Annotated in this window: 52 protein-coding genes and 6 tRNA genes (2 of these 58 running past the window's edge); 23 read left to right on the top strand and 35 right to left on the bottom strand. The window is 70.2% G+C overall.

The window, feature by feature from the left end; all coding sequences use genetic code 11:
* The 4 genes from OIC96_RS39515 to OIC96_RS39500 all read right to left on the bottom strand — a co-directional run.
* Positions 1-968: the 5' portion of a carbohydrate ABC transporter permease gene (locus OIC96_RS39515; protein WP_406479875.1), read on the bottom strand. The gene continues 4 nt to the left of window position 1, outside the view; only the first 968 of its 972 coding nucleotides appear in the window; its start codon is at positions 966-968; the stop codon falls past the left edge of the window.
* Positions 968-2,293: an ABC transporter substrate-binding protein gene (locus OIC96_RS39510; protein ID WP_406502246.1), complete on the bottom strand. Its 1,326-nt coding sequence runs from the start codon at positions 2,291-2,293 to the stop codon at positions 968-970. Before OIC96_RS39510 ends, OIC96_RS39515 begins: the two co-directional genes overlap by 1 nt.
* A 1,644-nt stretch (positions 2,294-3,937) precedes the next feature.
* Positions 3,938-4,012: transfer RNA gene (locus tag OIC96_RS39505), tRNA-Val, on the bottom strand.
* An 82-nt stretch (positions 4,013-4,094) separates the two neighbouring features.
* On the bottom strand, positions 4,095-4,529 hold the full coding sequence (locus tag OIC96_RS39500; RefSeq protein WP_330303224.1) for a TIGR02611 family protein: 435 nt from the start codon (positions 4,527-4,529) through the stop codon (positions 4,095-4,097).
* A gap of 191 nt (positions 4,530-4,720) precedes the next feature.
* On the opposite strand from OIC96_RS39500, the gene OIC96_RS39495 reads away from it, so the two are divergent.
* Complete coding sequence (locus tag OIC96_RS39495) at positions 4,721-5,134, top strand: SsgA family sporulation/cell division regulator (protein ID WP_003959770.1); 414 nt, start codon at positions 4,721-4,723, stop codon at positions 5,132-5,134.
* 320 nt (positions 5,135-5,454) lie between these two features.
* The gene (locus tag OIC96_RS39490) at positions 5,455-6,012 is read left to right on the top strand and encodes a CGNR zinc finger domain-containing protein (protein WP_330303225.1); all 558 of its coding nucleotides are present in this window, start codon (positions 5,455-5,457) and stop codon (positions 6,010-6,012) included.
* 152 nt (positions 6,013-6,164) lie between these two features.
* Here the strand turns inward: OIC96_RS39490 and OIC96_RS39485 are convergent, their stop codons facing one another.
* Both OIC96_RS39485 and OIC96_RS39480 read right to left on the bottom strand, forming a co-directional pair.
* Entirely contained in the window at positions 6,165-6,317 is a 153-nt protein-coding gene (locus OIC96_RS39485; protein WP_010988207.1) for a hypothetical protein, read from the bottom strand.
* A gap of 154 nt (positions 6,318-6,471) precedes the next feature.
* Complete coding sequence (locus tag OIC96_RS39480) at positions 6,472-6,918, bottom strand: hypothetical protein (RefSeq protein ID WP_330303226.1); 447 nt, start codon at positions 6,916-6,918, stop codon at positions 6,472-6,474.
* Between the two features lie 171 nt (positions 6,919-7,089).
* Between OIC96_RS39480 and OIC96_RS39475 the strand changes: the two genes are divergently transcribed.
* Entirely contained in the window at positions 7,090-7,614 is a 525-nt protein-coding gene (locus tag OIC96_RS39475) for a DsbA family protein (RefSeq protein WP_330303227.1), read from the top strand.
* Positions 7,615-7,642: 28 nt separating this feature from the next.
* On the opposite strand, the gene OIC96_RS39470 is transcribed toward OIC96_RS39475, so the two are convergent.
* The 3 genes from OIC96_RS39470 to OIC96_RS39460 form a co-directional block, all read right to left on the bottom strand.
* Positions 7,643-8,467, bottom strand: coding sequence for a GNAT family N-acetyltransferase (locus tag OIC96_RS39470; protein ID WP_330303228.1), 825 nt, complete (start codon positions 8,465-8,467; stop codon positions 7,643-7,645).
* Between the two features lie 63 nt (positions 8,468-8,530).
* On the bottom strand, positions 8,531-9,352 hold the full coding sequence (locus OIC96_RS39465) for an aminotransferase class IV (RefSeq protein WP_330303229.1): 822 nt from the start codon (positions 9,350-9,352) through the stop codon (positions 8,531-8,533).
* Positions 9,349-10,392: a chorismate-binding protein gene (locus OIC96_RS39460; RefSeq protein ID WP_330303230.1), complete on the bottom strand. Its 1,044-nt coding sequence runs from the start codon at positions 10,390-10,392 to the stop codon at positions 9,349-9,351. The genes OIC96_RS39465 and OIC96_RS39460 overlap by 4 nt, the downstream gene beginning before the upstream one ends.
* Positions 10,393-10,549: 157 nt before the next feature.
* Between OIC96_RS39460 and OIC96_RS39455 the strand changes: the two genes are divergently transcribed.
* The 5 genes from OIC96_RS39455 (at position 10,550) to OIC96_RS39435 (ending at position 11,022) form a co-directional block, all read left to right on the top strand.
* Positions 10,550-10,622: transfer RNA gene (locus OIC96_RS39455), tRNA-Gly, on the top strand.
* A gap of 39 nt (positions 10,623-10,661) precedes the next feature.
* Positions 10,662-10,735, top strand: a tRNA-Cys gene (locus tag OIC96_RS39450).
* Between the two features lies 1 nt (position 10,736).
* Positions 10,737-10,808: transfer RNA gene (locus tag OIC96_RS39445), tRNA-Val, on the top strand.
* A gap of 27 nt (positions 10,809-10,835) precedes the next feature.
* Positions 10,836-10,907, top strand: a tRNA-Val gene (locus tag OIC96_RS39440).
* Positions 10,908-10,947: 40 nt separating this feature from the next.
* Positions 10,948-11,022 (top strand) — tRNA-Val (locus tag OIC96_RS39435).
* Between the two features lie 125 nt (positions 11,023-11,147).
* Here the strand turns inward: OIC96_RS39435 and OIC96_RS39430 are convergent.
* The 4 genes from OIC96_RS39430 to OIC96_RS39415 all read right to left on the bottom strand — a co-directional run bounded on the left by OIC96_RS39430 (position 11,148) and on the right by OIC96_RS39415 (position 13,501).
* Positions 11,148-11,447: a TFIIB-type zinc ribbon-containing protein gene (locus OIC96_RS39430; protein ID WP_327427332.1), complete on the bottom strand. Its 300-nt coding sequence runs from the start codon at positions 11,445-11,447 to the stop codon at positions 11,148-11,150.
* Between the two features lie 74 nt (positions 11,448-11,521).
* Positions 11,522-12,457, bottom strand: a complete 936-nt coding sequence (locus OIC96_RS39425) for a phosphotransferase family protein (protein ID WP_330303231.1) — start codon at positions 12,455-12,457, stop codon at positions 11,522-11,524.
* A 359-nt stretch (positions 12,458-12,816) separates the two neighbouring features.
* Positions 12,817-13,026, bottom strand: a complete 210-nt coding sequence (locus OIC96_RS39420) for a hypothetical protein (protein ID WP_330303232.1) — start codon at positions 13,024-13,026, stop codon at positions 12,817-12,819.
* A gap of 199 nt (positions 13,027-13,225) precedes the next feature.
* Entirely contained in the window at positions 13,226-13,501 is a 276-nt protein-coding gene (locus OIC96_RS39415; RefSeq protein ID WP_060902353.1) for a hypothetical protein, read from the bottom strand.
* Positions 13,502-13,697: 196 nt separating this feature from the next.
* On the opposite strand from OIC96_RS39415, the gene OIC96_RS39410 reads away from it, so the two are divergent.
* Positions 13,698-15,014, top strand: a complete 1,317-nt coding sequence (locus OIC96_RS39410; RefSeq protein ID WP_330303233.1) for a serine/threonine-protein kinase — start codon at positions 13,698-13,700, stop codon at positions 15,012-15,014.
* A gap of 40 nt (positions 15,015-15,054) precedes the next feature.
* Here the strand turns inward: OIC96_RS39410 and OIC96_RS39405 are convergent, their stop codons facing one another.
* From OIC96_RS39405 to OIC96_RS39360, 10 genes are all read right to left on the bottom strand, one after another.
* Positions 15,055-15,873 (bottom strand): TrmH family RNA methyltransferase, encoded by an 819-nt coding sequence (locus OIC96_RS39405; protein ID WP_330303234.1) that lies wholly within the window; start codon positions 15,871-15,873, stop codon positions 15,055-15,057.
* A 64-nt stretch (positions 15,874-15,937) separates the two neighbouring features.
* Positions 15,938-17,182: a uroporphyrinogen-III C-methyltransferase gene (gene cobA / locus OIC96_RS39400; protein ID WP_330303235.1), complete on the bottom strand. Its 1,245-nt coding sequence runs from the start codon at positions 17,180-17,182 to the stop codon at positions 15,938-15,940.
* 270 nt (positions 17,183-17,452) lie between these two features.
* Positions 17,453-21,196, bottom strand: a complete 3,744-nt coding sequence (gene cobT, locus OIC96_RS39395; protein ID WP_330303236.1) for a nicotinate-nucleotide--dimethylbenzimidazole phosphoribosyltransferase — start codon at positions 21,194-21,196, stop codon at positions 17,453-17,455.
* A gap of 345 nt (positions 21,197-21,541) precedes the next feature.
* Positions 21,542-22,753: a precorrin-6y C5,15-methyltransferase (decarboxylating) subunit CbiE gene (gene cbiE, locus OIC96_RS39390; RefSeq protein WP_330303237.1), complete on the bottom strand. Its 1,212-nt coding sequence runs from the start codon at positions 22,751-22,753 to the stop codon at positions 21,542-21,544.
* A gap of 205 nt (positions 22,754-22,958) precedes the next feature.
* Positions 22,959-23,597, bottom strand: coding sequence for a GNAT family N-acetyltransferase (locus OIC96_RS39385; RefSeq protein WP_330303238.1), 639 nt, complete (start codon positions 23,595-23,597; stop codon positions 22,959-22,961).
* A 149-nt stretch (positions 23,598-23,746) separates the two neighbouring features.
* Positions 23,747-24,580 carry a MetQ/NlpA family ABC transporter substrate-binding protein gene (locus OIC96_RS39380; RefSeq protein ID WP_330303239.1) on the bottom strand — a complete coding sequence of 278 codons (834 nt, stop codon included), beginning with the start codon at positions 24,578-24,580 and terminating at the stop codon, positions 23,747-23,749.
* 38 nt (positions 24,581-24,618) lie between these two features.
* Positions 24,619-25,449, bottom strand: a complete 831-nt coding sequence (locus tag OIC96_RS39375) for a MetQ/NlpA family ABC transporter substrate-binding protein (protein WP_330303240.1) — start codon at positions 25,447-25,449, stop codon at positions 24,619-24,621.
* A 99-nt stretch (positions 25,450-25,548) separates the two neighbouring features.
* Positions 25,549-26,298, bottom strand: a complete 750-nt coding sequence (locus tag OIC96_RS39370; RefSeq protein ID WP_330303241.1) for a methionine ABC transporter permease — start codon at positions 26,296-26,298, stop codon at positions 25,549-25,551.
* Positions 26,295-27,329 carry a methionine ABC transporter ATP-binding protein gene (locus OIC96_RS39365; protein WP_330303242.1) on the bottom strand — a complete coding sequence of 345 codons (1,035 nt, stop codon included), beginning with the start codon at positions 27,327-27,329 and terminating at the stop codon, positions 26,295-26,297. Before OIC96_RS39365 ends, OIC96_RS39370 begins: the two co-directional genes overlap by 4 nt.
* Before the next feature lie 378 nt (positions 27,330-27,707).
* A complete protein-coding gene (locus OIC96_RS39360) occupies positions 27,708-28,355 on the bottom strand; it encodes an HAD family hydrolase (RefSeq protein WP_330303243.1) in 648 nt (215 codons plus the stop codon).
* Positions 28,356-28,419: 64 nt separating this feature from the next.
* Between OIC96_RS39360 and OIC96_RS39355 the strand changes: the two genes are divergently transcribed.
* Genes OIC96_RS39355 through OIC96_RS39345 form a run of 3 tightly spaced genes read left to right on the top strand, consistent with a single transcriptional unit; the run spans position 28,420 to position 29,595 of the window.
* The gene (locus OIC96_RS39355; protein WP_330303244.1) at positions 28,420-28,737 is read left to right on the top strand and encodes a hypothetical protein; all 318 of its coding nucleotides are present in this window, start codon (positions 28,420-28,422) and stop codon (positions 28,735-28,737) included.
* Positions 28,738-28,787: 50 nt separating this feature from the next.
* Positions 28,788-29,147: a hypothetical protein gene (locus OIC96_RS39350; RefSeq protein ID WP_330303245.1), complete on the top strand. Its 360-nt coding sequence runs from the start codon at positions 28,788-28,790 to the stop codon at positions 29,145-29,147.
* 1 nt (position 29,148) lies between these two features.
* Positions 29,149-29,595: a hypothetical protein gene (locus OIC96_RS39345; protein WP_330303246.1), complete on the top strand. Its 447-nt coding sequence runs from the start codon at positions 29,149-29,151 to the stop codon at positions 29,593-29,595.
* Between the two features lie 23 nt (positions 29,596-29,618).
* Here OIC96_RS39345 and OIC96_RS39340 read toward each other — a convergent pair whose 3' ends face one another.
* The 3 genes from OIC96_RS39340 to OIC96_RS39330 form a co-directional block, all read right to left on the bottom strand.
* Complete coding sequence (locus OIC96_RS39340; protein ID WP_330303247.1) at positions 29,619-30,122, bottom strand: GNAT family N-acetyltransferase; 504 nt, start codon at positions 30,120-30,122, stop codon at positions 29,619-29,621.
* Positions 30,123-30,180: 58 nt separating this feature from the next.
* Positions 30,181-30,675, bottom strand: a complete 495-nt coding sequence (locus tag OIC96_RS39335; protein WP_330303248.1) for a sigma-70 family RNA polymerase sigma factor — start codon at positions 30,673-30,675, stop codon at positions 30,181-30,183.
* 74 nt (positions 30,676-30,749) lie between these two features.
* Complete coding sequence (locus tag OIC96_RS39330; protein ID WP_330303249.1) at positions 30,750-31,943, bottom strand: glycerophosphodiester phosphodiesterase; 1,194 nt, start codon at positions 31,941-31,943, stop codon at positions 30,750-30,752.
* A gap of 309 nt (positions 31,944-32,252) precedes the next feature.
* Here OIC96_RS39330 and OIC96_RS39325 point away from each other — a divergent pair, with 309 nt between their 5' ends.
* A complete protein-coding gene (locus OIC96_RS39325) occupies positions 32,253-33,005 on the top strand; it encodes a lysophospholipid acyltransferase family protein (RefSeq protein ID WP_330303250.1) in 753 nt (250 codons plus the stop codon).
* Positions 33,006-33,102: 97 nt separating this feature from the next.
* On the opposite strand, the gene OIC96_RS39320 is transcribed toward OIC96_RS39325, so the two are convergent.
* The 5 genes from OIC96_RS39320 to OIC96_RS39300 all read right to left on the bottom strand — a co-directional run bounded on the left by OIC96_RS39320 (position 33,103) and on the right by OIC96_RS39300 (position 39,406).
* A complete protein-coding gene (locus tag OIC96_RS39320; RefSeq protein WP_330303251.1) occupies positions 33,103-34,641 on the bottom strand; it encodes an MFS transporter in 1,539 nt (512 codons plus the stop codon).
* Positions 34,638-35,189, bottom strand: a complete 552-nt coding sequence (locus OIC96_RS39315; protein WP_330303252.1) for a TetR/AcrR family transcriptional regulator — start codon at positions 35,187-35,189, stop codon at positions 34,638-34,640. The genes OIC96_RS39320 and OIC96_RS39315 overlap by 4 nt, the downstream gene beginning before the upstream one ends.
* Before the next feature lie 134 nt (positions 35,190-35,323).
* Positions 35,324-36,295, bottom strand: a complete 972-nt coding sequence (locus tag OIC96_RS39310; protein WP_330303253.1) for an aldo/keto reductase — start codon at positions 36,293-36,295, stop codon at positions 35,324-35,326.
* Between the two features lie 153 nt (positions 36,296-36,448).
* Complete coding sequence (gene argH / locus OIC96_RS39305; protein ID WP_330303254.1) at positions 36,449-37,882, bottom strand: argininosuccinate lyase; 1,434 nt, start codon at positions 37,880-37,882, stop codon at positions 36,449-36,451.
* A gap of 330 nt (positions 37,883-38,212) precedes the next feature.
* The gene (locus OIC96_RS39300; protein ID WP_330303255.1) at positions 38,213-39,406 is read right to left on the bottom strand and encodes an argininosuccinate synthase; all 1,194 of its coding nucleotides are present in this window, start codon (positions 39,404-39,406) and stop codon (positions 38,213-38,215) included.
* A gap of 254 nt (positions 39,407-39,660) precedes the next feature.
* Here OIC96_RS39300 and OIC96_RS39295 point away from each other — a divergent pair, with 254 nt between their 5' ends.
* The 5 genes from OIC96_RS39295 to OIC96_RS39275 all read left to right on the top strand — a co-directional run bounded on the left by OIC96_RS39295 (position 39,661) and on the right by OIC96_RS39275 (position 47,252).
* Positions 39,661-40,500, top strand: a complete 840-nt coding sequence (locus OIC96_RS39295; protein WP_330303256.1) for a hypothetical protein — start codon at positions 39,661-39,663, stop codon at positions 40,498-40,500.
* Between the two features lie 138 nt (positions 40,501-40,638).
* Positions 40,639-41,226 (top strand): pyridoxamine 5'-phosphate oxidase family protein, encoded by a 588-nt coding sequence (locus OIC96_RS39290; RefSeq protein ID WP_330303257.1) that lies wholly within the window; start codon positions 40,639-40,641, stop codon positions 41,224-41,226.
* A gap of 95 nt (positions 41,227-41,321) precedes the next feature.
* On the top strand, positions 41,322-46,271 hold the full coding sequence (locus OIC96_RS39285; protein WP_330303258.1) for an HD domain-containing protein: 4,950 nt from the start codon (positions 41,322-41,324) through the stop codon (positions 46,269-46,271).
* Positions 46,264-46,644, top strand: a complete 381-nt coding sequence (locus OIC96_RS39280; RefSeq protein ID WP_330303259.1) for a hypothetical protein — start codon at positions 46,264-46,266, stop codon at positions 46,642-46,644. Before OIC96_RS39285 ends, OIC96_RS39280 begins: the two co-directional genes overlap by 8 nt.
* Complete coding sequence (locus OIC96_RS39275) at positions 46,641-47,252, top strand: hypothetical protein (RefSeq protein WP_330303260.1); 612 nt, start codon at positions 46,641-46,643, stop codon at positions 47,250-47,252. The genes OIC96_RS39280 and OIC96_RS39275 overlap by 4 nt, the downstream gene beginning before the upstream one ends.
* A 66-nt stretch (positions 47,253-47,318) precedes the next feature.
* Here the strand turns inward: OIC96_RS39275 and OIC96_RS39270 are convergent, their stop codons facing one another.
* Both OIC96_RS39270 and OIC96_RS39265 read right to left on the bottom strand, forming a co-directional pair.
* Complete coding sequence (locus OIC96_RS39270) at positions 47,319-48,758, bottom strand: sensor histidine kinase (protein ID WP_330310024.1); 1,440 nt, start codon at positions 48,756-48,758, stop codon at positions 47,319-47,321.
* A 101-nt stretch (positions 48,759-48,859) separates the two neighbouring features.
* Positions 48,860-49,612 carry a response regulator transcription factor gene (locus OIC96_RS39265; protein ID WP_330303261.1) on the bottom strand — a complete coding sequence of 251 codons (753 nt, stop codon included), beginning with the start codon at positions 49,610-49,612 and terminating at the stop codon, positions 48,860-48,862.
* Between the two features lie 172 nt (positions 49,613-49,784).
* Between OIC96_RS39265 and OIC96_RS39260 the strand changes: the two genes are divergently transcribed.
* The 5 genes from OIC96_RS39260 (at position 49,785) to OIC96_RS39240 (ending at position 54,754) form a co-directional block, all read left to right on the top strand.
* Positions 49,785-51,146 (top strand): ferredoxin reductase family protein, encoded by a 1,362-nt coding sequence (locus OIC96_RS39260; RefSeq protein WP_330303262.1) that lies wholly within the window; start codon positions 49,785-49,787, stop codon positions 51,144-51,146.
* 7 nt (positions 51,147-51,153) lie between these two features.
* The gene (locus OIC96_RS39255) at positions 51,154-51,660 is read left to right on the top strand and encodes an FMN-binding protein (protein ID WP_330303263.1); all 507 of its coding nucleotides are present in this window, start codon (positions 51,154-51,156) and stop codon (positions 51,658-51,660) included.
* A 125-nt stretch (positions 51,661-51,785) separates the two neighbouring features.
* On the top strand, positions 51,786-53,123 hold the full coding sequence (locus OIC96_RS39250; RefSeq protein ID WP_330310025.1) for a ferredoxin reductase family protein: 1,338 nt from the start codon (positions 51,786-51,788) through the stop codon (positions 53,121-53,123).
* Between the two features lie 19 nt (positions 53,124-53,142).
* Complete coding sequence (locus OIC96_RS39245) at positions 53,143-53,973, top strand: FMN-binding protein (RefSeq protein WP_330303264.1); 831 nt, start codon at positions 53,143-53,145, stop codon at positions 53,971-53,973.
* The gene (locus OIC96_RS39240) at positions 53,966-54,754 is read left to right on the top strand and encodes an FAD:protein FMN transferase (protein ID WP_330303265.1); all 789 of its coding nucleotides are present in this window, start codon (positions 53,966-53,968) and stop codon (positions 54,752-54,754) included. The genes OIC96_RS39245 and OIC96_RS39240 overlap by 8 nt, the downstream gene beginning before the upstream one ends.
* 94 nt (positions 54,755-54,848) lie before the next feature.
* Here OIC96_RS39240 and OIC96_RS39235 read toward each other — a convergent pair whose 3' ends face one another.
* Together OIC96_RS39235 and OIC96_RS39230 are read right to left on the bottom strand one after the other, a co-directional pair.
* Entirely contained in the window at positions 54,849-55,385 is a 537-nt protein-coding gene (locus tag OIC96_RS39235) for an arginine repressor (RefSeq protein WP_327427364.1), read from the bottom strand.
* Positions 55,386-55,408: 23 nt separating this feature from the next.
* A protein-coding gene (locus tag OIC96_RS39230; RefSeq protein WP_330303266.1) for an acetylornithine transaminase crosses the window boundary here: on the bottom strand, positions 55,409-55,764 show its final stretch. 862 nt of this gene lie beyond the right edge of the window; the window shows 356 of its 1,218 coding nt (coding positions 863-1,218); the start codon falls outside the window, past its right edge; it ends in the stop codon at positions 55,409-55,411.

Genomic DNA, 55,764 nt, shown 5'->3' with positions numbered 1-55,764 from the left:
CGGGCGTCCTCCTCGTAGTGCACCCACCGCTTCTGCGACCAGAAGAGGACGGCCGTCACCAGCGCGACGGCGAGCAGCAGCATCCAGGCCATGGCGGAGGCGAAGCCCATCTGGGACTCCTTGAAGCCCTTCTGGTACAGGTAACAGGTGTAGACGAGCGTGGCGTCGGCCGGTCCGCAGGTGGCGTTCGAGACCACGTAGGCCGAGCCGAAGATCTGGAAGGAGTGGATGGTCTCCAGGAGCACGTTGAAGAAGAGCACCGGCGAGATCATCGGCAGGGTGATGTTCCAGAACCGCCGGAACGGTCCGGCGCCGTCCACCTCGGCCGCCTCGTACAGCTCCTTCGGCACCTGCTTGAGCCCGGCGAGGAAGATCACCATGGGCGCGCCGAACTGCCAGACGGTGAGTGCCACCAAGCTGTAGAGCACCCAGTTCGGGTCGCCGACCCAGCCTCCGGTGTGGAAGCCGAAGAACGACTGCGTACGGTCGACGATGGCGTCGTCGGAGAAGAGCGCGCGCCAGACGAAGCCGACCGAGACGCTCGCGCCGATCAGTGACGGGGCGTAGAACGCGGCCCGGTAGAAGGCCTGGCCGCGGCGGCTCTGCGCGAGCAGCAGGGCGACCCCGAGCGCCAGCAGCAGCTTCAGCGGCGTACCGATGATGACGTACTTGGCCGTCACCTCGACCGACTTCTGCCACCGGGGATCGTCGAACATCTTGGTGAAGTTGTCGAAGCCGATCCACTTCGGTGAATTGAAGAGGTTGTAGTCGGTGAAGGCGAAGTAGAGCGAGGCGGCCATCGGGCCCGCGGTCAGCAGCAGGAAGCCCGCGATCCACGGGGACATGAAGAGATAGCCGGCGAGATTCTCCCGGCGCCCCCGCCGCTTTCCGGCGGCGGGGGCCACGGAGCGCATCTCCGGGGCGTCGGGCGGAGAGGAGTCCTTGACGAGCGTCACTGCGGTTCCCATCAGGAGGCGAGGGCGGTCTTCGCCTCGGAGAAGAACTGCTTCACCGCGTCGGAGACCTTGGTCGTGCCCTGCGACATGTCGCCGCCGATACGCAGGAAGGCGGACTCGACGGTGTCGGCGCCGGCCGGGTGCGGAGTGATGGTGCCGAGGACCCCCGCCGCGGCGACATCCGTCTCGTACTGCGCGATCGCCTTGTTGGGTGCGTCGGCCGGCTTGTACGCCTCGAACTGCTCGGTGGTCGCGAGGATGCCGCGGTCGTAGCCCATGATCTTGCCGACCTCGGGGTCGTGGACCATGAAGTTGATGAACTGGGCGACTTCCTTGGGGTGCTTGGTGCGGGCGGAGGCGCTCAGCATCAGAGAGGCGAGGTACTGGCCGGTCTGCTTGCCGTCGGTCGTGGGGATCGGCGCGAGGCCGTAGCTGCTGTCGCCCTCCGCCGTGTAACGGACCGTGAAGTTGTCCCAGGTGAACTCGGAGGCGGCGTGCCCCGCCGAGAGCGAGGACTTCGGCTTGTCCTGCTCGACCCGCTTGGGGTCGGTGATGATGCCGGCCTTGACGCGGTTGTAGCCGTCCGTCCACCACTCCGTCAGGTCGGCCTCGTCGAAGCCGAGCCCGTCCTCGGTGAAGAACGCCTTGCCGTTCTGCCGGAGGTAGAGGTCGTACAGGTACATGATGCTGAAGTAGCCGGTGTCGCCCGCTACCTTCTGGGTGTCGTGGATCTTCTTGAGGGCGGCGAAATACTCGTCCCAGGTCCAGCCCTGCTTGGGCTTGATGCCCGCCTTCTCAAAGACCTTCTCGTCGATGACAAGTGACATGGTGTTGGATCCGACCGGAATGCCGAGCTGCTTTCCGTCGACCTGGCCGACCTTCTCGACTCCGGCACGGAAGTTTTCGAGGCTCAGATTTCCGGCGTCTATCTGGGACTTGAGATCGAGCAGAACGCCCCTCTTGTCGTACTTCCGAAGAAATCCGACGGCGTTCTGGAATACGTCCGGCGGATTTCCACCGGCGGCCTGGGTCTGGAACTTCTCCCAAAAGGCCACATAATCCTGGAAGTCCGTCTTCACCTTGATCTTGGGGTACTTCTTCTCGAAGAGCGCGATGGACTGGTTGATCCTCTTCGCCCGCTCGTCGGCACCCCACCAGGCATAACGGATCGTCACCGTCCCGTCCCCGGAGGTGCCACTGTCCCCACCGCAGCCCGTCGTCGCGGCCAGCCCCAGCGTAGCCAGCGAAGCTCCGGCCGCCTTGAGGACGGTCCGCCTCTCAACACTCCCGTTGTTTCCCACAGTCGGGCCTCCCCGCAACGTCGTCGCCGCCTGCATGAATCGTTTCAAGTAAGCGCTTGCTGGCACAAGGTACGGAGGGCTTTCGAGCGCGTCAATGATTCGGACAGGAATTGATGTGATGCGGTTTGGTCGCGCGGGGGCGTGGGTGGGGGTGCGGTTCGCTTGGGCGTGCGTGATGGTGCAGGTCGGGTGGGTGCGGTCGGTTGGTCGAACGTGATGCGGTGGGTTGGACGGGGTGGGGGCGGGGCCGAAAAACAACTGCGGTTCGGGGGGTTGGCGGCGGTGGGGCGGGGGTTGGGGGGAGGTGGGGGAACTGAGCGTGAGGGGTGGGGGTTGGGGGGCGGGGCCGTTCGGAGGGGTGGCGGCGGTTTGTGGGTCGGGGCCGCGCCGGTACGTCCAGCCCGTCGCCGGTGGGCATTACTGCCTGCTGCCACAGCATGAACTTGGCCATAACCACGTATGCGACGGGCTGGACGTACCGGCACGGCCCCTTCCGTACGTCGCCGGCCGCGCCGCCGTACCTGGTGGGGGTGGGTGGGGCCGTTCGTGCGTCGTCGGCTGCACGTTGGGGCTGGGACTGGGGCTGGGGCTTGATGGGAGGCGGAGCAGGTGGAAGGGGCGACTTGGAGGGGCGCGGCACTTGGACGGGTTGGCCGGAGTGGGGGTAGGGAATCCGAAGGGGTTGGATCTGGGCGGGGACGGGGGCCCGGGAAGGGCGCGATCTGGGCAGGGCCCTGACCAGTGAGAACAGCTCCGTTCGGGTAGTAGGTCGTGCGCCGCGGACGCCGGATCGGCTGGACACCGGAGCAGCGCGAACGGCCCGCTCGGACCTGAACCGGGGCGGCACGAACGGCTCGGCTCGGACACGAACCGGAGCGGCACGACCACCTCGGCTTGGATGCAAAGCGGAGCGCTGCCAACTCCTCGGCTCAGCAAGGAACCGCACCACCACCAACAGCCCAACCCGCACACAAACCGGAGCACCGCCAACAGCCCGCCCGCACACAGACCGGAGCACCGCCAACCGCCCGCCCGCACACAACCGGAGCGCGGCCAACCGCCCGCCACTGGCAAGAACCGCACGATCACCGACAGCCCGCCCCGCACACGATTCCCAGGATCACCAACAACCCCGTCCGGACGCGCACCAGGCACCGGAAGGTGCTTGACCCGGGCTCAAGAGGTGGGCTCAGCAGGGCTGTTCGTGAGAGGTGAGGCCGTGTGCCAGGAAGCTGGCGACCGGTGTCAGGTTTTCCGTATCGGCGCAGGTCAGCGAGGCAGGGGCGTGGGGGCGCACAGCAGCCCAGCGGCTCGGGGGGGCGTGTGACAGCACGGACTCGGCGCACGGGCGACAGTCCACTGGCGTGGGCACCCACGGCGGCAACAGCGCCTCGGCTCCGGCGTCTCAGCAAGCGACCGCGGGCATCCTCAGGGAACGGAATCAGTGGTGGCGGAGTCCCTGGGCCCGCAGCCGGCAGAGCCCTTGGACGGGCCGGCATACGTCCGCTCCAGAGCCCCCGCCCACTCCAGCGCTCCCGCCGGGCGCCCCGGATCCGTCGCCGGTGCAACGTCAGCACTCGGACCCCGGCCACACCGCACGTCATGCGCGTGGAGCCGTCGCGTGGGAATGACGAAGGCGGCCCGGTCCACGTGTTCCGTGGACTGGGCCGCCTGTCGTGCTGGTGGGCGATACTGGGATCGAACCAGTGACCTCTTCGGTGTGAACGAAGCGCTCTCCCGCTGAGCTAATCGCCCGGGCGCAGGGAGAACATTACCCCATGTCAGAGGGTGGCTCCGACCAGCCGAGGGGCCTCGGGACGGCACCCGGAGGGGGTCGTCACTCCTTGATGTTCCAGGGCATCTCGAGGCCGAACTTCCAGAGGTACACGCCGACGAGGGCGGCGATGATCACGAGGCCGACCGTCGTGAGGATGATGTTGCGGCGCCGCACCTTGGGGTCGAGCGCTCGCTGCGTCGCCTCCGTGACCTTGCGCTTCGTCCAGCGGAGCACGAGCTGCGCCCAGACGAACTCGGTCGCCCAGATCGCCATGCCGCCGAAGATCACCAGCCAGCCGGGCCCCGGCAGCGGAAGCATGATCACGCCCGCGACGACCACCGCGAGCCCCACGATGAAAACGCCCACCTGCCAGCTCAGGTGCAGCGCGCGACGTGCCTTGATGAATTCCGGCGCCCGCGAACCGAGCGCCCGCTCACCCTTCACCCCGTCGTCAGCCATGGCGACCTCGCCCGGCTCGTCACTCCCCGTATTCATACGGCCAAACCCTACCCGAGAGAAACCAGTCACCGGAATGGCCCTATCCGGCGAACGGACTCTCGGCCGGATGAGTTACGTAAAGGCACGCAAAACACTCAGAGGGGTTTACAACGGCACCGTAGGTGGCATGTCGATTTCGCCGACGTGCGAATCCCCGAGCGCACACTGAGCGAAAGGCCCTGGCGCTTATGAACACCACGGTCAGCTGCGAGCTGCACCTGCGCCTCGTTGTGTCGAGCGAGTCCTCACTGCCTGTTCCCGCAGGACTGCGGTATGACACGGCCGATCCCTACGCCGTGCACGCCACCTTCCACACCGGAGCCGAGGAAACCGTCGAGTGGGTGTTCGCCCGCGACCTCCTCGCCGAGGGCCTGCACCGGCCCACCGGTACCGGCGACGTCCGAGTCTGGCCGTCCCGGAGCCATGGCCAGGGCGTCGTATGCATCGCCCTGAGCTCTCCGGAGGGCGAGGCACTACTCGAAGCCCCGGCGCGGGCCCTTGAGTCGTTCCTGAAGCGAACGGACGCCGCCGTGCCCCCAGGCACGGAACACCGGCACTTCGATCTCGACACGGAGCTCTCACACATCCTGGCCGAGAGCTAGCGAGTCACCACAGAGCCGCCCGGCGCCGTCCACTCGGGGAGACGGCTCGGGCCTAGACAACCGCATAGGGCACAACCACGTAGGGCACAACCGCATTAGGCACAACCGCATTAGGCACAAACACCGGCGCCGTCGCCGCGGACTTCCGCGGGGGCGGCGCCGGTGCGCGTGCTCCACGCCGGCTCCCCCACACCCGCCCCTCCGACTCCCCGTCGTCCTCCCCTCCGCTCCCCCTCGCCCACTCCGCACGCCTGGAAGCCACTACCATCGGCCAGCATCGGGCGGGCGCCCGCCCGACCCCCCACGCCAGGGAGCGAAACGTGCTGATCACCCACGACACCCGGTGCGCCCTCGACGCCGTGGTGGATCTGGTGAACACCGCGCCGGAGGACCAGCCGACGGACGGGCTCGCGGATGTCGCGTCCCTCGCCGAGTTCGTACGAAGGCACGAGATCAGCGATGTCGGCGTGCTGTCGGAGCCCGATCTCGCGGCCGTGCGCAAGGTGCGCGGCCGGTTCGCCGAGATCTTCAGCGCCGACGACCCGCGGATCGCCGCCGCGCTCATCAACGACCTGGTCGCCGCGGCGGGCACCACCCCGCGGCTCACCGACCACGACGGCTACGACTGGCATGTGCACTACTTCGCGCCGGGCGCGTCCGTCGCCGACCATCTCGCGGCCGACTGCGGGATGGCGCTGGCCTTCTTCGTGGTCGCCGGGGAGCAGGAGCGGCTGCGTCGCTGCGAGGCCCCGGACTGCCGGCGCGCCTTCGTCGACCTCTCCCGCAATCGCTCCCGCCGCTACTGCGACAGCCGAACCTGCGGGAACCGCCTCCACGTGGCCGCGTACCGGGCACGGCGGAAGGAAGCGGCGGGCTGAGCGGCGTACCGGCGGCTCCGGAGGCGGCTCAAGACGCTGCGCAAGGACACGGGACTGGCGGACGCATCGGCTCGACGCTCCACGCTCGAACGCGAGGAAGTGGCGGACTGACGGAGCCCTCGGCGGGTGGCGCCAGGGGCTCCGTGTACGGCTCAAAGCAGCAGCAGGTCGTGCAGCGAAGCCATGAGCAGCAGACAGCCGATCACCGCAAGGAAGATCATCAGCGGCGGCTGGGAGAGCGCGAAGAGACAACCACGCCGCTCCTCGGGCGGGGCGGCGGTGTCGCTCTGTGTTGTGTCCAGCATCTCGCGGCGATGATGGCGCAGCCGACCCCACTCGCGCGATCAACACGCCCGGAAAATGCGGGAGTTCGCCGGATCATGTGAGGAGCGCGCCAGAACATGAACACTTACGCGCACTCCGGGAAGCCCTCGTGCGGCGTTGTGTCGTTTCAGCTGGTCATATGCCGTGCTTCTTCAGGATGGCCTCGATGTCGCTGAAGTCCTCCCCTGAGCCCGTGGCCCGGGGCTTTGCCGCGGGGCGGGCGGCCGGGCGGGAAGCCTGGCTCAGCGAGGGCGCCGAGGCCGCGGGGGCGACCGCCTCGCGCTGGGCGGCCTCCGCCGCCTTGCGTTCCTTCCGCGTCCCGACGCCGCGGCGCCGCTCCACGGCTCGCGTGCTCGCGAACAGCAGCCAGGCGCCGCCGAGCACGACGAAGCCGGCCCACGCGGTCGGGCTGAACGCGGTGTCGGCCAGCCAGCCGACGACCCCGGTCATCACCAGACCGATCGGCACCAGCGAGTACGCGGCGATCCGGGCGGCTGCCAGGAAGCGCTTGCGGTAGGCCGTGACCGCGGCGATGCCCAGGCCGGCCACGGAGACGGCGGAACAGACGGTCTCGGCAATCATCCGGTCCTCCAGGGCAGGGCTCGGTCGAGCAGGGGCGGTTCGTCCCTTCCATCCTGCACCTCCGCAGGCCCGGTATGCCATGCTCCGGGCGGACCTCAGGGAGATCTCCGGGTCGGCGTCCTCCCCAGGTCCCGGTTGGGCCGCCCCCACCGGGGCTGGGAGACTGGCTCCATGAACGACTCCTCCTCCGCCCGTCCCGCGCCCGCCGTCCTGGACGTCTGGTGCGAACTCCAGTGCCCCGACTGCCGCGGCGCCCTCGCCGACCTGAGCGCGCTGCGCGCCCGCTACGGCGACCGCCTGGAGCTGCGGCTGCGGCACTTCCCCCTGGAGAAGCACAAGCACGCCTTCGCCGCGGCGCAGGCCGCCGAGGAGGCCGCGGAGCAGGGCCAGGCGTGGCCGTACGTCGAGGCGGTGCTCGGCCGCGTCGAGGAGCTGGACCGCAAGGGAGAACCCTTCCTGGTCGAGGTCGCCCGTGAACTCGGCCTGGACGCCGAGGAGTTCGACACGGCCTTGATCGACGGCCGGCACATCCTGATCGTCGACGCCGACCAGGCCGAGGGCAAGGCCATCGGAGTGACCGGCACCCCGACGTATGTCATCGGCGGCGAACGCCTCGACGGCGGCAAGAGCCAGGAGGGCCTGCGCGAGCGCATCGAGGAGATCGCGGACCGGCTGCTGGCCGCGCAGGAGTCGTGACGTCGTCACTCGGCAGAAGACGTAGCTCCTAGGGCAGGTTCTTGTAGAGGTGGTACATCGTCGTCTCGTAGCCGAGTGACTCGTAGAGCCGCTCGGCCGGGGTGTTGCCCGCGTAGACGTTGAGGCCGATGCGGTTCCTCCCGGCGGCCACCGCCTGGGCTTCGGCCACCAGCATCAGAGTGCGCCCGTGGCCGTGGCCCCGATGCTCCGCGTCGGCCTCGACGTCGAGCACGAACGCCATGTCGGGCCACAGCCCCACCCACAGCACGCCGACCGGGACGCCATCGTGCTCCAGGACGCTCATGAAGGTGTTCTCGCTGGCCAGACCGTCCGGCAGGAACTTGGCGTGTCCCTGGTCCGTCTTGCTGTACGCCTCGTCCTCGGGCACGCCCAACTCGATCAGGACACGAGCGAATGCCTCGCGCTGGTTCGCCAGCCAGGGGACGAACTCGGCCTCCGTCATGGGCCGGACGACACTGCCGACGGGCAGGTCGGCCACCGAGCCGTCCAGTTGCTTCGCCATGTTCCGGTTGCTCACGACGTACCCGAGCGTCGTGGCGAGCCGGAGCGCGGGCTCGGCGTCGCCGGGCACCGACGTCTCGATGCGCCGGCAACCCCAGCCGCGCACCACCTCCTCGGCCGCGAGCACGGCCACCGTGCCCCGGCCCCGCCCGCGGTCCGGCTCCTCGATGAACAGCTCCGCGATGCGGGCCACGGTGGGGCCGTACTCGGGGTGCGTGGAGAGGTGGATCCCGCCCACGGGACGGCTGTTCACGCACACCTGATAGCGGCGTGACAGCGCCCCGTCGGCGGCGTGCTGAAGCGGCTCGGTCGGCCGCAGGGTCGTGGTCATCAGTGGTGTTCTACCCGCCGTGCGGCCCGTGGTCATCCGGTTATCCGCACCGCGAGCCGCGTTCTACGGATCGAGGTCGTCCCCGGCCCGCTCGTCGAAGATCCGCATCGCCTTGGCGGTCACCGGGCCCGGCGCGTCCGGGAGTTCACGGGCGTCGACCCGGTGCACGGCCTGCACATCGCGCAGCGTGGACGTCAGGAAGACCTCCTCGGCGCTCTCCAGGACGTCCAGCGGCAGGTCGGTCTCCTTGGCGCCGGTCCACTCGACGGTGAGGGCGCGCGTGATGCCGGCGAGGCAGCCGGAGGCGACCGGCGGGGTGTGGATCTCGCCGTCGAGGACGACGAAGACGTTGGACCCCGTGCCCTCGCAGAGCTGACCGACCGTGTTGGCGAACAGCGCCTCGGTCGCGCCCTGTTCGCGCGCGCGGGCCAGGGCGACGACGTTCTCGGCGTACGAGGTGGTCTTGAGGCCTGTCAGGGCGCCACGCTCGTTGCGCGTCCAGGGGACGGTGACCGCGGCGGTGGAGTCGGGGCGCCGTGCGGACTCGCCGAGGGCGACGACCAGGGTCGGGCCGTGCTCGCCGCGGTCGGAGCCGAGCGGGCCGTGGCCGCCGGTGTAGGTGATGCGGAGCCGGCCGAGCGGCATCGGGTTGGCGTCCATGACCGCGGCGCAGGCGCGGCGCACCTCGTCGAGGTCGGGCTCGGGCAGGCCGAGGCCACGGGCCGAGCGGGCCAGCCGGTCGAGGTGGCGGGTCAGCGCGAACGGCCGCCCGTCGACCGCCTTCACGGTCTCGAAGATGCCGTCACCGACGGTCAGTCCGTGATCGAAGACGGAAACGCGGGCGGTCTCGATGTCCTGCAGCCCGCCGTCGAGCCAGATCTTCACCGAAGGGTCCCTTCATTTGCCTCGTACTCTCCCGACGCTACCGCGAGCAGCCGGGAGGCCTTCAGCTCGGTCTCCCGCCACTCCCCCTCGGGGTCCGAGCCCCAGGTGATGCCCGCGCCCGTACCGAAGCGCAGCACCCCCTCCTCCCGGTCGATCCAGAAGGTGCGGATGCCGACGGCGAGCTCTCCGGTGCCACGGTCGGCGTCGACCCAGCCGATGCCTCCGCAGTACGGGCCACGGGGCGCGGTCTCCAGGGCGTCGATGATCCGCAGGGCGCTGGACTTGGGGGCTCCGGTGACGGAGCCGGGCGGGAAGGCGGCGGCGAGGAGCTCGGGCCAGCCCGCGTTCTCGCGCAGTTCGCCGTGGACGGTGGAGACGAGGTGGACGAGCCCCGGGTGCTTCTCTACGACGCACAGCTCGGGGACGGTCACGCTGCCGGTGGCGCAGACGCGCCCGATGTCGTTGCGGACCAGGTCCACGATCATCACGTTCTCGGCGTAGTCCTTTTCCAGGAGGTCCGCCTCGGTGCGTCCGGTGCCCTTGATCGGACCCGACTCGACGACCCGGCCGAAGCGGCGCAGGAAGAGTTCGGGGGACGCGGTGGCGATCTCGACCCCGTGACCGGGCAGGCGAATCGTTCCGGCATACGGCGCCGGGTTGCCGCGCGCGAGCAGCGCGGTCAGCTCGTCGACATCGGCGTCGGGAGCGATGGGCGCCCACAGGACGCGGCAGAGGTTCGCCTGGTAGACCTCGCCGGCCGCTATGTGCTCGCGGATACGGCGTACGCCCGCGGTGTACGCGGCGCGGTCGAGGGACGACTTCCAGTCACCGGCCGTGGGTCCCCGCCACCGCCCGGGCACCGGCGCGGGCACCGGCTCCTCTCGTACGTCCCTGAAGCGGGCGCAGGTCAGACGCCCCTCGAAGTCGGCCGAGACGGCCCAGAAACCGTTCGAGTCCAGGGCCGCGGGGTCGCTGGTGACGTCGAGGAGGCCGGTCGCGACGAGGCCACCGAAGCGGGCGAGAGGAGGGAGGTCGAGCACGCAGTCGAGTCTAGGGCGGGTGACCTGCGGGTGCCCCGGCCGTGTCCTTGGAGTGGACGTACCGCAGCACGCTGCACAAACGCGTTTTTGTGCTGGCCCCGGAATCCGCTAGAGTTCAACACGTCGCCGGGACGCGCAAGCCGAACGGAAACGACAAGCGGACGTAGCTCAGTTGGTAGAGCGCAACCTTGCCAAGGTTGAGGTCGCCAGTTCGAACCTGGTCGTCCGCTCGCAGGAAGTGGGGGATCTTCCCGAACCCCTACGCTCCTGGTGGAGTGGCCGAGAGGCGAGGCAACGGCCTGCAAAGCCGTCTACACGGGTTCAAATCCCGTCTCCACCTCCAAGGACGATTAGCTCAGCGGGAGAGCGCTTCCCTGACACGGAAGAGGTCACTGGTTCAATCCCAGTATCGTCCACTGGATCTTCTCGAAGGATCCGTACCCGCGCGATTAGCTCAGCGGGAGAGCGCTTCCCTGACACGGAAGAGGTCACTGGTTCAATCCCAGTATCGCGCACGCAGCACCAGCAGTAAGCGTGACTCCGGTCGCGTGACCTGCGCGATTAGCTCAGCGGGAGAGCGCTTCCCTGACACGGAAGAGGTCACTGGTTCAATCCCAGTATCGCGCACCAGCCGATGCCCCCGGCCGTCTCGTACGGTCGGGGGCATCGTCATGTCCGGCCGTATCCGGACTCACGACATCCCTGCGTACGAAGAAGGGGCCCCTCCGCTTGGACGGAGGGGCCCCTTCTTCGGTTCAGGACGAGAAGAGCATGTGGCCGAAGCTCTTGTGGCGCTGGTGACCGCCGTGGCCGCCGTAGTGCCCGCCGCCATGGCCGCCGTGCTGCGGGGCACCCCAGGCGGGAGCGGGAGCCGACGGGTACGCCTGCGGGGCGGCCGGCGGTGGCGCGGGCTGGGACCACTGGCCCTCCAGCCGGGTCAGCGCCTCCAGCTCGCCGTAGTCGAGAAATATCCCGCGGCAGCCGCTGCACTGCTCGATCTGTACACCATTGCGGTTGTACGTGTGCATCTGCGCATGGCACTTCGGACACTGCATGCTCGGCTCAACTCCTCGCCGGTCGGTACTGCTTCCGCCAGGACAGACTCCGCCCGGCTTCGGTCGGTTGCACCCTACGTCGCGAAACCGTGCGCCAACTCGGGCGGGGCGGTGCCCATTCGGTCACATGCGTCGATCACGGCCTGCTGCACCTCGTCCAACGGCTGCCCGGCGGCAACGGATTTGGCGATCGCCAGGGCCGCGGTCTGCACGGTGAGGGCTCGGGCCGCGACGTCCAGGGCGGGCCAGGGGTCGCCGTCGGCGGGGACGGCCGGTCCGCCCGCGCGCTGGTAGGCGGTCAGGAAGCGCAGCCACTCCTCGGGCGGGAGCAGACCGCAGGCGTACCAGGCGGCCGGGCGGGCCAGGTCCCAGGCCGGGGGGCCTACACCCAAGTCGTCGACGTCGATGAGGAGCCAGGGGCCGGAGGGTGCGGGGTGGCGGACGAGCTGGCCGAGGTGCAGGTCGCCGTGGCACAGGGTGCGCTCGGCCGACGGCATGGGGGCCTCGGCTCGGGCCCAGGCCGGGAGGGCGGCCCAGGCGCGCAGGACCGGGGCGGTGGCGGGGTGCGGGCCGGCCGCGTGCAGGCGGGCGATCGCTCGGGCGGCCTTGGCGGGGCCTCGCATGGGCGGCAGCCCGTCCGGGGCGGGGGTTCGGTGGAGGCGGGCCAGCAGGGTGGCCGCGGCCTCCCAGGGGGCCGCGTCGGGGTTCTCCGGGTCTACGGGGCTGCCGTACGGCCACAACGTCACCAGGCGGCCGTGCAGGTCTGCGGGTGTGGGCCTGAGGGGGGCGAGGAGGGTGTCCGGGAGGTTGGCGGCGACGGTGAGGCGCAGGGAGAGTTCCGTGGGGTCCGTACCGGGGGCGTGGGCCTTGGCCACGGTGTCGCCGTGCCGGACGACGGTGGCGTCCTGACGATCGGCGAGGACCGTGTCGAGGTGCGCGCAGGGCGTGGGTTCCGTATGGGCCGCGCGTCGCGCCTTGGCGGTCAGCGCCGGCAGCACGTCTGCGGTCACGGGTCCCCCTGGGGTGTGCGGTCGGTTCCGGGCGAGCGTACGTTCTTCGCCCCCGCCGCCCCTACCCGTCCCATCCCGCACCTGGGGGGCTGCGCCCCCAGACCCCCCTCAAAGATTGCGCCGTTCCCCGCGCCCCTTCAGAGTCGTCTGCGGGACGGTGGGGGCTGGGCGCGCAGTTCCCCGCGCCCCTGAACAACCGCCGGTCCGGCCAGGGTGCTTTTAAGGGGCGCGGCAAAAAAATGCCCGCGCAGCTCCCCAGCTGCGCGGGCATTTTGTGCCGTCCGCCGCACCCCCGTCCCCACGGGGTTTCATGGCCGGATGTCCCCGCCCGGACCGCTCTTCCGGGCCTGGGGCGCCGCTCAGCGCCCCAGCATCACGCCCACGGACGACGCTTGTGTGACCACTGCGTCCCAGCCGCCGAAGACGACTACGAGCAGGGCCGCCAGGGGAAGGACCATCGCTGTCGCCACCAATGGGTGGCGCTGACCCTGGCGGCGGGTGCCGAACGCTGCGCTGTACGCCCTGCGTCCCTGCGTGCGGAGTGCTGTCCGCGGTGCCGTGTGGGCCATGGTCCCTCTCCTGACCGAGCTTCTGTTGTGGTTGGCAGCGGCGGGTGTCTGACCTCGGGGGACGAGTGCTGCACCCGCCGCTTGACATCAAATCTAGGCGCGCGGCGCACATGGGTCGTCATGCCCTCGTACCGATTGCCGGGCCTCCCGGAGGATGAGCGATGACCTGCGGTGTACTCCCCTGGGTGGAGATGAGGACCTAGGTCTCAGGGTCTTCCCGGAGGGGGCGCCCGGTGTGCCCCGACTGTTCCGAGCTGTCCTCCCTGGGGACCGGCTGCTCGACCAGCGCCAGCACCCGGGTCGCCATGAAGCGGGCGGTGCGCACCACTGATCCGCTTCGGGTGACTTCGCTCACTTCCACCACACCTCGGCGTACCGCCGTCTCCACCCGGCGGCCTGCCCTGCTCGCCACCACCTCGTACGTACGCGTCGTGTCCCCGGCGTCCACGACTATCTCCACACGGTCACCCTTCACGGGCCCAATCCCCCTTCTGCGACGGATGGTTGGGGTCACAGGCAGCCCAAAGCCAGCCTGTTCACACGCTCCCTGACCACCTTTCAAGTTTCCCACCCGGCACTGACAATCGATCGGGACGAGAGGGCGCGGCCTCTGCGCGCACCCGGCCGCGGAAACGTAAGCTGTGGCTCGTCAAACGGACCGGGCAGCGGGGATGGACATGGCGATGATGCGCCTGAGGCGCGAGGACCCGCGTGTCGTCGGCTCGTTCAGGCTTCACAGACGGCTCGGCGCGGGCGGGATGGGCGTTGTCTACCTGGGCTCCGACCGGCGTGGCCAGCGGGTCGCGCTGAAGGTGATCCGACCGGATCTGGCGGAGGATCAGGAGTTCCGGTCGCGGTTCGCCCGCGAGGTCTCGGCGGCCCGGCGCATCAGGGGCGGCTGCACGGCGCGGCTCGTCGCCGCCGACCTGGAGGCGGACCGGCCGTGGTTCGCCACGCAGTACGTGCCCGGTCCCTCCCTGCACGACAAGGTCGCCGAGGAGGGACCGCTGTCGGCCGCCGACGTGGCCGCCGTCGGTGCCGCCCTCTCCGAGGGGCTCGTCGCCGTGCACGAGGCCGGTGTCGTACACCGGGATCTCAAGCCGTCCAACATCCTGCTGTCCCCGAAGGGGCCGCGGATCATCGACTTCGGCATCGCCTGGGCGACGGGGGCGAGCACGCTGACACACGTCGGCACGGCGGTCGGGTCCCCCGGCTTCCTCGCGCCCGAGCAGGTGCGCGGCGCCGCCGTCACGCCGGCCACGGACGTGTTCGCGCTCGGCGCCACGCTCGCGTACGCGGCAACCCAGGACTCGCCCTTCGGGCACGGCAGTTCCGAAGTGATGCTCTACAGAGTGGTGCACGAGGAGCCCCAACTGCACGGCGTTCCGGACGCCCTGGCGCCGCTCGTACGCGCGTGTCTGGCCAAGGACCCCGAGGAGCGGCCCAGCACGCTCCAACTGTCCCTGCGGCTCAAGGAGATCGCGGCCCGCGAGGCACAAGGCATGCCGGATGCACGGCCGCCCGCGCCGCGCACCGATCCCGACCGGCCGACGGGGCGCCTGGCCGAGCAGTACGCCGAGCAGCGCACCCAGCGGCGTCCGCAGGGCACACCCCCGCCGCGCACGGGCGGGACGAACGGCGGCTCGCGCACGGGTTCGCGCCCGGCGCCCGCCCGGAACACCGGCCGCTCCGGCAGCAGGCCCGCGCCCCGCAGCGGTACCGGCCGTCCCGCGCCCCGGACCACCGGCACGGGCCGGCGGCCCGCCAACCCGCGGCTGCTGCGCCAGCGGCTCTTCGTGTTCGTCGTGGTGACGCTGCTCGTGGCACTGGGCATCGCGGCGGCGCAGGGGTGCCAGGGGCCGGCGCGCGGGCTCGACGACGGGGACGTACGGAAGGACGTACGCCAGGAGCAGTCGTCGTTCGCACCGCTGCCCACCGGGGAACTCATGGCCGAGCAGTACCGGAGCGAGCTTCAGAAGGACGGCTAGCAGGACGGCCGGGGGTGCGGATGGCCGTCCGTCGGAGCGGTCAGTTCTCCGGGCGGCCCGTCGCCACCGCGTAGAAGGCGACCGCTGCCGCCGCGCCCACGTTGAGGGAGTCGACGCCGTGGGCCATGGGGATGCGGACCCATTCGTCCGCCGCCATCAGGGCCTGCGTGGAGAGGCCGTCGCCCTCCGCGCCGAGCATCAGCGCGACCCGGTCCATCCGGTGCGGGGCCGCGTCGTCCAGGGACCTCGCCTTCTCGTCCGGGGTGAGGGCGAGCAGGTTGAAACCGGCTTCACGGACCGACTCCAGGCCCTTGGGCCAGGTCTCGAGACGGGCGTAGGGGACCGAGAAGACCGCGCCCATCGAGACCTTCACCGAGCGGCGGTAGAGGGGGTCCGCGCAGTCCGGGGAGAGCAGGACCGCGTCCATGCCGAGGGCTGCGGCGGAGCGGAAGATCGCGCCGATGTTGGTGTGGTCGTTGACCGCCTCCATGACGACCACCCGGCGCGCGGACCGCAGCAGCTCCTCCGCCGTGGGCAGCGGTTTGCGCTGCATGGAGGCGAGCGCGCCGCGGTGCACGTGGTAGCCGGTGACCTGCTCGGCGAGCTCCGGGCTGACCGCGTACACCGGGGCCGGGAGCTCGTCGATGACATCGCGCATGACGTCGACCCACTTGGCGGACAGGAGCATCGAGCGCATCTCGTACCCGGCGTCCTTGGCGCGTCTGATGACCTTCTCGCCCTCGGCGATGAACAGGCCCTCGACGGGTTCGCGCTTGCGGCGCAACTCCACGTCGGTCAGGCCCGTGTAGTCGCGCAGACGCGGGTCGTCGGGGTTCTCAACGGTGATGAGATCGGCCACAGGGTGATACTGCCTTGTCCTGGGTGCGGTGCCAACGGCTGGGAACGGGTTGGGTTACCCGTGGTTACTCGGAAGTCTTCGGCGAGCTGTGCACGCCCACGTTCACGACTTCGCCGATGACGATCACCGCCGGGGGCTTCACGTCCTCGGCGCGTACGGTCTCGGCGACCGTCGCCAGGGTCGCGTCGACGCGGCGCTGCGCGGCGGTCGTACCCTCCTGGACCAGGGCGACGGGGGTGTCGGCCGGCTTGCCGTGCGCGACAAGGGTTTCGGCGATCTTGCCGATCTTGTCGACGCCCATGAGGACGACGAGGGTGCCCCGCAGCTTCGCCAGCGACGGCCAGTCCACCAGGGAGCGCTCGTCGTTCGGCGCGACATGGCCGCTGACCACGGTGAACTCATGTGCGACACCCCGGTGGGTGACCGGGATACCGGCCGCGCCCGGGACCGAGATCGAGCTGGAGATGCCCGGAACCACCGTGCAGGCGATGCCCGCCTCGGCGAGCGCCTGGGCCTCCTCCATGCCGCGGCCGAAGACGAACGGGTCGCCGCCCTTCAGCCGTACGACGGACTTGCCCTGCTTCGCGTGCTCGATCAGCGCGTTGTTGATGGCCTCCTGGGCCATGAAACGGCCGTACGGGATCTTCGCCGCGTCGATCACCTCGACGTGCGGCGGGAGTTCGGCGAGGAGGTCGCGCGGGCCGAGGCGGTCCGCGATGACCACGTCGGCCTCCGCGAGCAGTCGGCGGCCACGGACCGTGATCAGGTCCGGGTCACCGGGGCCGCCGCCGACCAGGGCGACACCGGGGGTGCGGGAGCGGTGGTGCGGCGCCACCAGAGTGCCGTCGCGGAGGCCCTCCACCACGGCGTCGCGGATCGCGGCGGTGTGGCGGGGGTCGCGTCCCTTGGCGTTCGTGGTGAGGACAGCCACCGTCACGCCCTCGCTGTGGCCCGTCGCCGGGGTCCACGCCGTGGCCGCGTCGGCGTCGTCCGAGCGGACGCACCAGACCCGGTGCCGCTCCGCTTCGGCCGAGGCGTCCGTGTTCGCCTTGGAGTCGCTGGTCGCGATCAGGGCGTACCAGGCGTCGGCGAGGTCGCCGTCCTCGTACGGGCGCTTCGTCCAGGTGATCTCGCCCGCGTCGGCCATCGCCTCGACGGAGGGGGTGGCCTCCGGCGATACGAGATTGATGTCCGCGCCTGCCGCGATGAGGGACGGGAGGCGGCGCTGGGCTACCTGGCCGCCGCCAAGGACGACTACGCGGCGGCCGGTGAGGCGGAGGCCTACGGGGTAGGCGGGGTGTTCGGCCATGGAGGTGCGGCTCCTCGTGCGGGGCTTTGCCGGGCGGGGCCCCTGCGGCTCTGGAGTGGCCCCTGACATGCGGATTTTAGGGTGCGGGGCCGGTGGGGGCTGGGGTGGGTGGGGTTTCTTTCCCCAAGCCCACCCCTTCCCGGCTGTATCCATCATGCGGCTCCGCCGCGTGGGGGGCTTTGCCCCCGGACCCCCGTGTTCGTCTGCGGGCCGTGGGCGGTTGTGCCCACCCGTTCCGCCCTGCGGAACGACTGCCCACAACCGCGAGGCCTACTTTTCAGTTACTCCCGCCGAATCGAACGTCGCCACCTCGTGCATCGCCCTCGCCGCGCTCTGGACCACTGGCAGGGCCAGCAGCGCGCCCGTGCCCTCGCCGAGGCGGAGGTCCAGGTCGACCAGGGGTCGCAGGCCCAGCTTGTTCAGGGCGGCCACGTGGCCCGGTTCCGCGCTGCGGTGGCCCGCGATGCAGGCGGCCAGGACCTCGGGGGCGATGGCGCGGGCGACCAGGGCCGCGGCGCCGGCGCTCACGCCGTCCAGGATCACCGGCGTACGGAGGGAGGCGCCGCCGAGGAGGAGGCCGACCATGGCGGCGTGTTCGAGGCCGCCGATGGCCGCGAGGGCGCCGATGGGGTCGGCGGGGTCCGGCTGGTGGAGTTCGATGGCGCGGCGGACGACCTCGGTCTTGCGGGCCAGGGTCTCGTCGTTGATGCCGGTGCCGCGGCCCGTCACCTCGGACGGGTCAGTGTCCGTGAAGACGGAGATCAGGGCCGCCGACGCCGTGGTGTTGGCGATGCCCATCTCGCCCGTCAGGAGGGCCTTGTTGCCTGCCGCCACCAGGTCGCGGGCCGTCTCGATGCCCACCTCGATGGCCGCGATGACCTCCTCGCGGGACATCGCGGGACCCGTGGTCATGTCGGCGGTACCCGCACGGACCTTGCGCGGGAGGAGGCCCGGGGTCGCCGGGAGGTCGGAGGCGACGCCCACGTCGATGACGCAGACCTCGGCGCCCACCTGGTTGGCGAACGCGTTGCAGACCGCGCCGCCGCCCAGGAAGTTGGCCACCATCTGGGCGGTGACCTCCTGCGGCCAGGGGGTGACGCCCTGGGCGTGCACGCCGTGGTCGCCCGCGAAGATGGCGACGGCCGCGGGCTCCGGGATCGGCGGCGGGCACATCCGGGACAGGCCCGACAGCTGCGCGGAGATGATCTCCAGCATGCCGAGCGCACCCGCGGGCTTGGTCATCCGCTTCTGGCGCTCCCACGCCTCACCGAGCGCCTTGGCGTCCAGCGGGCGGATGTTGGAGACCGTCTCGGCGAGCAGGTCGTGCGGCTCCTCGCCGGGCAGCGCGCGACGGCCGTACGTCTCCTCGTGCACGACCCATGACAGCGGGCGGCGCTTGGACCAGCCGGCCTGCATCAGCTCGGGCTCGTCCGGGAACTCGTCGACGTAACCGACACACAGGTAGGCGACCACTTCGAGGTGCTCGGGCAGGCCCAGGGCGCGGACCATCTCGCGCTCGTCGAAGAAGCTGACCCAGCCGACGCCGAGGCCCTCGGCGCGGGCCGCGAGCCAGAGGTTCTCGACCGCGAGCGCGGAGGAGTACGGGGCCATCTGCGGCTGGGTGTGACGGCCCAGGGTGTGACGGCCGCCGCGGGTCGGGTCGGCGGTGACGACGATGTTCACCGGGGTGTCGAGGATGGCCTCGATCTTCAGTTCCTTGAACTGCTTGGCACGGCCCTTGGGCAGCGACTTCGCGTACGCCTCGCGCTGGCGGGCGGCCAGTTCGTGCATCGACCGCCGGGTGTCGGCGGAGCGGATGACGACGAAGTCCCAGGGCTGGGAGTGGCCGACGGACGGCGCGGTGTGCGCGGCCTCCAGGACACGGAGCAGCACGTCGTGCGGGATCGGGTCGCTGCGGAAGCCGTTGCGGATGTCGCGGCGCTCGCGCATCACGCGCAGCACGGCCTCGCGCTCGGCGTCGTCGTAGCCGGGGGCCGCCGGGCCGGTGGACTCTCGTACGTCTTCCACTACGGCCGTGCTCTCTTCCTGGTCGGCGACCTGGGTGTCCAGGTCCTCCGCTTGCTGTGCGACTACTACGGGCTCCGGCTCCGCGGCGAACGGTTCCGGTACGGGGAGTACCTCGGGCCTGGTTTCGACTTGCGGTTCGGCTTCGGCTTCGGCTTCGGCTTCCCGGGGCGCCGGTACGACCGCCGGAGCGATCGGCTCCGTTTCCGCGGCGGGCGTCTCCGGAGATTCCTCGACGGTCTCCTCGGTGATCGCCTCGACGGGCTCCCCGGCGATCTCCTGAGTGGGGGCGGGCGCCACCACGATCGTCTCGTCGGCGGGCTCCTCGGCCACGGGCTGCTCCTCCGAGGGGAGAGGCGGCACGATCATGGCGTGCGGCGGAGTCGGAGCCAGGTGCGGGGTCGTGGGCACCAGCCCCTCCACGGGCACGAACTCGCCGAGGGGCTGGTCCGCGTGGGGCTCCAGGGGAGTGCCCGGGAGTCCGGACGCGCCGGTCGCCCCAACGGCATCGGGGAAGTGCTGCTCGCCGTGGCGCCAGTCCGCGGATGCCTGGGGGGCCTCCGCGTGCGCGGCCACACTCACCGGGATGCCGTGCAGTGCCTCGGCGGAGCCGTTCTCGGCGAAGGCGGCCGGGGCCGCGAACTGCTGGGCCTGGAAGGCTTCGAGGCCGGGCACCGACTGGCCGTGCGAGGCGTCCGCGGAGAGCGCGGCCTGCGCGACCTCGGGAGCGGACGCGACGGCTGTCGCGAGCGGCTGCGGGGCCTCCCCGTGGAATCCCACGGATCCCGCGTCCGCGAACTGGGCAGCCGGTTCCGGGATATGGACACCGGGGTCCGTGAACTGGGCCGCCGGCTCGGCCGGGTCGACTCCGTAGGCGCCCTGCTCGGCGAAGTGCGGCGGGGCCGCGTGCCCTGCCTGCGGGGCGTGTGCGGGCGCGAGGTCCGGAACCGGGGCGAGGTTCTGCGCGGGCGCCACGTGCTCGACGTCCGGCAGGATCTGCGCCGGGGCGGCCTCGTGCGCGGATGCGTGGGCGCCGTCCGCATGCGCGGCGTGCCCGTTACCGTCGGTGTCGTCCGTCGCCTGGAAGGCGTGCGGAACCTCCGGGGCCGCCGGGAAGGGCGTCGCGTCCGGAGTCTGCGGGACCTGCGAGCCGTCCAGGACGGGTGCGGTCTCGGGAGCCTGGGCGCCTGCCGGTTCCTGGGGGGCCGGCGAACCCTCCGCGACCTGGAGCGCCTGGGGTTCGGCAGCCGCCTCCGCGACCTGAGCCTGCGCCTGGGGAGCGGGCGCGAGTCCCGGGGCCTCGGCGGGCTGGGCCGCCTCGGCGACCGGCGCGGCCTCGGCCGGCGTGAGGGACTCGAGCGCCGGTCCCGGCTCCGGCACGACCGTTTCTGCAACCCCCGCGTCGGACGCCACGGGCGGTACGCCCCACGGGACCGCGCCCTGCGGCGGAATCTCACCGAGCTGCGGCACATCGAGGTACTCGGGCCCGACCGTCGGCGGACCCGCGTGCCGTACGGGAGTTACGGGGGCGGCGATCACGGGATCGGCCACGGGCGACGGGGTGACGGGAGCGGGGCTCACCGGGGCACCCGCCGGGCCGCGGTCGGCCAGCGAGCGCACCGGGCTCGCGGAGCCGTCCGGTGTCGGCGGGCCGAGGTGCAGCGGGCGGCGCGGCGTCGTCGGCTGCGGGGCGGGCGCCAGGTTCGGCGCGCGGACGGCGCCGAGGTCGACCGCGCCACTGTCGCGCCCGGCCATCTCGTGCGGGCCCGGCTCGTGGAGGAAGGGCATCGGGGCCGGCGGCGGCACCTCGTTGCCCCACGCGCCCTGGGCGCCCGGGGCGCCCGGCATCAGAAGCAGGTCGTCGTCCTCGACGGGGTTCTCGGAGGGGTCGAGGAAGGTGTACGCGCCCGGCGCGGTGACGCCCGGCTGCTCCACCATGCCTGCGTTCTCCGGCAATCCCTCGCCCGGGACCTGGCCGGTGTCGGTCATGCGTACCCCTCGCCCATCGGTTAGTGCTTCCAAGTCCAGCTCGCCCGGAACGGCGCACCGACCGCCCCACTGTGAAGAACGAGCGTGCGCGCCCAGCGGCACGAACGACCGGCCAACAAAGACGACAAAGCCATTAACTGGCATTGTCCCGGTCGTCCCGCCCTCGCGACAGCTTGATCCGCGAGCGCCCGCTGTGGACTGCGCCACGTTGCGCGTCCTCCGGTTCTGCCGTACCACACACGCCTCAAAACGGGCGCGTTTTCCGGACATTGACCGACGAAAGGCCGATCCCCCGGGAGCGGTACAACGATCGGCCAGCCTACCGCGCGCAGTACGACAACAGGATCACGGGGCGCGATCCGGCAAACGGCCGCTGAGCAGGAACGCGACGCTCCGCTCCTTCTCCGTCCAGGCCCTTGTATCGAGTTCGACGGACTGAATGAGCGCGCACTCGACCTGGTAGCCGTGCTCCGTCAGGTCCCGGCCGATGAGTTCGGCCGCGTCGCGGGTCGCGGCGTGCGTCACGATGCGCTGCGGACGGCGGTCGGCGACGGCCGAGACCACCTCCACTCCCCCGCCTCCGACGCGTACTACATCGGGTTCGGGAAGGTTCTCCAGGACGTGCGGCGCGGTGCCGTGCACGATCTGCATCTGGACGCCGAAGCGGCGGGCGGAGTCCTCGGTGCGGGCGCAGCATCCCGGGTTGCGGTCGACCGCGATGACGGCGGCGCCGGTGCGCGCGGCCTCGGTGGCGAAGGCGCCGCTGCCGGAGCCGATGTCCCAGACGAGGTCGCCGACGCGCGGGCCCAGGCGGGCGAGTTGGGCGGCGCGCAGCAGATCCGTTTCGCCTTCGCCGAGCGCACCGCCGTACGCCTGGGCGGGCAGCGCCCAGCCGCGCGGTCCGGTGCCCGGGTCACGGCCGGCGATCCAGCCGCCGTCCTCGGCCGTGGCCACGAAGCCGCCGATGACGATGACGACATTGGGGTCGCGCCAGGTGTGGTCGGCGGCCTTGTCGGAGGTGAGGATCGTGACCCGCTCGGCCGCGGTGCCGAGTTCCTCGCAGATGACGAAGGTGCGGTGCACTCCTTCGAGGAGCAGACCGAGTTCGGCGGGGCCTGCCCCGGGCGAGGTGAGGACGGCGACCTTGGTGTGGGCGCGGCATACATTCACCGCGCGTCGCAGGGTGCGGCGATGTGCGACGACCACCTGTGCGTCGTCCCAGGGCATACCGGCGCGGGCGAAGGCGGCGGCCACCGAGGAGACCGCGGGCACCACTTCGACCTCCAGGCCGAACTCGCGGCTCCGCAGGGTGCGGACGACGCCGAAGAAGCCCGGGTCTCCGTCGGCGAGGACGACGGCGGTGCCCCGGTGGCTCGCGATCCGGCGGGCGGCGAGGCCGACGCTGCCGAGGCGGACGCGTTCGGCGGTCGCGGGCACCTCGGGGAGTGCGAGGTGGTGGGCCGCGCCGGCCACCAGCGTGGCGGCACCGAGTGCGGAGCGCGCCGCGGCGGTCAGTGGCGAGCCGTCCCAGCCGATCACCGTGACCCGGTCGGCCATCGTCGTCAGTCTCCAGAAGGTTTTCGCAGGTCGTCAGGGGCAGCCCATGGGCGGGCTCCGTGAGGGTACCTGGTGCGGCCGGGGCGGCGCCGCGACGGGCTCCGGCGGGTGGGAGCGGTCCCGCGGATTCCGCCACGGTGCTTCCGGGGCCCGTACCGAAGACTCCTGTGGCTCCGGGGGCGCCTGTGTGAGGCTCCCGTGGTGCTCAGTTCCAGTCGGAGAACGACGTGAAACCGCCGCTGTCGGCGAACTGCTCGCCGACGCCGTCGAGGTCCTCCGGCAGCAGGCTCCACACGATGAAGTCGGTGCGCAGGTCGACCCAGGTCCCGTCCTCGGTGCGGGTGCGCGCTATGCAGGCGTTGCGCAGCACTCCCTCGCTGATGCAGCCGATCTTCTGGGCGACCTGCTGCGAGGCGGTGTTGTCGGCCGCCGTACGCAGTTCGATGCGCTCGAACTTCTGGTCGCCGAAGAGCCATTGGGCGGTGGCGAGCGCCGCCTCGGAGGCGTAGCCCTCGCCGCGTGCCCAGGGGGCGATGATGTACGAGAGTTCGGTGGACCGCACATGCCAGTTCGTCTTGCCGAGCTGGATGATGCCGACCAGTCGCTGAGTGAGGAACTCGGTGACGGCGAGGTCGAGTCCGCGGCCCTCCGCGCGCTCCGTGGGCGCGTACTCGGTGATCCAGGTGCGGGCGCCGTCCTCGGTGAAGGGCTGGGGCACCGACGTCCAGGCCGCCACCATCTCGTCGTTCATCATCTCGGCCAGGGCGGGTACGTCGTCCTCGTCGAGCGCGCGCAGGACCAACCGCTCCGTACTGATGGAGATGTTGGGGAAGGTGCTCGTCATGCGCCGCTCCGTAACCGTCGGGGACTTCGGGCCCTCGGAAACCGTCGGGCCCGCTGAACTGCCCAGCATGCAGCATGAAACCACTGAACCGCACAACGGGGTCCACACCGGGTAATGGAGTGGACCCCGTGCGGTAACGGGAGCGGGCGTCAGCCGGAGATGACCGGCAGGACCGAGCCCTTGTACTTGTCCTCGATGAACTTCTTCACCTCGGACGAAGTGAGAAGCGTCGCGAGCTTCTTGACCCGCGGGTCGTCCTCGTTGCCCTTCTTGACGGCCAGGAGGTTCGCGTAGGGGTTGTCCTTCGCGGACTCCAGGAGGATCGCGTCCTGGGCGGGGCTGAGGCCCGCGTCCTGGGCGTAGTTGTTGTTGATGACCGCGGCCGTCACGTCGTCGAGCGAGCGCGGCAGCTGAGCGGGGTCCAGCTCCTTGAACTTCAGGTGCTTCGGGTTGGCCGTGATGTCCGCCGGGGACGCGGTCGTTCCCGTCCCCTCCTTGAGCGTGATCAGGCCCTTGGAGGCGAGGAGTTTGAGGGCGCGGCCCTCGTTGGTGGTCTCGTTCGGCACGGCGACGGTGGCTCCGTCGGCAAGCTTCGCGATGTCCGTGATCTTCTTCGAGTACACGCCCATGGGCGGCAGGTACGCCTTGACGACCGACACGAGGTCGGTGCCCTTGGACTTGTTGAACTCGTCCAGGAACGGCTGGTTCTGGTACAGGTTCGCGTCGAGCGTGCCCTCCTGGAGCGCGGTGTTCGGCAGGACGTAGTCCGTGAACTCCTTGATCTCCAGCTTGAGGCCGGCCTTCTCGGCGAGGTCCTTCTTGATGTACGACAGGACCTCGCCGGCCGGGACGGCGGTGGCGCCGACGACCAGGGCGTCGTCGTCACCACCCCCGCCGCCGGAGTCCGAGCCCGAGCCACAGGCGGTGACGCCGAGCCCGAGTGCCAGTGCGGCGGCCGCCGCGGATATGACGTGCTTGCGCATCGCGTTCTCCCCCTCGGAACGTTTGGACCGACCGGCGACTAGAAGGACGGGATGACGGAGCCGGCGTACTTGTCCTCGATGAACTTCTTGACCTCGCGCGAGGTGAGGAGCTTGGCGAGCTTCTTGACGCGCGGGTCGTCCTCGTTGCCCTTCTTGACGGCGAGGAAGTTGCCGTACGGGTTGTTCGTCGCGGACTCCAGGACGAGGGCGTCCTTGGCGGGCTTGAGGTCGGCCTCGATGGCGTAGTTGCCGTTGATCACCGCGGCGTCGACGTCGTCCAGGGAGCGCGGGGTCTGGGCCGCCTCCAGCTCCTTGAACTTGAGGTTCTTCGGGTTCTTGGTGATGTCCGCGGGGGTCGCTTCGTTGCCCGCGCCGTCCTTGAGCGTGATGAGTCCGTTGGCTGCGAGCAGCTTGAGGGCACGGGCCTCGTTGACGCTGTCGTTCGGGACGGCGATCGTCGCACCGCTCTTCAGGGCGTCGGCGCTCTTGACCTTGTGGGAGTAGAGGCCGAGCGGCTCCAGGTGAACCGTGACGACGGGCACGATGTGGGTGCCGTTCTTCTTGTTGAAGTCGTCGAGGTACGGCTGGTTCTGGAAGTAGTTGGCGCCCACGGAGCCGTCCTCGGTCGCCGTGTTCGGCGTCACGTAGTCGGTGAACTCCTTGACCTCCAGGTCGAGGCCCGCCTTCTTCGCCAGGTTCTTCTTGACGAAGTTCAGGATCTCGGCGTGCGGGGTCGGGCTCGCGGCGACGATCAGCGGACCGCTGGTGTCGGAGGAGGCGGAGTCCTTGTCCGAGCCGCAGGCGGTGAGCCCGAAGGTGAGGGCTCCGGCGGCGAGGACGGCGGTGGTGATCTTGGCGGTGTTACGCACGAAAAGTGCCTTTCCATGTGGTGGAGCGCCCCGCGTTGGGTGGTGCGGGGAAATCTGCGGGTGGGAAGCGGGTGGGAAGCCGGGAGACGCGGGGGAGGCTCAGGCGGCCTTGCTCACCTCGGCCGTGGCCGCTTCCGCGGCGGGGGCCTTGGCCTTGAGCAGCCTCAGCTTCGGCGCGGCACCGGAGTGCCCGCCGCGGCGGTGCAGTCGTCGGGCGGCGTAGTCGCCGGCGAACTGGATGACGGAGATGACCACGGCGAGGATGGCCACGGTGATCCACATCAGTCCGGTCTCGAAGCGCTGGTAGCCGTAGCGGATCGCGATGTCGCCGAGGCCTCCGGCGCCGACCGTGCCGGCCATCGCCGAGTAGCCGATGAGGGCGACGATCGTGGTGGTCGCGGAGGAGATCAGCGACGGCAGGGACTCCGGTACGAGGACCTTGCGGACGACGGTCCAGGTGTTGCCGCCCATCGACTGCACGGCCTCGACGAGCCCGCCGTCCACTTCGCGGACAGCCGTCTCGACAAGGCGGGCGAAGAACGGGATCGCCCCGATCGCGAGCGGCACGATGGCGGCCTCGCGGCCGATCGTCGTACCCGTGATGGTGCGCGTGAAGTTCATCAGCGCGACCATCAGGATGATGAACGGCATCGAGCGGGCGATGTTCACGACCTGCCCGATCACCTTGTTCGCGAGGACGTTCTGGAGGAGTCCGCCGCGGTCGGTGAGGACCAGCAGGATGCCGAGCGGGAGACCGCCGACGATCGCGATGAGGGTGGACCAGCCGACCATGTAGAGCGTGTCCCAACACGCCTGGGACAGCAGCGGCTGCATCTCGGACCAGGTCACTTGGCACCTTCCTTGACCAGTACGGGCTCCTGGCCCTGAATGTCGATCTGCAGGCCCTGCTCGCGCAGGAATCCGATCGGCACGACGTTGTCCTCGTAGCGGCCGGGCAGTTCGATGCGCATCCGGCCGACCTGCTTGCCCGCGACGGTGTCCATCGCGGCGCCGAGGATCGAGATGTCGATGTTGTACGTGCGCGAGAGCTGCGAGATGACGGGCTGGGTCGCCGCCTCGCCGTGGAAGGTGACGTCGATGACCGTGCGGTCGTCGCCGGTGGCGTCGCCGCTGACCGGGAAGAGCGCGGAGGCCAGTTCGGAGCCGGGCGTCGCGAGCAGTTCGCTGACGGTGCCGGACTCGACGATCCGGCCGTTCTCCATGAGGGCGGCCGAGTCGCAGATGGTCTTGACGACGTCCATCTCGTGGGTGATGAGCAGGACGGTCAGGCCCAGCTGCCGGTTTAGGTCGCGCAGCAGCTGGAGGATGGAGCGGGTGGTCTCCGGGTCGAGGGCGCTGGTCGCCTCGTCGGAGAGCAGCACCTTCGGGTCGCCGGCGAGGGCGCGTGCGATGCCGACGCGCTGCTTCTGGCCGCCGGAGAGCTGGGCCGGGTAGACCTTGGCCTTGTCGGAGAGGCCGACCAGGTCGAGGAGTTCGAGTGCCTTGCGGGAGCGCTCCTTGCCGGAGACGCCGAGGATTTCGAGCGGCAGCTCGACGTTGTCCTGGACGGTGCGCGAGGACAGCAGGTTGAAGTGCTGGAAGACCATCCCGATGTGGCTGCGCGCCTTGCGGAGTTCCCTGCCCGCGCGCGGTCCGCGGCCGGCGAGGGCAGTGAGGTCCTGTCCGGCGACGGTGACCGTGCCGGAGGTGGGACGCTCCAGGAGGTTGACGCAGCGGATGAGCGAGGACTTGCCGGCGCCGGACTGGCCGATGACGCCGTACACCTCGCCTTCGCGGACGTGCAGATCGACGCCGTCGAGGGCGGTCACTTCACGGCCGCGCGAGCGGTAGACCTTGGTCAGGCCCGTTGTCGTGATCACTGGGGTATTCCGTCACTGTCGAGTGCGGGGCGTGGGTGTGCGCCGGGCACGGGTGCATTCGGTCGGGAACGCGGCACGGTTCTCGCGGTGGCGATGGAACCGGAGGTATCCGGGGGGAGAACTTGTGCGCGGGGCAGCCCGGTCACGTACGCGGTACGGACACAGGGCGCGGCGGTCCCGCTTCGGGGCGCGGGATCAGGCGGTGGTGCAGGGGCCCTCTAGAAGGCGCACATTCGACACATACAACGAGCACCGGGCGTCATGGTCGCCTCGGTCGCAAGGATGCGGCTGCTCGTCGTGGTCATGGGTTCAAGTAAAGCAGAACCACAGGTGGAGCCTGCCACCACTGTCCGCTATGCGGACAGTGGTGGACGCCTTTCAGTCGCGGGCGGAGATCTCCACTCCGGTACGCGTGACCAGTACGGACAGGGCGGAGAGGTCCTTGACCACGAGGTCGGCGTCCAGCTCGTGGGCCTGATGGGTTGTGGCCAACGCCACGGTGGTCATACCGGCGGCGCGGCCCGCCTGGAGCCCGGCGGGGGCGTCCTCGAAGACGACGCAGCGGGCCGGGTCGACGCCCAGTTCGCGGGCGGCGAGGAGGTAGGGCTCGGGGTCGGGCTTGCCGCGGGTGATGTCGTCGGCGGCGATCATCGTCTTGGGACGGATGCCGACTTCGTCGAGCCGTGCCTCGGCCAGCCGCCGGGTGGCGGAGGTCACCACGGCCCAGCGCTCGGCGGGCAGGGAGTCGAGCAGCGCGAGGGTGCCGGGCAGCGCCTGGACTCCGCCGGGTACGTCGTCGACCTCCAGCTGCTCGATGCGCGCGAGGGCCTGCGGGACGATGTCGGCGGGCAGCAGGTCGGCGGCTATCTCGACGGCGGGCCGGCCGTGCAGTTCGATCCGGGCGAAGTCCTCGGCCGTGATGCCGTACTCCCGCGCCCATCGGGTCCAGCACCGGTTCACCGACGCCAGGGATGAGACGAGCGTTCCGTCGTTGTCGAACAGGAGGGCTTCAGCGTGGATCTTCATGCCGTCGACCCTACGGGGCTGCCGGAACTTGCCGGACGGGACCACCGGCGTCGATCCTCCTGGCATGAGACCCGAAGTACAGGCCTTCGTGAGCGACGGGCCGCTGCCCGACTGGGACGCCGACGAGGACGAGATCGACCGGCGGGTGCGGCAGTTGGAGGCGATCACGCGACCTGTCACGGCCGAGGAAGCCGGAGCGCTGGTGGGCTGCTTCGGGCCGGACGACTGCTACGGCGTCGCGTGGACATTGCTGCATCTCATCGAGACCGGCCCGAACCCGGTGCTCACCGGCCGGCCCGCGTCCGACGCCAACGAGTGGCACCACACATTGTGGCGGCGGGCCGCGAACGCCGGGCTCGTCGCCGACGAGGCGACCGCCTGACGGCCGGGGGCGAGGGCACCGGGTCTTTTGGGCCGTAATAGGGTCGCGGCATGCTTGATGCCCTGACGGTTGCCACTGCCGTCGCCGCGCTCGCGCTCGCCGCCTGGTGCGGCTGGGCCGCCTACCGTGATCAGCCCACGAAGGACTGGCACTTCATCGGCATGGCCGTGGTGTCGCTGCTCGCCGCGGTCCAGCTGGTGATCGGCATCGTGCAGCTGGCGCGTGGCGAGAAGGCGGAGCAGGGCACGACGATCTTCGTGGCGTATCTGCTCGGCGCCTTCGCGTGCGTTCCGGCCGTGGGCTTCATGTCGCTGGCGGAGCGCACCCGCTGGGGTTCGGTCACGGTGGCGGCCGGCGGAATCGTCCTCGCCGTCCTTGAGGTGCGGCTCTATGACATCTGGGGAGGCTGAGATGACGGCCACGGAGGAGAACGGGATCGCGCCCGGCGAGACGCGGAAGAAGCGGACGCGGCTCATCAGCGGCCCGGGCATGCTGCTGCTCTGGCTGTACGGCGTGATGGTCGTCGGCGCGGTCTCGCGGTCCGCCGTGCAGATCTCGACGGAGTTCGACAAGGCGCCGCTCGCCTACTCGCTGTCCGCGGTCGCTGGTGTCGTCTACGGCTTCATCACGTACTCGCTCGTACGCGGCGGCGAGACGGCCCGCAGGGCGGCGCTGATGTGCTGCGCCGCCGAGCTCGCGGGTGTGCTGATCGTCGGGACCTGGACGCTGGTGGAGCCGTCCGCCTTCCCCGACGCCACGGTGTGGTCGGACTACGGGATGGGCTATCTGTTCATCCCGGTGCTGCTGCCGCTGTCGGCGATGTACTGGCTGCGCAAGGCCCGTACGGCCGCCCGGTAAGACGTACGGCCGCTCGGTGAGCGCTATGCGCTGGCCGCGAGCGCGCCCGCGTCGGCGCCCTTCGCCAGGGTCACCAGGGTGAGCCGCTCGTCGACCTGTTCCCGGGAGACCGGCGCGTAGCCGTGCTTGCGGTACAGGCGCAGGTTGCGCTCGCTGCGGTGGCCGGTGAAGAGCTGGAAGGACTTGGCCGCACCGTCCGCGCCGAGTTGTGCCTCGATCGCGGCGAGCAGACGTCCGCCGAGGCCGTGGCTCTGCATGCGCGGGTGGACGATGAGCTTGTTGATGCGGGCCGTGCCGTCGGCGTCCACCGCGCCGCGGACCGAGGCCACCACCTCTTCTCCGAGCCGGGCCACCAGGACGGTGCCGCCCGCCAGTTCCGCCCTGAGGGAGTCGAGCGGCTGCGTGAGCGGCTCGATGGCGTAGTCGCCGTACAGCTCGGCCTCGCTCTGGTAGCAGAGGTACTGCAGCTTGAGGATCTGCTCGGCGTCCTGCTCGGTCGCCGCCGAGATGGTCACGCTCATGCCCATGTGTGCATGCCTCCCGCTCACCTGTTCCGCCGGTCGTCCCTCACTCCTATCCCCGTCGTCAGCGGGCCGCAACCTCCACCGCGAGCAATCGACGCAGACATCCCAGACATCTGGAGCGTTCCGGACCAAGACTGCCCTGTGAGATACCCAACTCCCCCGCGATCTCCCGGTAGGTGAGGTCCTCCGGAGCGAGCAGCGCCGCCATCAGGCTCGGGCAGCGGCCGGGCAGCCGGCGCACCGCGGCGTGCAGGGCGCGACGGCGGTCGGCGGTCATCGCCTGCTGCTCGGGGCCGGGCCCGCGGTCGTCGGCGGGCTCGGCGGCGTAGGGCAGTTCGATGCGGGCCGTACGGCGGCTGCGGCGGGCCTCGGAGCGTACGGCGCGGCGCACCCACCCCTGCGGGTCGACGGGCGGGCCGCCCGCGTCGAGTCGCTCCAGGAGGCGCAGCCAGACGGCCTGTTCCAGATCGCTCTGCTCGGCTCCGGACGCATAGGCCTCGGCCGAGGCCTCGGCGGCGAGGAGCGGGCGGAGCGTGGCGACCATGTCGTGTGTCATATGCGGCACGACGCGGCCGCCCCGGCGCGAGGTTGCCGGGGCGGCCGACTGTCACCCCAACCGGGGTGGCGGGGTCATCCGTTGACGAAGTCCGCGCGGGCGAGCACCGCGGTGTCCGCGTTGTCGGAGAAGACACCGTCGATGCCGGTCGCGAAGTACGTCTTGAACGCGCCGAAGACGTCGCCGTACGCGGTCGGGTCGGTGCCCTTGCGGAAGTCCGCGGGCAGGAAGGGGTTCTCGTTGCGCATGGTGTACGGGTGCAGGATCAGGCCCGCGTCGTGCGCGTCGTCGACGAGCGTGGTCGGCGTGAGGAGGCTGCCGCTCGCGTCCTTCGGGATGACCAGGTCGAGGGTCGGGCCGATGCCCTGCGCGTACGAGGCGATCTCGGCGAGGCCCTTCGGAGTGATGAGGTCGGCGACCGTGCGCGGGTCGCCCGCCTCCACGAAGTCCCAGGGGCGGGTGCTCGCGGCGGAGAGCAGCACGACGAGCGGGTTGCCGACCAGCTTGTTCAGGCGCTGGATGCTGCTCGGCTCGAAGGACTGCAGGATGACGGGCGAGTTCCTCTTGTCCTTGCCGTACTTGCGCAGCAGCCCCGCGACCCGCTCCTCCAGGCCGAGGCCCAGCTTGCGGAAGTAGGTGGGGTGCTTGGTCTCGGGGTAGATCCAGACCTGCTTGCCGCGCTTGCGGGTCTGCTCGTCCTGCCAGCGGAGCACCTCTTCGAAGGTGGGGATCTCCCAGCGGCCGTCGTAGAGGGTGTTGTGCGGGCGGTTGGCCGGGATGCGCTCGACGGCGCGCAGGGTCTTCAGCTCGGCGAGCGTGAAGTCCTCGGTGAACCAGCCGGTGACGGCGACCCCGTCGAGCGTCTTGGTCGTCTTGCGGCCGGCGAACTCGGGGTGCGCCGAGACATCCGTGGTCCCGCCGATTTCCGGCTCGTGACGGCATACGAGGTGGCCGTCCTTGGTGGGCACCAGGTCGCCCGCCTCGACGACGTCCGCGCCCAGGTCGAGGGCCAGCTGGTAGGAGCCGAAGGTGTGCTCCGGCCGGTAGCCGCTGGCCCCGCGGTGCCCGATGACGGTGGGCTTGGGCAGGCTCCGGTAACCACCGGAGGAGCTGCCGCCCCCTTGCCGCTCGTCGGCTCTCGCCGTGCCGGGCAGTCCGAGGACGGCTCCGCCGGCCCCGAGCACCGCGGCCCCGAGCAGGGCCCGGCGCGCCGTGCCCCGCTCCTGTCCGTTCGACTCCTGCGACTCGTGCGACTGCTGCGCCCCCATGAGCGCTCCTCCCGCCGTAGTGCCCCCGCGTGTCAAAGCGGGACGATCGTAGGTGCCCTCCCATGACGGGAGGGAGACCTGCGGTCGAACACGCGGGTGACCCTGGATGTCGTACGGAATGCGGAATATGACGGTCCGTCGGCTTCGAAGCGAGAGGGGCGGGTAGGCGGTCAGCGAGGACGGGTTCACCCGTTCGCCAGGTGCGGCGCGCGATGTCCGTCACATCGTGTCGCCCGCATGTCGGCCGCCCACTGGCGCGCCACCGCAGGTAAACCTGCGTCAACAGTGCGTATCCAGTCGGTGAACCCGATGTGCAATCACCCGGCGGCCGCGAGTATCGTCCTCACCTGCACAGACTTCCATACCGATCCCTTGACACCGGAGGGCCCGTTGTCCCGCTTCGCGCTCATCAAGGCAGTGCTCGGACCGATCATGCGCCTGATGTTCCGCCCACGGGTGGAGGGCGTGGAGCACATCCCGGGCGACGGTCCGGTCATCCTGGCCGGCAACCATCTCACGTTCATCGACTCGATGATCATGCCGCTCTTCTGCGACCGCCAGGTCTTCTTCATCGGCAAGGACGAGTACGTCACCGGCAAGGGCGTCAAGGGCCGCCTGATGGCCTGGTTCTTCACCGGCTGCGGCATGATCCCGGTCGACCGGGACGGCGGCCGCGGCGGTGTCGCGGCGCTGATGACCGGCCGCCGGGTGCTGGAGGAGGGCAAGGTCTTCAGCATCTACCCGGAGGGCACCCGCTCCCCCGACGGCCGGCTCTACCGCGGCCGTACGGGTATCGCCCGGCTGGCCATGATGACCGGCGCGCCCGTCGTCCCGTTCGCCATCATCGGCACGGACAAGATCCAGCCCGGGGGTGCGGGTATGCCGCGGCCGGGTCGTGTCACGGTTCGCTTCGGTGAGGCCATGGAGTTCTCGCGGTACGAGGGTATGGACCGTGACCGGTATGTGCTGCGGGCCGTGACCGACTCGGTGATGACCGAGGTCATGCGGCTGTCGGGGCAGGAGTACGTGGACATGTACGCCACGAAGGCGAAAGCCGCGTAGGCGCGCAGCGGAAAGGGAAGACCGCACAGCGCCGTTGGGCATCTGCCGTTCGGCGTGTGCGGCTGTTCGTGGGTTGCTCGCGCAGTTCCCCGCGCCCCTAAAGGGGCGCCTCCTCCAGCCCCGTTTCCAACCTCTGCCCTCTCAGCAGGAACCATGCCGCCACCGCCGTGGCCAGCAGCACCAGCGCTCCCCCGCCCGACGCGAGGGTGAGGCCGTCGACGAAGGACTCCCGGGCCGCGCTGAGCATGGGCTCGGAGGTGTGTGCCGAAAGACCCTTTGCCGCCTCCACCGCGCCGCCCAATGACTCATGGGCCTCGGCCGGGGTGCCCGCCGGGCCGGGGAAGCCCGCATAGACGCCGGTGACGATGGAGCCGAGCAGGGCGATGCCGAGGGCGGCGCCCAGTTCGTACGCCGTCTCGGAGACCGCGGACGCGGCGCCCGCCTGCTCCTTGGGCACGCTGGAGAGGATCACGTCGGCGGTGACGGTGAACGAGAAGCCCGCGCCGATGCCGACGAACAGCAGGGCGGCGCCGAGCAGCGGATAGCCGGTGGACTGGCTCAGCAGGGTGAGCGCACCGAGCGCCAGCCCCACCGCGGCGAGACCGCCGGTGACCACGGCACGCACCGAGAACCGCCGGGCGACCGAGCCTGCGACCAGACCCGCCGCCACCGCGCCCACGGCTGCGGGGACTTCGGCGAGCCCGGCCTCGAACGGCCCCCTGCCCTGCACGAGTTGCAGGTACTGGGAGAGGAAGAAGACGAGCCCGGACATGCCGAGGACGGTGAACAGGTCGGCGAGCACCGCTCCGGAGAAGCCCCGGTTGCGGAACAGCCGTACGTCCAACAGCGGTGCGGGCAGCGTGAGTTGACGTCGCACGAACCAGTACAGGGCGGCGGCGCCGAGCAGGCCCGCGGCCGTCGGCTCCCAGGAGAGCCCGTGCGCGGCGGCCTCCTTCACCGCGTACACGACGCCGATCACACCGACGAGCGAGAGGGTGACGCTGGTCAGGTCCCACGGGCCGGGGTTCGGGTTCTTCGACTCGGGCAGCAGCCTGATGCCGACGAGGACGAGGACCACCATCACCGGAAGGTTGATGAGGAAGACGGAGCCCCACCAGAAGTGTTCGAGCAGGAAGCCACCCGCGACCGGGCCGACCGCCGTACCGGCGGAGGCCGTTGCGCCCCAGATGCCGATGGCGAAGCTGCGCTCGCGCGGGTCGTGGAAGATGTTGCGGATCAGGGCGAGTGTGGCGGGCATCAGGGTCGCGCCCGCGACACCGAGCAGCGCCCGCGCCAGGATCATCAACTCCGGTGTCGTGGCAAAGGCGTTGAGCACCGATATCAGGCCGAACGCGGTGGCGCCGACGAGCAGCAGCTTCTTGCGGCCGATGCGGTCGCCGAGGCTGCCCATGGAGACGAGCAGACCGGCGATGACGAACGAGTAGACGTCACCGATCCACAGGAGCTGCGTGCCCGAGGGCTTCAAGTCCTCGCTGATGTACGGGGTCGCGAGGCCGAGGACGGTCGCGTCGACGGCCACCAACAGCACGGCGAGGACGAGGACGGAGAGCGCGACCCAACGGTCCGGGCGCTTCTCCACCTCCGCCGCGACAGCCGGCTGCAGGGTGCTGGTCATGATTCCTCTCTCCGTAGTGCGCCGCCGAGCAGCAGCTCGACGATCATGTGGTGGAAGTCCTTGCCGGCGACCCGGCCCTCGGTCACCGCCCACGCCCCCGAGGCCATGAGCCCGTAGAGCGCTTCGGTGAGCCAGGCCGGGGTGAGGTCGATGCGGAACTCGCCGCTGTCCTGGCCGCGCCGGAACAGTGCGGCGATCCGGGCGTCTATCCGCGCCCAGCCCTCGTTCTGTTCCTCGCCCTCGAACAGCTGGTTCTCGGTGTAGAGGAAGGCGAGCAGGCCGGCCGCCTTCTCCAGCTCCTTCACCAGGCGGCGTACGGCTTCCTGGGCGGCGCCCTCGTCGGGGCGGGCGGCATCGAGGGCCGCCTCGCACTCCTCGATGCCGAGCGCCTCCAGCGCCCGTACGAGTGCGTCACGCCCCGCGAACTGGCGGTGCAGCGTGGCCCGGCTGATCCCGGCCGCCTTGGCGACCTCGTCCATGGTGGCGGTGGATTTGCGGGTGAGCAGGGCGGCTGCGCTGCGCAGCACGTGTTCGCGGTCGACAGCCATGAGACAAGAATAGACCATGTGAGACATCATTGTCTCACCAGACGCGCGAGAGTCTCATGCACTCCCTGCTTGCGATGTCTCTCAGTGCCCCGTGTTCACGGGGGGGGGCTCAGTACTCCCTGTTCACGGGGCGCTCAGTGCCAGGGCAGCTGTCCGCGCCGCTCCCAGTACGCGCGCGGGTCCTCGGCCAGGGCCGCGAGCCGGGACAGCTGGTCGTCGTCGAGGTCGACGACCGCCGCATGCAGGTTCGAGGCGAGCTGGCCCGCGGTGGCCGCGCCGGACAGCACGACGCCCGCCCAGGGCTGCCGCAGGATCAGCGCGAGGGCCACGGCGTCGCAGCCCAGGGTGGTCTCCGCGGCGATGGCCTTCAGCGCGTCAGGCGCATAGGGATCCGCGAGCCGGCCGTTCGCCATGCCCTCCTTGACGATCACCGTGAGTCCGGCGTCATGGGCCTCGGCCAGCGCGGGCGCGGCCGAGGTCTCCAGCACGTTGTAGGTGGACTGGACGGTACGGAAGAGGGGCTCACCCTCGACCGTCACGGCGAGCGCGGCGCGGATGGCGTCGGCCTGGGCGGGACCGCTGGTGGAGAAGCCGATGGAGAGGCCCTGCGCGGCCGCTTCGGCGAGCTTGGCGTGGAGTTCCTTGTCGGTGAGGGCCGGGCTGTCCGGGGTCAGCGAGTGGATCTGGTAGAGGTCGAGCCGGTCGTCGAGCAGCTCGGCCGTCTCGGCGCGCTGCCGCTCGTAGGTGGCGACACTGTGGTCCTTGACCTCGTGCGCCTCGGCGTCGGTCCGCCAGTCCGCCGTGTAGGTGTAGCCCCATTTGCTGCCGACCACGACGTCGTCGATGTCGGGCCGGCCGCCCAGCCAGTCGGCGAGGAACTCCTCGGAGCGGCCGTAGGACCGGGCGACGTCGAAGTAGCGCACGCCCTGGGCGTAGGCGGCTTCGAGGAGCTCGTGGGTGCGCTCGCGCAGGGCGTCGACGCTGCGATTCTCTCCGAGGTCATGGTCTCGACCGAGGTTGATGTAACCCGGGCGGCCTACTGCGGCGAGGCCCAGGCCGATGTGGCAGGTGGGCGTCGTGGCGGTCGCGAGACGGGCGAAGGGCATCGCGGGCTCCGTTCGGTCGGCTCCGGTGCGGCTCCTGACCAACGTAACCCGCGATGACCTTCGCCTCAGTGCTCGGTCGTGCGGTGATTTGGCGAGTGCGGGATTGTGGGGGTTGCTCGCGCAATTCCCCGCGCCCCTTTCGGGGCGCTTCCCTTACCGCTTCTCTTTGGCCTTGGCCCACGCGTGCTGGGCCGCCACGTCCGTCTTCACCTCGGCCAGCTGAATCGCGACCGCGCTCGGGGCCGTGCCGCCTCGGCCGTCGCGGGACGCCAGGGCGCCGGGGACGTTGAGGACCGACCGCACCTCCGGAGTCAGGTGGGCGCTGATCTTCGCGAACTGCTCGTCGGTCAGGCCGTCGAGCTCGATGCCGTCGGCCTCCGCGACCTTCACGCACTCGCCGGCGACCTCGTGCGCTACGCGGAACGGCACGCCCTGCTTGACCAGCCACTCGGCGATGTCGGTGGCGAGCGAGAAGCCGGCCGGGGCCAGCTCCTCCATGCGCTCACGGTTGACGGTCAGCGTGGCCATCATGCCGGTGAACGCGGGGAGCAGGACCTCCAGCTGGTCGCAGGAGTCGAAGACCGGCTCCTTGTCCTCCTGGAGGTCGCGGTTGTACGCGAGCGGGAGGGCCTTGAGGGTCGCCATCAGGCCGGTGAGGTTGCCGATCAGCCGGCCCGACTTGCCGCGCGCCAGCTCCGCGATGTCCGGGTTCTTCTTCTGCGGCATGATCGAGGAGCCGGTCGAGAACGCGTCGTGGAGGGTGACGAAGGAGAACTCCTTCGTGTTCCAGATGATGACCTCTTCGGCGATCCGGGAGAGGTTGACGCCGATCATCGCGGTGATGAAGGCGAACTCGGCGACGAAGTCGCGCGAGGCCGTGCCGTCGATGGAGTTCGCGACGGAGCCGTGCTCGAAGCCGAGGTCCTTCGCGACCGCCTCCGGGTCCAGGCCGAGCGACGAACCGGCCAGCGCGCCCGAGCCGTACGGCGACACGGCCGTCCGCTCGTCCCACTGGCGCAGCCGCTCGGCGTCCCGGGACAGGGACTGGACATGCGCGAGGACGTGGTGGGCGAAGAGCACCGGCTGAGCGTGCTGGAGGTGCGTACGGCCCGGCATCGCGACATCCGGGTGCGCCTCGGCCAGACCGATCAGCGCGTCCTGGAGCTCGGCGATCAGGCCGCCGATGACGCGGGCGTGGTCGCGCAGGTACATGCGGAAGAGGGTCGCGACCTGGTCGTTGCGGGAACGGCCGGCGCGCAGCTTGCCGCCGAGGTCGGGGCCGAGGCGCTCCAGCAGCCCGCGCTCCAGGGCGGTGTGCACGTCCTCGTCGGCGATGGTGCCCACGAAGGACCCGTCCGCGACATCGGCTTCGAGCTCGTCGAGGCCCGCGATCATCCGCGTCAGCTCGTCCTCCGTGAGGAGGTTCGCCTTGTGCAGCACGCGCGCGTGGGCGCGTGATCCGGCGATGTCGTACGGCGCGAGACGCCAGTCGAAGTGGACCGACGCGGACAGCTTGGCCAGGGCCTCGGCGGGACCGTCGGCGAAACGGCCGCCCCAGAGCCGTACGTCTCCGCTGTTGCTGCTCACTTGCGTGCTCCTAGAAGACATGGATGTGGATGTGCCAGTGCCTCCCCACTTGTGAGTGAGGAGGCGGCCAATCGGATTAGCCAAACGTAACTACCCCGTGGCAGAGTGTCACGCGCACGCCCGGCGCCCAGGCGACGTCGGGCACCCTCCTCGGCGAGGTCGCAAGACCTCACCGACCAGCGTCCGGAGGGACGTGCCACGCGGGCTGACGGCTCCTGTCGTTCAGCACCAGGGCACGAAGGCGGTTGGCTCACATCCTGAGCAATACTCAGGCTCTCTGGCCAATCAGAGACGCTAGTGCGTGGGAGGTTTGCGCCGGGCGGACCTGGCTTACGCCAGGTCCCGCTTCGCGGCGATCTTCGACGACAGGCTGTAGATGTCGATGAAGCCCTTGGCCGCGGCCTGGTCGAACGAGTCGCCCGTGTCGTACGTCGCGAGGTTGAAGTCGTAGAGCGAGGTGTCGGAGCGCCGGCCGGTGACGACCGCGCGTCCGCCGTGCAGGGTCATCCGGATGTCGCCATTGACGTGCTGGTTGGCCTCGTTGATGAAGCCGTCCAGGGCGCGCTTGAGCGGGGAGAACCACTGGCCGTCGTAGACCAGTTCACCCCAGCGCTGCTCGACCTGCCGCTTGTAGCGGGCCAGTTCGCGCTCGACGGTGACGTTCTCCAGCTCCTGGTGGGCCGTGATGAGCGCGATCGCGCCCGGAGCCTCGTACACCTCGCGGGACTTGATGCCCACGAGCCGGTCCTCGACCATGTCGATCCGGCCGATGCCCTGGGCACCCGCGCGCTCGTTGAGCTGCTGGATGGCCTGGAGGACGGTGACGGGCTTGCCGTCGATGGCGACCGGGACGCCCTCCTTGAAGGAGATGACGACCTCGTCGGCCTCGCGTGGGGTGGCCGGGTTCGAGGTGTACTCGTAGATGTCCTCGATCGGCGCGTTCCAGATGTCCTCCAGGAAGCCCGTCTCGACCGCGCGCCCGAAGACGTTCTGGTCGATGGAGTACGGGGACTTCTTGGTGGTGGCGATCGGGAGCTGCTTCTCCTCGCAGAAGGCGATCGCCTTGTCCCGGGTCATCGCGTAGTCACGGACCGGGGCGATGCACTTGAGGTCGGGGGCGAGGGCGACGATGCCGGCCTCGAAGCGGACCTGGTCGTTGCCCTTGCCGGTGCAGCCGTGGGCGACCGTGGTGGCGCCGTGCTTCTGAGCGGCGGCGACGAGGTGCTTGACGATCGTCGGGCGGGAGAGGGCGGAGACCAGCGGGTAGCGGTCCATGTAGAGGGCGTTGGCCTTGATCGCCGGGAGACAGTACTCGTCGGCGAACTCGTCCTTGGCGTCCGCGACCTCGGCCTCGACGGCACCGCAGGCGAGCGCGCGCTTACGGATGACGTCCAGGTCCTCGCCGCCCTGGCCGACGTCGACCGCGACAGCGATGACCTCGGCGCCCGTCTCCTCGGCGATCCAGCCGATGGCGACGGAGGTGTCCAGACCGCCTGAGTAGGCGAGTACGACGCGCTCGGTCACGGGTTTCTCCTCACACTGCATTCGCTGATATGCATGAGTATGCAGCACTCTGCATGATTCGTCAATCGAGGGGCCGTCAGGGCGGGGCGCCCGGGCGGGGCGCCGGGAGCCGCCGATTCGAAAATCTCAGCGGTGATTGAACGCAGGAAATCGCTTTCCCGTACTTCCCCCCGAACGCAGGCGCCGCGTTTGTACACCCGCTTCCCGTGCACCCACTTCCCGTGCACCCACTCCTGACCAAGTGAGGCTTCCGCATGTCCAGGGCCCTTCCGAAGTACAACAAGCGCCGCGTCGTGATGATCGGCGGCGCCGCCGCAGTGGTGCTGTCCGGAGCGGTGATCGCCGGCAACGCCTTGGCCGGGGAGACATCCAAGAGCGGCACGCAGAACGCCACGACGAAGGCCGCGTCCCCGGGCACCGTGAACTGCCCGGCCGTCGCGCCGAGCCTGCCCGCGATCCCCGCCTCCGCCAAGGCCGAGGTCGACCGCAACCTCACGCTGCTGAACACCCAGATCTCCGAGGCCAACAAGCGGCTCGTCGACACGGTCGGCCAGGGCGGACCGAACTTCATCCAGAACGCGATCCTCGGCCCCCTCAAGGACAAGCGGGTCGCCACGATCAATCGCATCGCCACGGCCATCGGGCGCACCGCGGCCAAGCCGCAGGGTCTGGACTCGCTCGCCCCGTGCACGCTGAACGCGGTGGGGGGTGCCGCCGCCGCGACGCCGACCGCGAGCGCGAGTGCCGCGGCGACCGCGCAGGCGAGTGGTGCCGCCGGCACCGCGAGCGGCTCGACCGCCGCCGGCACCATCAGCTGCCCGGACGTCGCGTCGAAGCTGCCGGCGATTCCCGCCTCCGCGAAAGCCGAGGTCGACCGCAATCTGGCGCTACTGAACACCCAGATCTCCGAGGCCAACACGCGACTGGCGAACACCGTCGGGCAGGGCGGACCGAACTTCGTCCAGAACGCGATCCTCGGCCCCCTGAAGGACAAGCGGGTCTCCACCATCGACCGCATCGCCATCTCCATCGGACGCACCGCGGCCAAGCCGCAGGGCCTGGACTCGCTCGCCACCTGCACGCTCAACAAGTGACGGACGGCGCATGACGGACTCCGTGACCGCCCCGCGCGCCGGCCGGGGCGGCCACGGAACCGTCGACCACGGAACCGTCGGCCACGGAACCTTTAATTCCTTAGACGGGCGAACGACTTTCCTCAATAATCGTTAGACATGGGAAAGACCTATGAGCGCATAGACGGCAGACTGCGTACATTCATCGAGGCGCAGCCCCTCTTCTTCACCGCGACCGCACCCCTGTCCGGGGACGGCACGGTCAACCTCTCCCCCAAGGGACTCACCGGTTCGTTCGCCGTGATCGACGAACTGACCGTGGCCTACCTGGACTTCGCCGGAAGCAACGCCGAGACCATCGCGCATCTGAGGGAGAACGGCCGGATCACCCTCATGTGGTGTGCCTTCCAGGGCCCGCCGAACATCGTGCGGGTGCACGGCCGTGGCGAGCCGGTCTTCCGTGACGACCCGCGCTTCGAGGGGCTGCTCGGTCACTTCCCTTCCATCGACCCGACCCCGCACGGTCTGCGCGCGATCATCGTCGTGACGGCCGAGCTTGTTCGGGACACCTGCGGCTATGCGGTGCCGTTCATGTCGTACGAGGAGGATCGCGATCTGCACGGGAAGCGGTTCGCGCGTGAGGACGACGTCTCGCTGAGCGAGTACTTCACGAAGAAGGATCACGTGGCTACGAGCCTGGATGGGTTGCCTGGGTTGCCGCTTCCGTTGCCGCCGTCCACGGTCTAAGCCAGGTCGACGGACGCGGAAGCCGCCGCAACCGCCCCACCTGCGCCGCACGGTGCCATCATGTACCTGCTGTTGGCGGGAGGGGACAACAACATATGCAACAGGCACACAGGGCTCTCTTGATCGGTGTCGGAAACGTGCCCTCGGCACCCGGTCTGACAGAGCCTCTCGACACCGTGGTCGCGACCGATCTCCAGTTAATGGACACGGCACTCCAGGGGGCGGGGTACGAGGTCGAAACGCTGTTGGACGCGGTGAAGTCCAAGATCAGTACGAGGCTCTACGAAGTGGCCCGCGAGGTACCCGTCGGCGGCACCCTCCTGGTGTACTTCACCGGCCACGGTGTCCGAGTCGGCACTGAGGACTTCCTGGTCCCGGCGGACGTCACACCGCCAAGCGACGGGAACTGGCAAGGACCCTACGTAGATTCGTTGCTGTCCGCGAAAATCAGCCCGCTCCTCAAGGAGTGCAAGGCGGACACCGTCCTGTGGCTGATCGACGCATGCCGCACCGATATGACCGCAGGCGGTGATCCGTTCGGCAACAGCAGCGACAACGGCCCGCCGGGCAGTGGCTTCGCCGTGATGATGGGCTGCTCCGCCGGCGAGCGCAGCGGCTACACATCGGAGGGCAGCTTCTTCACCCGCTCCCTCGCCGACGCATTGGGACCGATGACGCCGGCGCGGACGGTCCAACAGGTCTTCGACATGGCGCGCGCGAAGACGCACGAAGGGGCTCGCCGCCTCCGCGGTCTGACCCAGACGCCGACGATCCGGTATGGAACAAACTCCGAGGAGGAAACCCGGGGCAGGGAGATCTGCACCGGTCGCGAACTCCTCGAATCCTGGCGCGATGCCGTGCACAAGACTCCGCTGTGGCAACGCGTCGTCGCGAGCGACCAGAGAAGCGTGTCCCGTTTCCAGGGGTCCTTGGACGCTCTCGTGGAGCAATGCGCGCGAACGCTGTATCTGGCGCAGGACCGGCTACCCGCTCCGGATCCGTGGAACGACGACGCTTTTCCGGTGCGCCTGCTGCAGGACCGGCTGCCTCAGCTGATGCCCGAGTCCGCCACACTCTCGGCGATCGAGGCTGCGGCCCTGGTCGCGGCTCCCTTCCTCCACGAGGCCGCCTGGGCGAACCGACTGAGCCAGGCGGTGGAGGCCACCCCGTACGACCTGGAACGGCGCTCGGACGGGGGTGCCCACCGCAGACACTACGAGCAGATCGTCGACCAGCACGCGCGCGTGGCACGCAAGGTGACCGAGTGCCGTGCGCGGGACCGTGATCAGGACGTCACCGCCGTGACAATGTGGCTGGTGCACCGCTGGATCGCAGAACGGTTCGAAACGGACGACGCGGCGGTGCCCTCCGAGCCGGCCCATACGCTCGCGAAGTCTCTACTCGGCGCGCGCGACGCGGTCGCCGACGACCGGGTGCACGAACTCGCGGACCTCCTGCGGGCCACGGCGGCAGCCATCGGGGGCGAGGAACCGCCGGACGGCGAGGAGACCCACGCCCTGAGCAAGGTGCTCCTGCCGGATGGCCATCAGTGCTTCCGGATACGTCCGTTGACGCGGTTACTGCGTCTCGCGGCCACCCTGGCCGTGGACGTGCGGTCCTTCCCGGACGTGGTGGCCGAGCACTTGGCAGTCACCGACCCCGTCCTGCCGCAGGAGGTCATCGGCATCGCCCGCAGGCTGAGCTGGGCACGTGACGGTGACGCCCTCCATCTGGACGCGCCTTGCCCGCATCAAGCGCTGCACGCGGCACTCACCGAGATCGCCGAGCAGGGCCACCAGCACGCCGAGCAGATCGCGGGACTGGCCAAGAGCCTGCCGGAACCCGAGGCCGCCCTGCTCGTGGGGGTACCCACCAAGGTGACGGCTCGTGACGTCCGCCCACGACGGACGTCACGCGGACCTTCGTACGAGATCCCACTGCTCCGCTTCCACCTCGCGCAGACCGAAGTGCGTGAGCTGCTGATGGGCGAGCAACTGTACGGCGGTGAACCGCAGTTGGCGCTGCGCGAGCTCTATCAGAACGCCATGGACGCCTGCCGCTACCGTGCGATGCGCTGGTCCTATCTGCGGAACACGGGCTCGGATCCGGACAACTGGTCGGGCCAGATCGTCATCACCCAGGGCCAGGACGAGCGCGGGCATTACGTCGAGTGCCGGGACAACGGCGTGGGCATGAGCGCGGAGCAGCTCAAGTACACCTTCACGCGCGCGGGAAGCCGATTCGAGCAGTCGAAGGCGTTCCGTCGCGAACAGTCCCGGTGGCTGCGTCACGACTCCGCGCTGCGGCTATACCCCAACAGCCGCTTCGGCATCGGTGTGTTCAGCTACTTCATGCTCGCCGACGAGATGACCATCGTGACCCGCCAGGTGAGCACCGAGGGCATTCCGGCGAAACACGCCCTCCAGGTGGACATCCCGAGCAGTGGCAGCCTGTTTCGCATCCAGCGCCATGACGGTTCTGGTGACGGCATGGCCAGAGGCGGCACGCGGGTAAGGCTGTATCTCCGCAGCAACGTGGTGGCGGAGGGTCTGTCCTGTGTCAACGCCCTGCGGAAGCTCATCAGGGTCAGCGAGTTCAGCCTGGAGGTGAGCGACTCTGCGGGCGTTCCGCACATGTGGACGCCGGACGTCCTGCAGCCTGCACCCGACAGCACCGACGGTGAGCCGCTGGAAGCCGTGCGCGATGTGCTGTGGTGGGTGCCCGGCGAGGGCGCGGTGCTGTGCGACGGCATCATGACGGACCAGAAGCCGTTCGGCTTCGTACTCAATCTCACCGGCCCGCACGCGGGGCGCCTCAGCGTGAGCCGCAAAGAGCTCCAGGACTTCGATGCCGACTGGGCGGAGGAGAACTGGCGCAAGGGGGCGGCCGCACTCGTCGACTGGCCGCAGTTGACCATGGAGTGGCTGTGGCAGTTGGACCGGCGCAACCGGCCCGTCGCCGAGGTACTCCACGACGAGTGGCGTGGCCGGGGCATCGCCGTACGCCGTGGCATGCAGGAGTCGCACGCACTCGACATCGAGGGGTGGTTCCACCTCGACAATGCGTACATTTCCAGTGCCCAGTCGAAGAGATCGAACGTCGAGCGCCCTCAGCTCGCGCCGTGGCGCTACGCCGCCCTGGGAATGAGGCACGGCTCCTTCGCCTCGTCCGCCCCCCTGAGCCTGGAAGGCTATCCGGTGCCGGGACCGGGCGACGCGTCCCTGCCCACGGACACCCAGCAAATGTGGTGGAAGGTCGTGAGACACGCAGCGGATCACGGCCAGACGGTGCGTGACGTGGTCAGACGCCAGCGTCGACTGCGCATCGCCCACACCAGCGAAGGCCCGCCGCCCGTGACGGGGGAAGATCCGTCGTGGGTTCCCGACGAGTTCGACAGAGCCATCACCCGTCGGCTGGACACCGCCGAAAACCTTGGCTGGGTGGCCGACGCCAGCAGACACCCCGATGAACTTGGGAACTTGGTTCTCGCCTCGCAACAGTTGGGAATGCCGCTGGGAGAGGTCATCGGGCGTTGCGCGCGGTACGCGCCGCTGCGCGTGGCGCCTTTTCCGGACGTCCCGACCCATCACGAGAACTACGTGTGCACAGCAAGGGATATCGCACATCTACTGATCTCCCAACCGTTCACCCCTTCCGTACGGCGTGTGAGTGGACCGGAGGACGTACGCGCGGTCAGCGAAAGCACCCATGCGCCGGTCTCGGAGATCCTCGACACACTGACCCGGTTCGAATGGCTCGGCTGGACCACCCCCGCCGCCGCGGAAGTCGACGCATGGATAAAGCTCGACGAGGATGCCTTCGCCGTCCTCAAGTCCTTCACCTGGGTCGGGCCCGACGGACGGCGAGTGCTGCCGTGGGCCGCTACCTTCGCCATGGCCGAGCGCCTGGGAGCGGACCTCGGCGAAGCCGAGGAAGAGTTGGCGCGGATCGCCACGAGCATGGACATGGTGCATGAACGCCGCTACACACACGGTTCCCAGGGCCGGCATCTGGTCCCCTCCGCTCGGGCGGTGGAACTCGTGGGAGAACTTGCCGAGTACGACTGCCCACTGGAGGACGGTGTCCGTCTGAACGAACTCGCCTATGCCGCCCATGTGACGGAGAAGGACGCAGAGCTCCCCGGTGCTGTCAACGAACTGCAGACGGCGGGTGTCAGCCTTCCGGAGAACATCGACATCATCTTCGCGTGGGCGGATCTGCCGCTGCGCAGTCGGTACGTCCTTTCCGGCAAGGACCTCTCCTACAGCTCCGAGGACTGCCCTGCGGAGTATCTGACCACGGCTGCGCTCTTCCAATCCGCCGAGTTTCTTCACGAAGCCCTCCAGGAGGTGTGGGAGATCGCCCGCCGGGACGCCGACCGCTTCGGACTGGCCGTGCCCCCACTTCCGCACGAGTTCGCGCAGTACCGCCCCACCCACCGCGAATGCCTGGCTCTGACGTATCAAACGCTCGATGCCAACGGCGAGTACCTCCCTTACGCATGGAAGTCGCTGACACCTGCGGCTCTCGCGGCCTACGCCAAGGATTCCGAGATCGACACGCGCACCGCCTACGAACGCCTCGCCGCGCTGCGCCCCCTCGGCGCTTTGGTGCCGGATCTGCCGCGAGAAGCACTCGACGCGCTGCCCAGGGCGGTCCCGAGCGGCCACGACCTCGTGGCCCTCTCCTCAGAGCACCGGTTGACCGACGAGGAGGAACCGCCCAGCCCCCTCGACCTGGTCAGCCTCGCGGGCAGGCTCGGGGAACCGCTCCCCGAAACCGTCCGCCGTATCGAGCCCTACCTCCCCCTGTGGCCCACGGCGAGCGTGCTGCCGCCCACCCCGAACACCATCCCTCTCTGGCAGGACCTCATCCTCCTCACCGAGCACCTCGACGGCAGACTCCCCGCCGTCGAAGGCCTTATGTCACCGCGCCACGTCACGCTCGCCGCTGACGCGACCGGCGAGTGCGAGGCGTGGATCCGAAGCCGACTGCGCCTGTACGCCACGATGTTCGACCTACACCTGGACAAGGACCATGACTAACCCGGTTCACCCACCCCACGACTTCGACGCCGTCTACGCCGAAGAGCACATGGGCGAGGTGCCCACCCCCTTCCGGGGGCGCTCGTACGCGGACGGCAGCGTCGTCGTCGAGGGCAACTGCCCCCGCTGTCACGGCAGAACGGCCAGCGAATACGGGCACGGACTGCCCGGCAGCGGGACCAAGGGGCTGCTCTCCTGGCTGAAGGCCGCGGAGACGGCCCCAGACATCGATTCCGACGTCGCTGTGCTGAAACTTGAGGTGCACTACTGCGAATGCAGCCACCCCCATCCGAACATCCCCTCGGACGCGAGCCCCATAGGCTGCGGAGCGAGCTGGCGCGTGTCCACACTCACAAAGGATGACGCGCCGTGAGCGCCCAGTCGGACAGGAGATGGGCACAGCTCGCGCGTGAGCTGGAGTTCACCCAACTGCCCGAGCTGCGACGACAGGCCGAGGGCTGGCGCACCGGGCTCACCGGTCTGACCGCACTCGTCGCCGTCCTGGTCACTCTGAAGGGTCGGGACAGCCTCGACCAACTTCCTTCAGCCGCACGCCACACGGCAACGGCACTCCTCGCCGGGGCCTTCCTGCTGCTCGTCATCGGTTCCGTCCTCGCCGTGCGAGCGGCGCATGGGAATCCTGGGCGCCGTCTCCTGCTGGCCGGGCAGGCGCTGCGCCGATGGACCGATACCGAGGTGGTCCGGGTGACTCGCTTCCTCCGGTACGCGTCGGTGTGCTGCGTCGGCGGGATCGCGCTCGTCGCCGTGGCGATCGGCATCTTCTGGACGACGGCCGACACGCTGCCGGACCATCTGGTCCGCGTCACGACGCCGAGCGGAGACAAGTGCGGGGAATTGCTCGGCCTGGGGCCCGGTGGGGTCATCCTTCGCCTGACGGACGGCGGGAGCGGAAGCGTCACGCTGGACCGCGACGCGGTGACGTCCATGACGCCCGAATCCTCTTGCGGCTCCGCGGGCTGACCTGAGCGGTTCAGCAGAGGCTTGCTCGGGCTTCGGCAGGGGCTGCTCCTCGCTTTTCGGCATGGCCTACTCGGTTACGGCGACGGGCAGCCGGACCGTGAAGGCCGTGGCTCCTGGCCGGCTCTCCAGCGTAACGGTGCCGCCGTGCGCCTCCACCACCGCCGCCACGATCGACAGGCCCAGCCCCGCGCCACCGCCCGCGCCCCCGGTGCGGCGGCGATCGGCTCGGGTGAAGCGTTCGAAGACGCCGGGCTGGACGTCCTCCGGGACTCCCGGGCCGTCGTCGTGGACCGTCAGGACGGCCGTCGTGTCGTCGACCTCCAGTGACACCGTGACCTTGGTGTCAACGGGTGTGTGCAAACGTGCGTTGGCCAACAGGTTGGCCAACACCTGTTGGAGTCGGTGTGCGTCGCCCGTCACCGTGACCGGCTCCTCCGCGAGCTCCAGGGTCCAGCGGCGGTCGGGGCCGGCGGCCCGTGCGTCGGTGACCGAGTCGAGGACGAGGTGGGTGAGGTCCACGGGAAGCTGTTCGAGGGGGCGGCCCGCGTCGAGGCGGGCGAGCAGCAGCAGGTCGTCGACCATCTCGCCCATGCGGGCCGACTCGGCGGCGATGCGTTCCAGGGCACGGGTCACCTTGGGGGGCACCGGGCCCGGGTGCAGCAGGGCCAGTTCCGCGTGGCCGCGGACCGAGGCGACCGGGGTGCGCAGCTCATGGCTGGCGTCGGCGGCGAAGCTGCGCAGCCGTTCCTCGCTCGCGTGCCGCTTGGTCAGCGCGTCCTCGACATGGCCGAGCATGCGGTTGAAGGCACCGGCGACACGGCCCACCTCGCTGCGCGGGTCGGACTCGGGCGCGCGCGGCGGCAACGCCACCTCACCACTGGCGAGCGGGAGTTCACTGACCCGGGTGGCGGTAGCGGCGACACGGCTCAGCGGGCGCAGCGACCAGCGCACCCAGAAGGCTCCGGCTACACCGGCGATCGCCAGGGCCGCGCCGAACACGCAGGAGGCGACCAGTTCGAGACGGTGCACCGCGGCCTGGACCGGTTCCATCGGCAACCCGGTGATCAGGACGTCGCCGTCCAGTCCCTTCGTCGCCAGCACCCGGTAGTCGCCCAGGCCCGAGACGCAGATGGTGTGGGCGCGGCCGTCGGCCGGAACGCCGGCCAGGGCCTTCTTGTCGCCGGCGGTCAGGGGCACGTTCTGATCGCCGGCAACCGCGCCGGAGGGGACCACCGCGGCGTTGGTCACCTCGCCGCCCACCAGCCGGGCGCCGAAGGTGCCCGGGCTCTGCTTGCGGGTGTCGCCGTGTTCGTCGCCGTCGTGGTCCGACTTCGGCGTGCCGGACGGGTGCTCCAGGCTCGCGGGGTACCGCGCTCCCACGTCGTACAGCTGCTGGTCGAGGCGCCCGGTGAGGAAGCCGTTCAGTTCGTACACGGCGGCCACCCCGACGGCGGCGCAGCTGACGGCGAGCAGCACCACGAGCCCGGCGGTGAGCCGGGCCCGCATCGTGCGCGGGCGCGGCAGCCCGCGCAGGCCCGCTCCCAGCCACGGCGATCGCCGCCTCACCCACGCCCACGGCCGCGTCACCCACGCCCACCGCCGCGGTGTCATCGTCCCGCCACCGGCTTGATCACATAGCCGGCGCCCCGCACCGTGTGGATCATGGGTTCGCGCCCCGCGTCCACCTTCTTGCGCAGGTACGAGATGTAGAGCTCGACTACATGGGCCTGGCCGCCGAAGTCGTACGACCACACACGGTCGAGGATCTGCGCCTTGCTGAGGACGCGACGCGGATTGCGCATCAGGAAGCGCAGGAGTTCGAACTCGGTCGGCGACAGCTCGATCAGCTCGCCGCCGCGGGTCACCTCGCGGGCCTCCTCGTCCATGACCAGGTCGCCGACGGTGAGCCGGGGCCCCTCGTCCAGCTGCCGGGCCATGCCCGCGCGGCGCAGCAGTCCGCGCAGCCGGGCGACGACCTCCTCCAGGCTGAACGGCTTGGTGACGTAGTCGTCGCCGCCCGCGGTGATGCCGGCGATCCGGTCCTCGACGGCATCCCGCGCGGTGAGGAAGAGGACGCAGACGTCGGGCTTCACGGTGTGCAGTTGGCGCAGCACGGCGAAACCGTCGGTGTCCGGGAGCATCACGTCGAGGACGACGGCGTCGGGCAGCAGTTCCCGGGCCTCGGTGACGGCCGAGGCCCCGTCGCCCGCCGTGCGCACCTCCCAGCCCTCATAGCGCAGGGCCCCGGAGAGCACCTCGGCGAGATCCGGGTCGTCGTCGACGACGAGGACGCGTACAGGGGTGCCGTCGGGCCGGGTGAGCGCGAGCCGGCCGTTGCCTCGGGAGCGGGGAGTGTTCATGTCCTCTCCAGGATCACCCCTCGGCGAGGTCGCGCCGCCCCCTCCCGCCTCTGAGTTTTCTCTGAGTCCTCGGTGAGCGGTCCGCCGTGGGGCGGCGTCGCGCATCCGTTCAGAGCGTCCTCAGAAGTTCCGGACGCACAGTTTCCTCCCGGACATCCGGAAGGACGGACATATGACCACGACGTACGAGCGGGCGGCCCTCCCGCGCCCTGCACGAGGGCGCCGACGCCCCCGGCCCTCCCCCGCCGGGCCGCTGCTGGCCCTGCTGTGGGCCGGCGCCGCCGCGGTCGTCGCCCTGTGGTGGTACGACACCCGGTCGGTGGTGGGCCTCGGCGGCTGGCTGACGGACGCCGGGAGGATCTGCGGGCTGCTGTGCGGCTACAGCTGCGCGATCCTGGTGGCGCTGATGGCCCGGGTCCCGCTCCTGGAGCGGCGCATCGGCTCCGACCGGGTGGCCCGCTGGCACGCCATGGCGGGCCGGTACACGGTCTGCCTGCTCGTCGCGCACGTCACGCTGATCCTCTTCGGGTACGCCGCCCAGGACGGGTCGGGCATCGTGGACGAGACGCTGAGCGTGGTGTTCGACTACCCGGACATGCTCAAGGCCACGATCGGCACGCTCATCCTCTTCGCCGTCGGGATCACTTCGGCGCGCGTGGCCCGCCGCCGGATCAGCCACGAGTTCTGGTACTACGTGCACCTGCTCACCTACGTGGCCGTGTTCCTCGCCTTCTTCCACCAGCTCGCGCTCGGCTCCGACTTCGTCGGCAGCGCCGCCGCCCGGGCCGCCTGGTACGTGCTCTATCTGGGCACGGCCGCGCTGGTGGTGTGGTTCCGGCTGCTCGCGCCGGTGCGGCTGAACCTGCGGCACAAGCTGCGCGTCGAGTCCGTGTACCGCGAGGCGCCGGGCGTCTTCTCCATCGTCGTACGCGGGGAGCGGCTGGACGAACTGAAGGCCCAGGCCGGGCAGTTCTTCCGCTGGCGGTTCCTCGCCGAGGGGATGCGGTGGACCTCCACGCCGTACTCGCTGTCGGCGCCGCCGCGCCCCGATCTGATGCGGATCACCGTGAAGGCACTCGGCGACCACAGCGCCGCCGTGGGGCTGCTGCGGCCCGGCACCCGGGTGTGGGCGGAGGGCCCGTACGGCGCGCTGACCGCCGAGCGGAGCACCGCGCCCAAGGCGCTGCTGATCGCGGGCGGCGTCGGCATCACCCCGCTGCGCGCCCTGTTCGAGGAGCTGCCCGGCGACCTCACGCTGCTCTACCGGGCGCGGACGGCCGAAGACCTCGCGCTGGGCGCCGAGCTGGAGGCCATCGCGAAGTGGCGCGGGGCGCGCGTCCTGTACGCGGTCAACGGCGCCGACGGAACGCGTCCGCGGTTCACCGCCGAATCCCTGCGCGAGGCCGTGCCGGACATCGCCGGGCACGACATCTACCTCTGCGGCCCGCCCGCGATGGCGCGGGACCTGTACGAGGCGCTGCGCGCCGCGGGGGTCCCCGACCGCCGTATCCACCACGAGTCGTTCGAGCTGTGAGGCCGCCTTGCACGCCCTGAAGAAGAACCGTCCGCTGCGGCGAGTGACGCTGGCCGCCGCGACCACCGTCACCGGTGTCGTCCTGTTGCTGTCGCTGAAGCCGCACACGCCGCCGACCGTGGTCCAGGCGTCCTCGTCGTCGGGCCAGTCCTCGTCCTCCGGAAGCTCATCAGGAAGCACATCCGGAAGCTCCCCGAGCGGCTCCCCCAGCAGCTCCGGAACCACGAAGAGCACGGGTACCAAGACGGTCACCGGCGACACCGTCCAGACCCGTTGGGGCCCCGTCCAGGTGCGCGTGACGGTGAAGAACGGCAGGATCACCGATGTCACGGCGGTCGCCTACCCGACCGACAACCCGAAGGACCAGGAGATCAACAGCTACGCGATTCCGCAGCTCAGGCGGGAGGCGCTGGCGGCCCAGAGCGCGCAGATCGACTCCGTCTCGGGGGCCACGTACACCAGCGACGGGTACAAGCAGTCCCTCCAGTCGGCACTGGACTCTGCGGGCCTCTGAACGCACGGCCGTCGGGGACCGTATCTCTGGGCCAGGGGGCCACTCCCCTCGCCCCGTCCCCACGGACGACACACGGAGGAACCGTGTCCACGATCGCCGGTGGTCGCGCCGCGCGGCGCCAGACCATGCGCCGTATTCGCCCACGCCGCTCGCCCGCCGTCCCGTTGTTGCTCGCCGTCTGGGCGGGCGCGGCCGGGGTCATCTGGCTGTGGTGGAACAACACCCCGTCCATCGCGGACGACAACAGCAAGATCCTCAACGCGGGCCGGATCACCGGGCTGCTCGCCGGTTATCTGATGGCGCTCGTGGTGCTGCAGATGGCCCGGGTGCCCGCCCTGGAACGCCGGGTGGGCTCCGACCGGGTCGCCCGCTGGCACGCCATGAGCGGCCGGTACACGATCTGTCTGGTCCTGGCCCATCTCTTCCTGACCATGTGGGGCTACGCCCTGCAGTCCGGCAAGGGGCTCGGCGGGATCGTCCAGCAGACCATCGACTCGGTCAACCAGCTGCCCGACATGGGCAAGGCCGCGATCGGCACGGGTCTGCTGGTGCTCATCGGGTTCATCTCCATCGGCGGTGTCCGCCGGCTGATCCCGTACGACACCTGGTACCACGTCCACCTGCTGACGTACGCCGCCGTGTTCCTGACGTTCTGGCACCAGCTGTCCACCGGCAACGACTTCGCCGTCGAGCCCACCGCGAAGACGGTCTGGTACGGGCTGTACGGGTCGGTGACCGCGCTCGTCGTCTGGTACCGGATCCTCTCGCCGATCCGGCTCAACCTGAAGCACCGGATGCGGGTCGAGGCGGTGATCGAGGAGACGCCCGGGATCGTGTCGGTGCTGATCAGCGGGCGGAAGCTGCACCGGATGGGCGCCGAGGCCGGGCAGTTCTTCCGTTGGCGCTTCCTGGCGCCGGGCATGCGGCTGAGCTCGCACCCGTACTCGCTGTCGGCGGCGCCCCGCCCCACCATGCTGCGTATCACTGTGAAGGCGATCGGCGACCACAGTTCCGCGCTGCGTGACCTGGAGCCGGGCACCCGGGTCTGGGCCGAGGGCCCCTACGGGGCGCTGACGGCGGGCAAGCGCAGCCGCGGCAAGGTGCTGCTGGTGGCGGGCGGCGTCGGGATCACGCCGATGCGGGCGCTGTTCGAGACGCTGCCCGGCGCGTCCGGCGACCTGACGCTGCTGTACCGGGCCAACAGCACCCAGGACCTGGCGCTGTGGGACGAGCTCGCCGTCATCTCCAAGGAGCGCGGGGCCCGGCTGATGTACGCGGTCAACAGCCCCGGCGGGGAGCGCCCGGACATCTCGGCGGAAACGTTGCGCCGCAAGCTGCCGGACATCGACCGCCACGACGTCTTCATGTGCGGGCCGCCCGGCTTCGCCCAAGAGGTGTACGAAGCACTGCGCGGCGCGGGGGTCCCCGCCCGCCGCATCCATCACGAGTCGTTCGAGATGTGAGCGACGGGAGTCAGGAGCGATGAAGAAGAGCCACCCCATTCGGCGCGTCGTGCTCGCCACCGCCGCCACCGTGTCCGGGATCGTCCTGCTGCTGTCGCTGAAGCCCGCGTCCGATCCGGCCGCCGCGTCGGCGCAGGGCGGAACGGCGCCCCAGCAGACGGCGGCCGGGCAGGAGTCGCCCCAGGGCGGCAACGCGTCACAGACGGGCTCGCAGACCGTCACCGGAAGCGTCACCCAGACCCAGTACGGGCCCGTCCAGGTACGGCTCACCATGAGCGGCGGCAAGATCACCAAAGCGGAGGCCGTCCAGGCGCCCGCGGGCGGCACCAGCGACCAGAAGACCGCCCTGGCCATCCCCAAACTCAACGAGGAGGCCGTCGCCGCACAGAGCGCGGACATCGACGCGGTCTCGGGGGCGACCTACACCAGCGGCGGCTACAAGCAGTCCCTCCAGTCGGCCCTGGACAAGGCCAAGACCGCGGGCAGCGGTACGTCGGGATCCTCGGGGTCGGCCGCCGGGTCCTCGGGCTCGTCCTCGTCGCCCCAGGCACCGGCCACCCAGGCCCCCGCCACGCAGGCCCGCATCATCACCGGAAGCGTCGCCCAGACCCAGTACGGGCCGGTCCAGGTCCGCATCACCCTGAGCGGCGACAAGATCACCAAGGCCGAGGCGGTCCAGGCACCCAGCGGCGGCACCAGCAGCCAGAAGACGGCGCTGGCCGTACCCAAGCTCAACCAGGAAGCCGTCGCGGCCGGGAGCGCCGACATCGACGCCGTCTCCGGCGCCACCTACACCAGCGGCGGCTACAAGCAGTCCCTCCAGTCGGCCCTGGACAAGGCCGGTGGCTGAGTCCGCGGAGGCGCCGCCCGCGCTGCGCCACGCCGAGGAGGTCATGGGCACGGTCTTCTCCTTCGACGTACGGGGAGGAGAACCGGGCCCTGTCCAGGCGGCGTTGGAGGAGGCGATCGCCCAACTCCACCGCGTGGACGAGGTGTTCAGCACCTACCGCGAGGACAGCCAGATCTCGCGGCTGGCGCGCGGTGAACTGAGCGTCGAGCAGTGCGATCCCGAGGTCGCCGAGGTGCTCGGTCTGGGCGCGGAGGCCGAGCGGCTGAGCGAGGGCTGGTTCAGCACGAGGTACGAGGGACGGCTCGACCCGACGGGGATCGTGAAGGGCTGGGCGACGGAGCGCGCGGCCCGGCACCTCGCCGCCGCCGGGGCGAGCGGAGTGAGCGTCAACGGCGGCGGCGACGTCCAGCTGTACGGCGTGCCCGGATCGCACCGGCCCTGGCGGGTCGGCATCTCGGACCCGCTCCGCCCGGGCTCACTCGCGGCCGTGGTCTCCGCGGCCGGCGTCGACGAACTGGCCGTGGCCACCTCCGGCACAGTCGAGCGCGGCGCCCACATCGTCGACCCGAGCACCGGCAAGTCCGCGGTCACCGACCTGGTGGCGGTGACCGTGGTGGGCCCCCACCTGACCTGGGTGGACTCCTGGGCAACAGCGGCTTTCGCGATGGGCTCCCGCCAGGCCTTGGACTGGCTGGAGTCGCTCCCGGACATCGAGGCCCTGCTGATCACGGCGGGAGATGAGGTCAGGTGCACCGGGGGCTTGGCTCAACGCCTGGGGTGAGTGTCATCTTTTAGGGGCGCGGGGCTGTGTCGCCTATGCGGCTCCGCCGCGTGGGCGCGACCAGCCCCCACCGCCCCGCACCCGACCGACAACCTCAATGGTTGTTCTGAGCCAACCGCAACAAGTGATCGGCCAAAGCCTGACCTCCCGTGGGATTCCGACTGATCAACAGCAACGTGTCATCCCCGGCAATGGTGCCAAGAATGTCCTGCAGCTCAGCCTGATCAATAGCCGAGGCCAAGAACTGCGCAGCGCCCGGAGGCGTACGCAAGACCACGAGATTCGCAGAAGCCTCCGCGGAGATCAGCAGCTCCGCGGACAGCCGCCGCATCCGCTCCTCCTTCGCCGACTCCCCCAGCGGAGCGCGCGGCGTACGGAACCCGCCCTCGCTCGGCACCGCGTAGATCAGGTCGCCGTCGTTGTTGCGGATCTTCACCGCGTTCAGCTCGTCCAGGTCCCGGGAGAGCGTCGCCTGGGTGACGCTCAGCCCGTCGTCGGCGAGAAGCTTCGCCAACTGGCTCTGCGAGCGCACCGGTTGCCGGTTGAGGATGTCCACGATCCGGCGGTGGCGTGCGGTGCGGGTCTGCGGCACGGCAGGCCCTGCGTGCTCGTGATCCTGCGCCTGACTCATCGTCGTCGTCCCATTTCCCGAGATCATCCGTCCCCGTTGGCTGCGTCGAGGATGCCGGGAAGGGCCTGGAGGAACGCGTCCACCTCGTCGTCGCCGATGTTCAGCGGCGGCATCAGCCGTACGACATCGGGGGCGGGCGCGTTCACCAGGAAACCGGCGTCCTGAGCCGCCTGCTGCACCTGGGGCGCGAGCGGCTCGGTGAGCACGATACCCAGGAGCAGTCCCGCACCCCGGACATGGTCGACCAGAGGGTGGCCGGAACTGCCGCAGGCGCTCTCGATTCCGTCCCGCAGCTTCTCGCCCGAGCGCTTCACGTTCTCCAGGAGTCCCTCGGACTCGATCGTGTCGAGCACGGCGAGTCCGGCGGCGCAGACGACCG

The organism is Streptomyces sp. NBC_00775 (assembly GCF_036347135.1).
Classification (GTDB): Bacteria; Actinomycetota; Actinomycetes; order Streptomycetales; family Streptomycetaceae; genus Streptomyces; species Streptomyces lutosisoli.
Note: the sequence above shows the minus strand (reverse complement) of the source record. Positions and strands in the feature narration are given on the sequence as shown.

Bases quoted from the DNA above. Each gene is read 5' to 3' on its own strand.
- OIC96_RS39320 (WP_330303251.1), bottom strand. From the start codon at position 34,641: ATGACCAGCACCCTGCAGCCGGCTGTCGCGGCGGAGGTGGAGAAGCGC.
- OIC96_RS39310 (WP_330303253.1), bottom strand. From the start codon at position 36,295: ATGCCCTTCGCCCGTCTCGCGACCGCCACGACGCCCACCTGCCACATC.
- cbiE (WP_330303237.1), bottom strand. From the start codon at position 22,753: ATGGCCGACCGGGTCACGGTGATCGGCTGGGACGGCTCGCCACTGACC.
- OIC96_RS39285 (WP_330303258.1), top strand. From the start codon at position 41,322: ATGCAACAGGCACACAGGGCTCTCTTGATCGGTGTCGGAAACGTGCCC.
- OIC96_RS39350 (WP_330303245.1), top strand. From the start codon at position 28,788: ATGCTTGATGCCCTGACGGTTGCCACTGCCGTCGCCGCGCTCGCGCTC.
- OIC96_RS39280 (WP_330303259.1), top strand. From the start codon at position 46,264: ATGACTAACCCGGTTCACCCACCCCACGACTTCGACGCCGTCTACGCC.
- OIC96_RS39245 (WP_330303264.1), top strand. From the start codon at position 53,143: ATGAAGAAGAGCCACCCCATTCGGCGCGTCGTGCTCGCCACCGCCGCC.
- OIC96_RS39290 (WP_330303257.1), top strand. From the start codon at position 40,639: ATGGGAAAGACCTATGAGCGCATAGACGGCAGACTGCGTACATTCATC.
- cobT (WP_330303236.1), bottom strand. From the start codon at position 21,196: ATGACCGACACCGGCCAGGTCCCGGGCGAGGGATTGCCGGAGAACGCA.
- OIC96_RS39340 (WP_330303247.1), bottom strand. From the start codon at position 30,122: ATGGGCATGAGCGTGACCATCTCGGCGGCGACCGAGCAGGACGCCGAG.
- OIC96_RS39495 (WP_003959770.1), top strand. From the start codon at position 4,721: ATGAACACCACGGTCAGCTGCGAGCTGCACCTGCGCCTCGTTGTGTCG.
- OIC96_RS39235 (WP_327427364.1), bottom strand. From the start codon at position 55,385: ATGAGTCAGGCGCAGGATCACGAGCACGCAGGGCCTGCCGTGCCGCAG.
- OIC96_RS39295 (WP_330303256.1), top strand. From the start codon at position 39,661: ATGTCCAGGGCCCTTCCGAAGTACAACAAGCGCCGCGTCGTGATGATC.
- OIC96_RS39315 (WP_330303252.1), bottom strand. From the start codon at position 35,189: ATGGCTGTCGACCGCGAACACGTGCTGCGCAGCGCAGCCGCCCTGCTC.
- OIC96_RS39265 (WP_330303261.1), bottom strand. From the start codon at position 49,612: ATGAACACTCCCCGCTCCCGAGGCAACGGCCGGCTCGCGCTCACCCGG.
- OIC96_RS39270 (WP_330310024.1), bottom strand. From the start codon at position 48,758: ATGCGGGCCCGGCTCACCGCCGGGCTCGTGGTGCTGCTCGCCGTCAGC.
- OIC96_RS39410 (WP_330303233.1), top strand. From the start codon at position 13,698: ATGGACATGGCGATGATGCGCCTGAGGCGCGAGGACCCGCGTGTCGTC.
- OIC96_RS39345 (WP_330303246.1), top strand. From the start codon at position 29,149: ATGACGGCCACGGAGGAGAACGGGATCGCGCCCGGCGAGACGCGGAAG.
- OIC96_RS39480 (WP_330303226.1), bottom strand. From the start codon at position 6,918: ATGATTGCCGAGACCGTCTGTTCCGCCGTCTCCGTGGCCGGCCTGGGC.
- OIC96_RS39360 (WP_330303243.1), bottom strand. From the start codon at position 28,355: ATGAAGATCCACGCTGAAGCCCTCCTGTTCGACAACGACGGAACGCTC.
- OIC96_RS39485 (WP_010988207.1), bottom strand. From the start codon at position 6,317: ATGCTGGACACAACACAGAGCGACACCGCCGCCCCGCCCGAGGAGCGG.
- cobA (WP_330303235.1), bottom strand. From the start codon at position 17,182: ATGGCCGAACACCCCGCCTACCCCGTAGGCCTCCGCCTCACCGGCCGC.
- OIC96_RS39335 (WP_330303248.1), bottom strand. From the start codon at position 30,675: ATGACACACGACATGGTCGCCACGCTCCGCCCGCTCCTCGCCGCCGAG.
- OIC96_RS39500 (WP_330303224.1), bottom strand. From the start codon at position 4,529: ATGAATACGGGGAGTGACGAGCCGGGCGAGGTCGCCATGGCTGACGAC.
- OIC96_RS39510 (WP_406502246.1), bottom strand. From the start codon at position 2,293: ATGCAGGCGGCGACGACGTTGCGGGGAGGCCCGACTGTGGGAAACAAC.
- OIC96_RS39330 (WP_330303249.1), bottom strand. From the start codon at position 31,943: ATGGGGGCGCAGCAGTCGCACGAGTCGCAGGAGTCGAACGGACAGGAG.
- OIC96_RS39380 (WP_330303239.1), bottom strand. From the start codon at position 24,580: ATGCGCAAGCACGTCATATCCGCGGCGGCCGCCGCACTGGCACTCGGG.
- OIC96_RS39420 (WP_330303232.1), bottom strand. From the start codon at position 13,026: ATGGCCCACACGGCACCGCGGACAGCACTCCGCACGCAGGGACGCAGG.
- OIC96_RS39430 (WP_327427332.1), bottom strand. From the start codon at position 11,447: ATGCAGTGTCCGAAGTGCCATGCGCAGATGCACACGTACAACCGCAAT.
- OIC96_RS39260 (WP_330303262.1), top strand. From the start codon at position 49,785: ATGACCACGACGTACGAGCGGGCGGCCCTCCCGCGCCCTGCACGAGGG.
- OIC96_RS39470 (WP_330303228.1), bottom strand. From the start codon at position 8,467: ATGACCACGACCCTGCGGCCGACCGAGCCGCTTCAGCACGCCGCCGAC.
- OIC96_RS39385 (WP_330303238.1), bottom strand. From the start codon at position 23,597: ATGACGAGCACCTTCCCCAACATCTCCATCAGTACGGAGCGGTTGGTC.
- OIC96_RS39355 (WP_330303244.1), top strand. From the start codon at position 28,420: ATGAGACCCGAAGTACAGGCCTTCGTGAGCGACGGGCCGCTGCCCGAC.
- OIC96_RS39250 (WP_330310025.1), top strand. From the start codon at position 51,786: ATGCGCCGTATTCGCCCACGCCGCTCGCCCGCCGTCCCGTTGTTGCTC.
- OIC96_RS39325 (WP_330303250.1), top strand. From the start codon at position 32,253: ATGTGCAATCACCCGGCGGCCGCGAGTATCGTCCTCACCTGCACAGAC.
- OIC96_RS39475 (WP_330303227.1), top strand. From the start codon at position 7,090: ATGAACGACTCCTCCTCCGCCCGTCCCGCGCCCGCCGTCCTGGACGTC.